Source organism: Pseudomonas sp. StFLB209, from assembly GCF_000829415.1.
In the GTDB taxonomy this organism is placed as follows: domain Bacteria; phylum Pseudomonadota; class Gammaproteobacteria; order Pseudomonadales; family Pseudomonadaceae; genus Aquipseudomonas.
Window position 1 is genome coordinate 972258 of sequence record NZ_AP014637.1, and the last position, 57387, is coordinate 1029644.

50 protein-coding genes, 1 tRNA gene and 2 pseudogenes (2 of these 53 running past the window's edge) are annotated in these 57387 nt (G+C 61.6%); 19 read left to right on the forward strand and 34 right to left on the reverse strand.

From position 1 onward, the window contains the following. From PSCI_RS04520 to PSCI_RS04575, 12 genes are all read right to left on the reverse strand, one after another. A protein-coding gene (locus tag PSCI_RS04520; RefSeq protein ID WP_045493821.1) for an ABC transporter substrate-binding protein crosses the window boundary here: on the reverse strand, positions 1–1352 show its 5' portion. The gene continues 238 nt to the left of window position 1, outside the view; the window shows 1352 of its 1590 coding nt (coding positions 1–1352); the start codon lies at positions 1350–1352; its stop codon lies beyond the left edge, outside the window. A 14-nt stretch (positions 1353–1366) separates the two neighbouring features. Beyond that, a complete protein-coding gene (locus PSCI_RS04525; protein WP_045483362.1) occupies positions 1367–2374 on the reverse strand; it encodes an ABC transporter ATP-binding protein in 1008 nt (335 codons plus the stop codon). Next, entirely contained in the window at positions 2364–3368 is a 1005-nt protein-coding gene (locus PSCI_RS04530; protein ID WP_045483365.1) for an ABC transporter ATP-binding protein, read from the reverse strand. The genes PSCI_RS04525 and PSCI_RS04530 overlap by 11 nt, the downstream gene beginning before the upstream one ends. Continuing rightward, complete coding sequence (locus tag PSCI_RS04535; RefSeq protein ID WP_045483367.1) at positions 3365–4267, reverse strand: ABC transporter permease; 903 nt, start codon at positions 4265–4267, stop codon at positions 3365–3367. Before PSCI_RS04535 ends, PSCI_RS04530 begins: the two co-directional genes overlap by 4 nt. Continuing rightward, on the reverse strand, positions 4264–5238 hold the full coding sequence (locus PSCI_RS04540; protein WP_045483370.1) for an ABC transporter permease: 975 nt from the start codon (positions 5236–5238) through the stop codon (positions 4264–4266). The genes PSCI_RS04535 and PSCI_RS04540 overlap by 4 nt, the downstream gene beginning before the upstream one ends. Next, a complete protein-coding gene (locus PSCI_RS04545) occupies positions 5235–6695 on the reverse strand; it encodes a flavin-containing monooxygenase (protein WP_045483373.1) in 1461 nt (486 codons plus the stop codon). The genes PSCI_RS04540 and PSCI_RS04545 overlap by 4 nt, the downstream gene beginning before the upstream one ends. A gap of 119 nt (positions 6696–6814) precedes the next feature. Next, complete coding sequence (locus PSCI_RS04550) at positions 6815–9286, reverse strand: TonB-dependent receptor plug domain-containing protein (RefSeq protein WP_045483376.1); 2472 nt, start codon at positions 9284–9286, stop codon at positions 6815–6817. A 318-nt stretch (positions 9287–9604) separates the two neighbouring features. Continuing rightward, positions 9605–10555, reverse strand: a complete 951-nt coding sequence (locus PSCI_RS04555) for a LysR family transcriptional regulator (protein WP_045483379.1) — start codon at positions 10553–10555, stop codon at positions 9605–9607. 144 nt (positions 10556–10699) lie between these two features. Then, the gene (locus PSCI_RS04560) at positions 10700–12358 is read right to left on the reverse strand and encodes an acetolactate synthase large subunit (RefSeq protein ID WP_045483382.1); all 1659 of its coding nucleotides are present in this window, start codon (positions 12356–12358) and stop codon (positions 10700–10702) included. Positions 12359–12582: 224 nt separating this feature from the next. Next, positions 12583–14034, reverse strand: coding sequence for an aldehyde dehydrogenase family protein (locus PSCI_RS04565; protein ID WP_045483385.1), 1452 nt, complete (start codon positions 14032–14034; stop codon positions 12583–12585). Continuing rightward, the gene (locus PSCI_RS04570; RefSeq protein WP_045483388.1) at positions 14031–15005 is read right to left on the reverse strand and encodes an NAD(P)-dependent oxidoreductase; all 975 of its coding nucleotides are present in this window, start codon (positions 15003–15005) and stop codon (positions 14031–14033) included. Before PSCI_RS04570 ends, PSCI_RS04565 begins: the two co-directional genes overlap by 4 nt. 11 nt (positions 15006–15016) lie before the next feature. Then, entirely contained in the window at positions 15017–16408 is a 1392-nt protein-coding gene (locus PSCI_RS04575) for an NAD(P)/FAD-dependent oxidoreductase (RefSeq protein WP_045483391.1), read from the reverse strand. Between the two features lie 207 nt (positions 16409–16615). Here PSCI_RS04575 and PSCI_RS04580 point away from each other — a divergent pair, with 207 nt between their 5' ends. Together PSCI_RS04580 and PSCI_RS04585 are read left to right on the forward strand one after the other, a co-directional pair. Next, positions 16616–17689, forward strand: a complete 1074-nt coding sequence (locus tag PSCI_RS04580) for a GlxA family transcriptional regulator (protein ID WP_045483394.1) — start codon at positions 16616–16618, stop codon at positions 17687–17689. A 457-nt stretch (positions 17690–18146) separates the two neighbouring features. Further along, positions 18147–18410, forward strand: coding sequence for a DUF6124 family protein (locus tag PSCI_RS04585; RefSeq protein WP_045483397.1), 264 nt, complete (start codon positions 18147–18149; stop codon positions 18408–18410). A gap of 22 nt (positions 18411–18432) precedes the next feature. Here PSCI_RS04585 and PSCI_RS04590 read toward each other — a convergent pair whose 3' ends face one another. From PSCI_RS04590 to PSCI_RS04620, 7 genes are all read right to left on the reverse strand, one after another. Beyond that, positions 18433–19227 carry a trypsin-like serine peptidase gene (locus PSCI_RS04590; RefSeq protein WP_052483349.1) on the reverse strand — a complete coding sequence of 265 codons (795 nt, stop codon included), beginning with the start codon at positions 19225–19227 and terminating at the stop codon, positions 18433–18435. 151 nt (positions 19228–19378) lie between these two features. After that, complete coding sequence (locus PSCI_RS04595) at positions 19379–21784, reverse strand: multicopper oxidase family protein (RefSeq protein WP_144403195.1); 2406 nt, start codon at positions 21782–21784, stop codon at positions 19379–19381. A 164-nt stretch (positions 21785–21948) separates the two neighbouring features. Further along, entirely contained in the window at positions 21949–22719 is a 771-nt protein-coding gene (locus PSCI_RS04600) for an N-acetylmuramoyl-L-alanine amidase (RefSeq protein WP_045483403.1), read from the reverse strand. A 348-nt stretch (positions 22720–23067) separates the two neighbouring features. Beyond that, positions 23068–23421: a RidA family protein gene (locus PSCI_RS04605; protein ID WP_045483406.1), complete on the reverse strand. Its 354-nt coding sequence runs from the start codon at positions 23419–23421 to the stop codon at positions 23068–23070. Between the two features lie 9 nt (positions 23422–23430). Next, entirely contained in the window at positions 23431–23781 is a 351-nt protein-coding gene (locus PSCI_RS04610) for a cupin domain-containing protein (protein WP_045483408.1), read from the reverse strand. A gap of 94 nt (positions 23782–23875) precedes the next feature. Further along, the gene (locus PSCI_RS04615; RefSeq protein WP_045483411.1) at positions 23876–24652 is read right to left on the reverse strand and encodes a pyrroline-5-carboxylate reductase family protein; all 777 of its coding nucleotides are present in this window, start codon (positions 24650–24652) and stop codon (positions 23876–23878) included. Between the two features lie 20 nt (positions 24653–24672). Continuing rightward, positions 24673–25995 (reverse strand): NAD(P)/FAD-dependent oxidoreductase, encoded by a 1323-nt coding sequence (locus tag PSCI_RS04620; RefSeq protein WP_045483414.1) that lies wholly within the window; start codon positions 25993–25995, stop codon positions 24673–24675. 175 nt (positions 25996–26170) lie between these two features. Between PSCI_RS04620 and PSCI_RS28415 the strand changes: the two genes are divergently transcribed. After that, positions 26171–27094 carry an RHS repeat-associated core domain-containing protein gene (locus tag PSCI_RS28415; RefSeq protein WP_158497581.1) on the forward strand — a complete coding sequence of 308 codons (924 nt, stop codon included), beginning with the start codon at positions 26171–26173 and terminating at the stop codon, positions 27092–27094. A 12-nt stretch (positions 27095–27106) separates the two neighbouring features. Here the strand turns inward: PSCI_RS28415 and PSCI_RS04630 are convergent, their stop codons facing one another. The 4 genes from PSCI_RS04630 to PSCI_RS04645 form a co-directional block, all read right to left on the reverse strand. Then, positions 27107–28063: a 2-hydroxyacid dehydrogenase gene (locus tag PSCI_RS04630; protein WP_045483417.1), complete on the reverse strand. Its 957-nt coding sequence runs from the start codon at positions 28061–28063 to the stop codon at positions 27107–27109. Positions 28064–28154: 91 nt separating this feature from the next. Continuing rightward, entirely contained in the window at positions 28155–28919 is a 765-nt protein-coding gene (locus PSCI_RS04635; RefSeq protein WP_045483420.1) for an SDR family oxidoreductase, read from the reverse strand. Between the two features lie 29 nt (positions 28920–28948). After that, the gene (locus PSCI_RS04640) at positions 28949–29635 is read right to left on the reverse strand and encodes a fumarylacetoacetate hydrolase family protein (protein WP_045483423.1); all 687 of its coding nucleotides are present in this window, start codon (positions 29633–29635) and stop codon (positions 28949–28951) included. Between the two features lie 98 nt (positions 29636–29733). After that, positions 29734–31083, reverse strand: coding sequence for an MFS transporter (locus PSCI_RS04645; protein ID WP_045483426.1), 1350 nt, complete (start codon positions 31081–31083; stop codon positions 29734–29736). Between the two features lie 560 nt (positions 31084–31643). Between PSCI_RS04645 and PSCI_RS04650 the strand changes: the two genes are divergently transcribed. Beyond that, a complete protein-coding gene (locus PSCI_RS04650) occupies positions 31644–32561 on the forward strand; it encodes a helix-turn-helix transcriptional regulator (RefSeq protein WP_045493830.1) in 918 nt (305 codons plus the stop codon). A gap of 73 nt (positions 32562–32634) precedes the next feature. Here the strand turns inward: PSCI_RS04650 and PSCI_RS04655 are convergent, their stop codons facing one another. Beyond that, positions 32635–33540, reverse strand: a complete 906-nt coding sequence (locus PSCI_RS04655) for a LysR family transcriptional regulator (protein WP_197540943.1) — start codon at positions 33538–33540, stop codon at positions 32635–32637. A 108-nt stretch (positions 33541–33648) separates the two neighbouring features. On the opposite strand from PSCI_RS04655, the gene PSCI_RS04660 reads away from it, so the two are divergent. Both PSCI_RS04660 and PSCI_RS04665 read left to right on the forward strand, forming a co-directional pair. Further along, positions 33649–34587 (forward strand): 2-hydroxyacid dehydrogenase, encoded by a 939-nt coding sequence (locus PSCI_RS04660; RefSeq protein WP_045483431.1) that lies wholly within the window; start codon positions 33649–33651, stop codon positions 34585–34587. A 55-nt stretch (positions 34588–34642) separates the two neighbouring features. Next, positions 34643–35992 (forward strand): MFS transporter, encoded by a 1350-nt coding sequence (locus tag PSCI_RS04665; protein ID WP_045483433.1) that lies wholly within the window; start codon positions 34643–34645, stop codon positions 35990–35992. A 15-nt stretch (positions 35993–36007) separates the two neighbouring features. Here PSCI_RS04665 and PSCI_RS04670 read toward each other — a convergent pair whose 3' ends face one another. Then, entirely contained in the window at positions 36008–36346 is a 339-nt protein-coding gene (locus tag PSCI_RS04670) for a cupin domain-containing protein (protein ID WP_045483435.1), read from the reverse strand. A 144-nt stretch (positions 36347–36490) separates the two neighbouring features. Further along, positions 36491–38548 carry a methyl-accepting chemotaxis protein gene (locus PSCI_RS04675; RefSeq protein ID WP_045483437.1) on the reverse strand — a complete coding sequence of 686 codons (2058 nt, stop codon included), beginning with the start codon at positions 38546–38548 and terminating at the stop codon, positions 36491–36493. 402 nt (positions 38549–38950) lie between these two features. Here PSCI_RS04675 and PSCI_RS04680 point away from each other — a divergent pair. The 3 genes from PSCI_RS04680 to PSCI_RS04690 all read left to right on the forward strand — a co-directional run bounded on the left by PSCI_RS04680 (position 38951) and on the right by PSCI_RS04690 (position 40315). Further along, positions 38951–39027, forward strand: a tRNA-Met gene (locus tag PSCI_RS04680). A gap of 134 nt (positions 39028–39161) precedes the next feature. After that, positions 39162–39890 carry a hypothetical protein gene (locus PSCI_RS04685; RefSeq protein WP_052483351.1) on the forward strand — a complete coding sequence of 243 codons (729 nt, stop codon included), beginning with the start codon at positions 39162–39164 and terminating at the stop codon, positions 39888–39890. 161 nt (positions 39891–40051) lie between these two features. Further along, positions 40052–40315, forward strand: coding sequence for a DUF1652 domain-containing protein (locus tag PSCI_RS04690; RefSeq protein ID WP_052483352.1), 264 nt, complete (start codon positions 40052–40054; stop codon positions 40313–40315). A gap of 34 nt (positions 40316–40349) precedes the next feature. On the opposite strand, the pseudogene PSCI_RS04695 reads toward PSCI_RS04690, so the two are convergent. Both PSCI_RS04695 and PSCI_RS04700 read right to left on the reverse strand, forming a co-directional pair. Beyond that, positions 40350–40649, reverse strand: a pseudogene (locus tag PSCI_RS04695) (NIPSNAP family protein); the annotation flags it as partial. A gap of 69 nt (positions 40650–40718) precedes the next feature. Then, a complete protein-coding gene (locus PSCI_RS04700) occupies positions 40719–40934 on the reverse strand; it encodes a hypothetical protein (protein WP_045483441.1) in 216 nt (71 codons plus the stop codon). A gap of 165 nt (positions 40935–41099) precedes the next feature. Here PSCI_RS04700 and PSCI_RS04705 point away from each other — a divergent pair, with 165 nt between their 5' ends. The 3 genes from PSCI_RS04705 (at position 41100) to ycaC (ending at position 43412) form a co-directional block, all read left to right on the forward strand. Continuing rightward, positions 41100–41921, forward strand: coding sequence for a TlpA disulfide reductase family protein (locus PSCI_RS04705; RefSeq protein ID WP_045483443.1), 822 nt, complete (start codon positions 41100–41102; stop codon positions 41919–41921). 206 nt (positions 41922–42127) lie between these two features. After that, complete coding sequence (locus PSCI_RS04710) at positions 42128–42649, forward strand: cysteine hydrolase family protein (RefSeq protein ID WP_045483446.1); 522 nt, start codon at positions 42128–42130, stop codon at positions 42647–42649. A 136-nt stretch (positions 42650–42785) separates the two neighbouring features. After that, a complete protein-coding gene (gene ycaC, locus PSCI_RS04715; RefSeq protein ID WP_045483449.1) occupies positions 42786–43412 on the forward strand; it encodes an isochorismate family cysteine hydrolase YcaC in 627 nt (208 codons plus the stop codon). A gap of 125 nt (positions 43413–43537) precedes the next feature. On the opposite strand, the gene PSCI_RS04720 is transcribed toward ycaC, so the two are convergent. Together PSCI_RS04720 and PSCI_RS04725 are read right to left on the reverse strand one after the other, a co-directional pair. Then, positions 43538–43897 carry a response regulator gene (locus PSCI_RS04720; protein ID WP_045483452.1) on the reverse strand — a complete coding sequence of 120 codons (360 nt, stop codon included), beginning with the start codon at positions 43895–43897 and terminating at the stop codon, positions 43538–43540. A gap of 24 nt (positions 43898–43921) precedes the next feature. Beyond that, on the reverse strand, positions 43922–45367 hold the full coding sequence (locus tag PSCI_RS04725; RefSeq protein WP_045483455.1) for an ATPase domain-containing protein: 1446 nt from the start codon (positions 45365–45367) through the stop codon (positions 43922–43924). A 426-nt stretch (positions 45368–45793) separates the two neighbouring features. Here PSCI_RS04725 and PSCI_RS04730 point away from each other — a divergent pair, with 426 nt between their 5' ends. Continuing rightward, positions 45794–47206, forward strand: a complete 1413-nt coding sequence (locus tag PSCI_RS04730) for a sensor domain-containing diguanylate cyclase (RefSeq protein WP_052483353.1) — start codon at positions 45794–45796, stop codon at positions 47204–47206. A gap of 18 nt (positions 47207–47224) precedes the next feature. Here PSCI_RS04730 and PSCI_RS04735 read toward each other — a convergent pair whose 3' ends face one another. After that, the gene (locus PSCI_RS04735) at positions 47225–48865 is read right to left on the reverse strand and encodes a methyl-accepting chemotaxis protein (protein ID WP_045493841.1); all 1641 of its coding nucleotides are present in this window, start codon (positions 48863–48865) and stop codon (positions 47225–47227) included. A 212-nt stretch (positions 48866–49077) separates the two neighbouring features. On the opposite strand from PSCI_RS04735, the gene PSCI_RS04740 reads away from it, so the two are divergent. Continuing rightward, positions 49078–51069, forward strand: coding sequence for an isoleucyl-tRNA synthetase (locus PSCI_RS04740; RefSeq protein ID WP_045483458.1), 1992 nt, complete (start codon positions 49078–49080; stop codon positions 51067–51069). A gap of 74 nt (positions 51070–51143) precedes the next feature. Continuing rightward, on the forward strand, positions 51144–51863 hold the full coding sequence (pcsA, locus tag PSCI_RS04745; protein WP_045483461.1) for a phosphatidylcholine synthase: 720 nt from the start codon (positions 51144–51146) through the stop codon (positions 51861–51863). Here pcsA and PSCI_RS04750 read toward each other — a convergent pair. Then, positions 51853–53046 (reverse strand): sugar transporter, encoded by a 1194-nt coding sequence (locus PSCI_RS04750; protein ID WP_045483463.1) that lies wholly within the window; start codon positions 53044–53046, stop codon positions 51853–51855. The two genes, pcsA and PSCI_RS04750, sit on opposite strands and share 11 nt — an antisense overlap. 318 nt (positions 53047–53364) lie before the next feature. On the opposite strand from PSCI_RS04750, the gene PSCI_RS04755 reads away from it, so the two are divergent. Then, the gene (locus PSCI_RS04755; RefSeq protein ID WP_045483465.1) at positions 53365–53790 is read left to right on the forward strand and encodes a universal stress protein; all 426 of its coding nucleotides are present in this window, start codon (positions 53365–53367) and stop codon (positions 53788–53790) included. Positions 53791–53812: 22 nt separating this feature from the next. Here PSCI_RS04755 and PSCI_RS04760 read toward each other — a convergent pair whose 3' ends face one another. Then, the gene (locus tag PSCI_RS04760) at positions 53813–54184 is read right to left on the reverse strand and encodes a zinc ribbon domain-containing protein YjdM (RefSeq protein ID WP_144403196.1); all 372 of its coding nucleotides are present in this window, start codon (positions 54182–54184) and stop codon (positions 53813–53815) included. 119 nt (positions 54185–54303) lie between these two features. Here PSCI_RS04760 and PSCI_RS04765 point away from each other — a divergent pair, with 119 nt between their 5' ends. The 3 genes and pseudogenes from PSCI_RS04765 (at position 54304) to PSCI_RS30115 (ending at position 56753) form a co-directional block, all read left to right on the forward strand. Continuing rightward, positions 54304–54981, forward strand: coding sequence for an HD domain-containing protein (locus PSCI_RS04765; RefSeq protein ID WP_045483470.1), 678 nt, complete (start codon positions 54304–54306; stop codon positions 54979–54981). A 98-nt stretch (positions 54982–55079) separates the two neighbouring features. Then, positions 55080–55895 (forward strand): annotated as a pseudogene (locus tag PSCI_RS30110) (Tar ligand binding domain-containing protein); the annotation flags it as partial. A gap of 69 nt (positions 55896–55964) precedes the next feature. Then, a complete protein-coding gene (locus tag PSCI_RS30115; RefSeq protein ID WP_442965466.1) occupies positions 55965–56753 on the forward strand; it encodes a methyl-accepting chemotaxis protein in 789 nt (262 codons plus the stop codon). Positions 56754–56910: 157 nt separating this feature from the next. On the opposite strand, the gene can is transcribed toward PSCI_RS30115, so the two are convergent. Beyond that, positions 56911–57387, reverse strand: partial view of a carbonate dehydratase gene (gene can / locus PSCI_RS04775; protein ID WP_045483475.1) — the 3' portion only. 162 nt of this gene lie beyond the right edge of the window; 477 of the gene's 639 nt are visible here — the last part of the coding sequence; the start codon falls outside the window, past its right edge; its stop codon occupies positions 56911–56913.

The window sequence follows — 57387 nt, forward strand, 5'->3', positions numbered from 1 at the left end:
TAGCGGCCCCAGTTGGACATGCCCAGGCCTTTGCTTGCATCGGCAGTGGCGAGAATGTTGGTCAGGCCGTAGCTGGCTTCGCCGGTGCCGTTGCCCCAGGCAATCACGCTGACGGCGAACTCGTTCTTGTTGGCGCGGCTGGAGTACACCGACCATGGCACCACCTGCAGATCAACCTTGACGCCGATCCGCGCCCAGAACTGCGCCACCGCCTGCATCGATTCCGGCGCCAGCGGGTAACGGTCGCCCGGCACGTGCACGGTCAGTTGAAAGCCTTCCGGGTAACCGGCCTCACTCAAAAGCTCCTTGGCTTTTTTGGCATCGAAGGGGATGTCCTTGACCTCGGGGTTATAGCCGAAGGTATTGGCCGGCATCCACTGGTTGGCCTCGGTGACGGTGTTTTGCAGGATGCGCTCGACGATGGCCTTGCGGTTGATCGCCAGCGACAGCGCCTGACGCACTTTCACGTCACGCAGCGGGTTGTGTGCCAGCGGCTTGCCGCTGTTGTCACGGATGAACTCGTTAGGGCCTTCACGAAAGCTCGGCTGGACGATCAGCGCACGCAGGCCAGGGTAGGCAAATACCTTTACGCCGCTGGTCTTGTTGAGCTTTTGCACGTCGCTGGGCGAAACCTTGTCGATCACGTCCACATCGCCGGCCAGCAGTGCGGCGGTACGCCCGGCCGGGTTGGGAATGTAGCGGTAATCGACCTTGGCCCAGGCCGGTTTCGGCCCCCAATAATTGTCGTTACGCTCGAACAGTGCGCGGTCGCCCTGGCTGTAGGACACCAGCTTGTACTGGCCGGTGCCGATGGCGGCCTTGCCGCTGCCGTAGTCTTCACTGTTGGCGGTGGCGCCGACGTGGCGGCTGACCAGGTAGGTGGCGTCGACGTTAGCCACCAGAATCGGGTTCGGGACGTTGGTCTTGATCTCGACGGTATGGGCATCCAGAGCCTTGACCGAGGCCACCGTGCGCAGGCCCGCCGCGTAGGACGCCACGCTGCCCGGCACATTGCGCGCCCGCTCGATGGAGAACACCACGTCGTCAGCGGTGAACGGCTTGCCGTCCTGCCACTTGACGTCGTCACGCAGGTGGAACACCCAGGTCAGGTTGTCTTTGGCTTCCCAGCTTTTCGCCAGGCCCGGATGATTGCCGTCGTCGCGGCGTTCGAGCAGCGACTCGTAGGTGTGCAGGGCGATGGAGCGGTCGCCGGCATGGTTGTTCAGTTGCGGGTCCAGCGACGACACCGGGTCGGCGTAGGCGATGCGCAGGGTCTTGTCGGCGTCGGCGGCCAGCGCGTGGTTGGCGCTTAGCAGGGCCAGGGTCAGCGCGCTTGTCAGTAAGGGTTTCAAATGGCGTTCCTCGTTCATACGGGGTGATTGAGATGGCAAGCGCTGAAGTGCCCCGGCGCCACCTGTTGCAACGGTGGCGCCTGCTCGCGGCAGCGGGCGCTGGCATACGGACAACGGGGGTGAAAATGACAGCCCGAAGGGGGGGCCAGCGGGCTGGGCATCTCACCTTCAATGGGCGCGTACTGGCTGCGGCGCAGTTCAAAGCGCGGAATCTGCGCCAGCAAGGCCTGGGTGTAGGGGTGGTTGGGCCGGGCGAACAGGTCGTCCACCGACGCCTGTTCCACTACACGACCGAGGTACATGACCACCACCCGGTCGCACAGGTGCTCGACCACGCCAAGATCGTGACTGATGAACAGGTAGGTCAGGCCCAGTTGCTCGCGCAGGTCCATGAACAGATTGAGAATCTGCGCCTGGATCGAGACGTCCAGCGCCGCCACCGACTCATCACAGACCAGCACATCAGGCTGCACTGCCAGGGCGCGGGCAATGCCGATGCGCTGGCGCTGACCGCCGCTGAACTGGTGCGGGTAGCGCAGCCGCAGAGCCGGGTCGAGGCCGGCGCGCTGCAACTGGGTGCTGACGTAATCATCAAAGCCGGCGCGGTCAGTCAGGCCTTGCAGGCGCGCGCCTTCACCGACAATGCGGTCGATGCGCAGGCGCGGGTTAAGGCTTGAGTACGGGTCCTGAAAAATCATCTGCACCTTGAGCCGCGCCGCCTGACGTTGCGCACTCGGCAGCTCGTCCAGCACCTGGCCATCCAGGCGCACCTGGCCACGGGTCGCAGAGTTGAGACCGGCGGCGATCCGGCCGAGGGTGGACTTGCCACAGCCGGACTCACCGACCAGGCCGACCACCTCGCCACGGCGGATGCTCAGGTCAACGCTGTCCACCGCACGGGTCAGCGCCGCTGGCCGGACCAGCCCCAGGCGCTGTAAGGCACGCCCGGCGATACCGGGCTGGCCGGAGGAAAACTCCTTGCTGACCTGACGCAGTTCGATCAATGGAATATCACTGGGCATGCGCTTCTCCTGCTCCGGCGCCGGGATGAAAACAACGCACACTGCGTCCCTCAAGCAACTGCAATGGCGGCTCGACAACGCAGGCGTCGCTGGCCCGCGGGCAGCGTGGGGCGAAGGCACAGCCGTTGGGCAGGTTGCCCAGCGACGGCGCCATGCCGGGGATCTGCCGCAGCCGTTCGCCGCGCTTGTTACGGCTCGGCAGGCTGTCGATCAAACCTTGCGTATAGGGGTGCTGCGGGTTATCCAGCAGCGCGTCCACCGGACCTTGTTCGACGATGCGCCCGGCATACATCACCGCCAGTTCATCGGCGAGCCCGGCGACCACCGACAGGTCGTGGGTAATCCATAGCAGCGAGGTGCCTTGCTCACGCACCAGTTTCTGCACCTCGGCGAGGATCTGCGCCTGAATGGTCACGTCCAGTGCGGTGGTCGGCTCGTCGGCGATAATCAGGTCCGGGCGGTGCAGCAAGGCAATGGCGATCGCCACCCGCTGGCGCATGCCGCCAGACAACTGATGCGGGTAGGCGCGCAGACGTTCATCCGGGCTGGCAATGCCCATGCTCGCCAGGGTGTTGCTGGCCAGGGTCCGGGCCTCAGCCTGGCTAACCCGCCGATGCGCGCGCACCGCCTCGATCATCTGGGTGTCGACCCGCAACACCGGATTGAGGGTCATCATCGGGTCCTGGAAAATCATCGCCAGCCGGTCGCCCTGCAACTCGCGCAGCTCACGGGGCTTGAGCCGGCGCAGGTCGCGGCCCTGGAACAGGATCTCGCCGGCGGTGATCCGTCCGGGTTTATCCAGCAGACCCAAAATGGAAAAGCCGGTCACCGATTTGCCCGAACCAGACTCACCGACCAGCCCCAGAATGCGCCCCGGTGCCAGTGTCAGCGACAGGTCGCGCACCGCCGGCAGCAGGCCGTCGCGGGTCTGAAAGGCGGCGCTCAGGCCACGCACTTCCAGGGTAGCCGGCCGTACTTCAAGAACGGCCGTCATGCTTGCAGCCTCGGGTTGAGCACATCGCGCAGGCGGTCGCCCACCAGATTGATGGCGACAATGGTCAGCAGCAGGGCCAGCCCCGGAAACACACTGATCCAGTATTCATCGCCGAGCATGTACTGAAAGCCGTTGGCGATCAGCAGGCCCAGCGAGGGTTCGGTGATCGGCACGCCCAGGCCGAGGAACGACAGGGTCGCTTCCAGGGTGATAGCGCGGGCGATCTGCAATGCGCCGATGACGATCAGCGGCGGCAGGCAGTTGGGCAGGATATGACCGAGCAGAATGCGCCAGCGGGTAATACCCTGGCCGCGTGCGGCCTCAACGTATTCACGACGGCTCTCGACCAGCGCCTGGCCGCGGGCGGTGCGCGCGTAGTAGGCCCATTCCAGCACCACCAGGGTCAGCATCACGTTGCCAACGCCCTTGCCCAGCCAGGCGAGGATCATCAGCGCCATGAGGATGCCGGGGAACGACAGCAGCATGTCGACCAGACGCATCAGCAGCGCATCGACCCAGCCACCGGCGTATGCCGCAGCCAGGCCGATCACGGTGCCGACCACCGCTGCAATCAACGCCGAGCCCAGCCCCACGACCAGGCTGATGCGCAGGCCATAGGCGATCGCCGAGTACAGGTCGCGGCCCTGGCCGTCGGTGCCCAGCCAGTAAGTGAAACCGCCACTCATGCTCTCGCTGCCCGGTGCCAGCCGTGCGTCTAGCACATCCAGTTGCAGCAGGTCATAGGGATTTTGCGGGGTGACCCACGGCGCCCGCACCGCCAACAGGACGATGCCCAGCAACAGCACTAGCCCCAGCAAGGCCGAAGGCGAGCGCAAGAAATCGCCCAGAGCGCGCTGCCAGGGCGAAACGACAGACACGGCAGACACAGCACCACTCATCGCGCAGCCTCCAGACGAACCCGCGGGTCAAGCACGCGGTACAAGATATCGACGATCAGGTTGAGGGTGACGAAGATCACCACCACGACCATCAGGTAGGCGACCACCACCGGGCGGTCCAGGCTGTTGATGCTGTCGAGGATCAGCTTGCCGGAACCGGGCCAGGCAAAGATGTTCTCGGTGACCACCGCGTAGGCGATGGTCGAGCCCAGCTCCAGGCCCAGCACGGTGACCAGCGGAATCAGGGTGTTGCGCAGCACGTGCATCAGCACCACGCGCAGCGGCGACAGGCCCTTGGCACGGGCAAACCGGACGAAGTCCTGAGGCAGAATCTCGCGCACCCCGGCGCGGGTCAGGCGCAGGATCAGCGAGACCTTGAACAGCGCCAGGTTCAGCGCTGGCAGCAGCAGGTGCTGCCAGCCGTCGAGGGTGAACCACGACCACTGGATACCGAACAGCTCACGGGTTTCGCCCCGGCCACTGGCCGGCAGCCAGCCCAGATGCACCGAGAAAAACAGCACCAGCATCAGCGCCACCCAGAACGACGGCAGCGAGAAACCGATGATGCTGGTGGCCATCATCAGCTTTGACAACGGGTGGTCAGGATACAGCCCGGCAAACAGCCCCAGCGGCACGCCGACCAGAATCGCCAGCAGCAGCGCCGTGACCGCCAGTTCAACGGTGGCCGGCAGGCGGTTGAGGACCAGTTGCAAGGCATCTTCGTGATGCACATAGCTCTTGCCCAGATGCCCGTCCAGCGCCCCGCCGATGAAGTGCAGGTACTGTTGCCACAGCGGCTGATCCAGACCCAGTCGGGCAATTGCCGCCGCCCGTTCAGCCTGATTGAGGTCTTCGCCGATCAGGATATCCAGCGGGTTACCGATGGCATTGAGGCCGACGAACACGATCAGCGACATCAGCACCAGCACGATGAACGCCTGGCCGATACGGCGCAGCAGCCAGCCGGTCACGTGCGCAGCTCCCCGGCCCGCAACCGGCCGGCCTGCCACTCATCACCGAGCAGCTCTGGGTCGGCATAGTCCTGCATCGCCCGGAAGTGATACTCGATGTCTTCATTGAACAACTGGCCGGCCAGGCCTTGGGCGATGCGCTTGGCGCCGTCGCTGATCGCCGGGATATCTCCCGACACGCCGCCGTAGGTCAGCGCAGCGGGATAGTTGAAGCAGTGGATGCGCTCCAGCCCCGGACAGGCACCTGGCTCACGCGGCAGAAATTCAAACAGCGGGCCCAGGTCGGGCAGTTGCGCGGCTTCGCTGTCGAGTTGGTCGGCCGGCAACGGAAAACGCTCGGACCAGCGCCGGATGTACGGCGCGAACGGGGCGAATTCCGGGCGTTTGTCCAGGTCGGTGCGAAAGCCGGTGGCGAAGACAATGAAGTCATAAACCAGATTGGCTTGTGAGGTGCGCACCTGCAACTGGCCCTGGCTGTCGAGTTCGACCGCTTCCAAGGCGTTGTCCAGCAGCAAGCGGGCATTGGCGTGGCGCGCCACCCGCAAGGTACTGCCGCGTGGCGGCGGGGTCTGCTGGGCATTGAGGTATTCGCGGATCTGCCATTTCCAGGCATCGGGCAGGCGCCAGTAACCGTGGGTCATGCCGGGGCTGCCGGCCCCCTTGCCCTTGTTGATGCGCGGCAGTTCACGGCGGCGCACCAGCATGTCGACCGAGACCGCACCAGCTTCCAGCGCCGTACCGGCAGCGTCCATCGCCGAAGCGCCGCCGCCGATGACGGCCACGCGCTTGCCGGTAAACCAGGCGTCCTGCAGGCCATCGGCCGAATGCGCCCAGTACTGGCGCGGCAAGGCCAGCGCCAGATCCGGCACCCAAGGGCCGCCCATGCCGTCGCGGCCGGTGGCGAGTACCACGTGCCGGGCGAGCACTTCCTGAAGGCCGTCAGGCGCATCGATCAGCAAGCGCACGAAGCCTTCGGCGGTCGGTTGCACACTGGCGATGCGGTGCTGGTTGCGTACATCCAGGTTCAGTACCTGGCGATACCAGCGCAGGTACTCGGCCCATTGCAGGCGCGGAATCTTGTCCAGCGCCTGCCATTGCGCAAGACCGAAACGGGCTTGATACCAGGCCCGGAACGTCAGGGCCGGCAAGCCCAGCGCGGGACCTGCCAGTTGTTTGGGCGAGCGCAGGGTCTGCATCCGTGCCGTGGTCGCCCACGGCCCTTCAAAACCCGGCTCGGACTGATCGAACAGCACGCTGCGCACGCCCAGGTGATGCAACTCGGCAGCGGCGGCCATCCCGGCCATGCCGGCGCCGACGATGGCGACATCGAGCAGTTCGGTGTCGCCATGCTGCTGAGTCTTGACCCAGGGTTGTGCGGGCAGGCCGAGCCATTCCAGGTCTTCGCGCAAGCGTGCTTCGAGGGCAGGCAGGCCGATGGGGGTATGGGTGTCAGGCATGGGTGTGCGGTCTCGGTAAAGGAAGTCGTGTGGTCTTACTCGGCCTGTAGGAGCGGCTTCAGCCGCGAAGGCAAATACCGTGATTCGCGGCTGAAGCCGCTCCTACGACGAAACAGTTATCAAAAATCGATATTCAACCGCCCATAGTAAAAAGCCCCGTATGAGCCAAACGGCGAGATCGATGAGTAATAGGAAGCGCCCGATACGTCGGTGACGGTGTGTTTGTCCGGGTAGACGTTGAACACGTTGTCCGCGCCCAGCGAGACTTTGACGTTGTCGGTGATCTGGTAGCCGACGTCGATGTCGGTGATCCATTTGGCGCCAAAGCGTTCGTCCACCCCGCCGTTGGTGTCACCCAGGCGTTTGACTTCGCCGTAACGGGTGGTGCGCAGCCCCACGTCCCAGTCGCCACGCTGCCAGTTCACTCCCAACAGAAACTTGGTTTTCGGCGTCAGGTCGGTGATGCCGCCCAGACCGCTGCGCTCAAAGCGCGACAGGCCAAGGCTCTGCAACTGGGCGGGGTTGTCTTTCTGATCGGTGATGGTTGCCTTGTTCCAGTTGGCGCCAAGGTTGTAACGCAGGCGGCCGAACTCGCCCAGGTGCTGGGTGTAGTCCACCACCAGGTCCACACCGCGGGTGCGGGTGTCGAAGGCGTTGGCGTAATACTGCACTTGTTGCACATGGGAAAAGCCGTAGGTCGCCAGGATGCCGTCCACCGCCGCGCCTTGCAGCGGGCTGACCAGGGCGATGCGGTCTTGCAGGTCGATCAGGTAGGCATCCAGCGAGACGTTAAGGTTTTTCAGCGGGTTCCAGGTCAGGCCGGCCGACAGGCTCTGCGAGCGCACCGGTTCCAGGTCTTCGGCGCCCAGTGCCCGGCCGATGGCCGAGTCCGGCTGGACGCGCTTGATCATGATGTCGCGGGTTTCATTGCCAATGGTGCGACGGCCCAGGCCAGTCTTGGCGTAGCCCTGCTGGATCATCGACGGCGCCACGAAGCCGCTGCTCAATGCACCGCGAGCCGCCAGTTCCGGGGTGAAGGCATAACGGGTGGAAAGCTTGCCGGTCCAGGTATTGCCCGAGCTGTCGGTGTAATGCTCGAAACGCCCGGCCGCACCGACAAACCATTTGTCAGTAACGTCCAGACCGAAGTCCACATAGGCTGCGGTGTTGCTGCGGCGCAGATTGACTTCGTCTTCAGGCAGCAACAGGTAGTTGCCCAGCGCGCCGATAGCCGCCTGCTGGCCGGCACGCGGGTGGCCGGCCGGGTAACGGTAGCCGCCGCTGGCGTAGGAGTCCGGGTCGCCGGATTCGGTACGGTAATGCTCGAAGCGATGCTCCAGACCAGTGGCGAAGGTCAACGGGTTGCTCAGGCCGATGTCCAGGGTCCGGTTCAGGTCCAGGTTGGTGGTCCACTGATCGAAGGTGTTGGTCTGCAACCAGAAGTCGGTGGGGCTGCTGGTGCCCAGCGACGGGTTGAGGTTGTTATCGGTCAGTTGCTTCTGGCGGTTGCGGCCATACGAGGTGCTCAGATCCCAGTCCCAACCGGCCACGTCCTTGCCACGGGCGCCAAACACGGCCTGGTAATCAAGGCTTTCAAAGGTGAAATTCGGCGCAATGCCATCGGGATACAGCTCATTGATGATGGTGTTGGAGTTGGGCCGGCGAAAGCCGATGGACACCAGCGCGTCCTGCTTACCCAGGGTGCTGAACGAATACAGGGTGGTGTCGTCGGTGATCGGCAGCTCGGCGTTGTAGGCCAGGTTGTATTGCTCGATCTCCGGCAGGCCGCCGCCGTAGTTGCGCCGCTCGACGGTGGTTTCGCGTGGGTCAGGCTGGCCGTTGACCGGATAATAGAAACTGCCAGTGGCCTCGGCGGAGCGCTTGGTACTGTCCTGGTTCTTGGCGTCCAGGGTGAAGTTGAAGAAGCCGCCATTGGGCAGCTCAAAGCCTTTGTTGATGCTTTGCTGATAAGTCTCGCCGTTGGAGCCGACCCCGTGATAGCCGGAACGACGGCCGACCAGCGTCGTGGCGCTGCCGCCGCTGCTGTCCTTTTTCAGGATGATATTGATCACCCCGGCGATCGCGTCAGAGCCGTATTGGGCAGCAGCGCCGTCGCGCAATACTTCGACGCGGTCCACCGCCGCCACCGGAATCAGCTCAAGGTCAGCGGGGTTCCAGCCTTCGACCAGCACCGAGTTTTCCGAGGCCACCGAGCCGCCATGGCGGCGCTTGCCGTTGACCAGCACCAGCACATAACCGCCCCCCAGCCCCCGCAGGCCCGCCGCACGGGCGACGTTGCTGTAGGCGCCGCCGGTGACCTTGGCCACGTTGAACGACGGCAACAGATTGGCCAGCGCATCGCGCAGGCTGACGCTGGCGCCCTGTTTCTCCAGGTCCTGGCCGCCAATCACATCGATTGGCACGGCGCTTTCGGCCACGGTGCGCTCGACACCACGGTTACCCACGGACACCACGGTCTGCAACTGGACCGCCTGCTCTTGCTGGTCTGCCGCCTGGGCACCGCTTGCGCAGCACAGACCGGCCAGGGTCAGGAGCGCGGGCGTTGAAACCGTTGAAAACTTCGCTTGCATGAAACATCCCTCCGACAAGTCGCCGTGAAAAGTGATGCGGCGATTTGCCGAGGTCGGCTGGATTTCCGCTAAGCAGGATTGTGGTCTGAGCCATATAATCCATTTTTCGTATATTCAAAGCCGTTTCATTTGGTAATCGAATACTAAGAGACGCGACTTATCACCACAACAACTTAAAAATGCTATGGATATTCAGTATTGGAATATGAGCGATGCAGGAGCGAGCGCTGCTCGCGAAAGGGCCAACCCAGGCGCAACATCTGTAGCGTGTGAAAAATGGCCTTCGCGAGCAGAGCTCGCTCCCACAAGAACCTGCGATCAGCTGGCGTAAATCGCCTGCATCAACACATCGTGACGGTTGGCCGGGTGCAGGGTCATGCCGGGCAGCAGTGACTGCGAGGTGGTTTTCAGGGCCTCGACCAGCGCCTTGGCGACATCCGACAGCGGGCTGGCGTGGGCTGAGACCAGGCCGAAATAGAACGGAATCGCCGACTCGATGGGCCTGACCACCACGCCTTGCAACGGCACACCGAAGGCGGTGAACGGATCGACCAGCGCGACGCCCAACCCGACCCGCGCCATCTGCATGGCGATCAGCGAGGTGTTGGTATCCAGAATGTGTGCCGGTTCAAGACCTGCGCGCTCGAAGGCCTTGTTGATCCGGCGGCGAAAGCGGAACGGGTTGGAAATGCTCACCAGCGTCTGCCCCGCCAGTTGCGCCATGCTCAACACCGGCTCGCCCGCCAGCTCGCTGTCTGCGGCCAGCACCGCCACGCAAGGTGCCTCACCAATCCAGTGCAGTTCCAGGCCGCGATGCTCCAGTGGCAGGCTGATCATGCCCAGGTCGAAGGTTTTCGACAGCACTGCCTGCACCGCCGCCTCCGGCGACAGGCTCTGGATTTGCAGCTGTTGGGCGCGCAGGTCTTCAGTCAGCAGCGCCAGCGCCGGCGGTAACAGGCCGGCGGCCAGCGCCGGGGTGGCGACCAGACGCAGGCTGCGGTTTTCGTCGCGGGTCAGGTTCAGCGCGCGTTGATGCACATGCCGCACCCCTTGCAGGGCGCTCTCGACCTCGGCGGTCATCATGAAAGCTTTTTGGGTCGGGGTGACCTTGGGGCCGCTGCGTTCGAACAGAGCAAAGCCCAGTTCCTGCTCAAGTTCCTGGATCTGCCGGGTAATGGTCGGTTGCGAACGCCCGAGCATCTGCCCGGCACCGGTCACGCTACCGGCCGACATCACGGCGGCAAAGGCTTCGAGTTGACGCAGATCCACAAAAGCTCCTGATCGATGGGGAATCGAGAGACGAGGAGCCTACAGGTTTGTCGCGGATCTGGCACGTATCGATGTTTCGCGGCTGAAGCCGCTCCTACGGTTGTCGCAAACCCCGTAGGAGCGGCTTTAGCCGCGAAGACCGAATTACACCGCCAGACTGCGCTCGCGCAGTTCGGTGTTGAGGATGCGGTCGTTCTCGCTGTAATCGACCGGGCAGTCGATCACGTGCACGCCTGGGGTGCTGATGCATTTCTCCAGCAGCGGCAGGAACTCGGCAGCGCTTTCGACGCGGTGGCCAAAGGCACCGTAGGCTTCGGCGTATTTGACGAAGTCAGGGTTGCCGTAGTCCAGGCCGAAATCGGTGAAGCCCATGTTGGCCTGCTTCCAGCGGATCATGCCGTAGCCGTCGTCACGCAGAATGACCACGGTCAGGTTCATGTTCAGGCGCACGGCTGTTTCCAGCTCCTGGCTGTTCATCATGAAACCGCCGTCACCGCACACCGAGATCACCGGACGCTGCGGATACACCAGGTGCGAGGCCATTGCCGATGGCAGGCCGGCACCCATGGTCGCCAGGGCGTTGTCGAGCAGCACGGTGTTGGGCTTGTGCGCCTTGTAGTTGCGGGCGAACCAGATTTTGTAGATGCCGTTGTCCAGCGCCACGATGCCTTCGGAAGGCAGCGCGCGACGGATGTCGGCCACCAGACGCTGTGGATACACCGGGAAGCGGTCGTCATCGGCGCCTTCGGCAATTTGCGCTTCGTTGGCTTCACGGATCGCCATCAGGCGGGTGAAGTCCCACTGCGCGCTGCCGTCGAATGCCGCAGCATCCAGCGCTTCGCCGATCTGCCAGATGGCGTTGGCGATGTCGCCGATCACTTCGATCTGCGGGAAGTACACCGCATCGACTTCGGCACTGCGGAAGCTGATGTGGATCACTTCAGTGCCGCCACGGACCATGAAGAACGGCGGCTTTTCGATCACATCGTGGCCGATGTTGATGATCAGGTCGGCTGCCTCTACCGCGCGGTGTACGAAGTCACCGGACGACAGTGCGGCGTTGCCGAGGAAGCGCGGGTGGCGCTCGTCGACCACACCTTTACCCATTTGCGTGGTGACAAACGGGATGCCGGTCTTGTCGATCAGTTGCTTGAGGACCTTGGCGGTCATCTTGCGGTTGGCACCGGCACCGATCACCAGGATCGGGCTGCGCGCGGCCTTGAGTTTGGCCACGGCGGCTTCGATGGACTTGTGCTCGGCCAGCGGACGACGGTGCACGCTGCGCGGAATCGGCATCACGTCGGTCTGTTCGGCGGCGATGTCTTCAGGCAGTTCCAGGTGCACGGCGCCGGGCTTTTCTTCTTCGGCCAGGCGGAAAGCTTCACGCACCCGCGACGGGATGTTGTCCGCGCTCGCCAGCTGGTGGGTGTACTTGGTCAGCGGCTGCATCATGCCGACCACATCCAGAATCTGGAAACGACCTTGCTTGGATTTCTTGATCGGCTTTTGGCCGGTAATCATCAGCATTGGCATACCGCCCAGGTATGCATAGGCGCCCGCGGTGACCAGGTTGGTGGCACCGGGGCCCAGGGTCGACAGGCTCACGCCGGTCTTGCCGGTCAGGCGACCATAGGTAGCGGCCATGAAGCCGGCGGACTGCTCGTGGCGAGTCAGCACCAGCTTGATCTGCGACTTGCGCAGGGACTCGAGCAGGTCGAGGTTCTCTTCACCCGGAATACCGAATACGTACTCGACGCCTTCGTTTTCCAGACATTGCACTACCACATCGGCGGCCTTGGCCATGATGCTCCTCGTCATTTAATAGGTTAAGAACAGCAGACGGTTTGAAAACGTCGCGAGCGAAGGTCAGGCAAGGCGAAAGCAGGCGAGGAACGGTCGGAGTCGCGGGCGACTTGACTGGTTGTCAATGAGCATTCCGAGCCTGCTTTCAACGCAGCATCACCGAGCGCAGCAGTTTTCATGCGGTCTGAGCGTAGACGCGCTTGCATGTCAAAAGGTAACAGTGCTCAGGCCAACTGATAAGTGGTTTTGACCCGGGTAAAGAAATGCCGGGCATGGGTGCCCTGCTCCCGCGAGCCAAGGCTGGAGGCGCCGTTGCCGCCAAACGGCACGTGGTAATCGACGCCGGCGGTGGGCAGGTTGACCATCACCATGCCGGCCGAACTGTGGCGTTTGAAGTGCTCGGCGTACTTGAGCGAGGTGGTGACGATGCCGGCCGACAGCCCGAACGGCGTGTCTTCGGCGGCAGCGAAGGCCTGTTCATAGTTGTGCACCTTGAGCACGCTGAGCACCGGGCCGAAGATTTCTTCGCGGTAGATGCGCATCTCGGGACGCACCTCGGTGAACAGCGCCGGGGTGAAGTAGAACGCACCGGCCTGGTTGTCGATGCGCTCGCCGCCACACACAAGCCTGGCGCCTTCTTGCTGACCAATGGTCACGTACGACAGGTTCTGCTCCAGTTGCTTGCCATCCACCACCGGGCCGATGTCGGTGTCGGCGGCCAGCGCTTCGCCGACTTTCAGGGCACGGGTGCGCTCGGCCAGACGCGCGACAAACGCATCATGAATACCGGCGGTGACAATCACCCTGGAGCTGGCTGTGCAGCGCTGGCCGGTACTGAAGAACGAGCCGTTGAGCGCCACATCGACCGCCTGCTCCAGATCGGCGTCGTCGAGGACGATCAGCGGGTTCTTGCCGCCCATTTCCAGTTGCACGCGGGTCATGTTCTCGGCGGCCAGCCTGGCAATCTGCTTGCCAGTGCCTTCGGAGCCGGTAAAGCTGATGGCGTCGATATCGGGTGAGCGAATAATGGTGTCACCCACGCTGCGACCGGGGCCGACCAGCATGTTGAACACACCCGCTGGCAGGCCGGCACGCGAAATGATCTCGGCCAGCGCCCAGGCCGAGGACGGCACCAGTTCGGCCGGCTTGAACACCACGCAGTTGCCGAAGCACAGCGCCGGGGCGATCTTCCACGCCGGGATGGCAATCGGGAAGTTCCATGGCGCGATGATGCCCACTACGCCCACCGGCTGGGTGAACACATCAATACCCACCTCAGCACGCACCGACTGGTACTTCTCGCCTTCAGCACGCAGCACTTCCTGGGCGTAGAACTTGAACGAGCGACCGGCGCGGTCCACCTCGCCCAAGGCCTCACGAACGATCTTGCCTTCTTCGCGAGACAGCAAACGCGCCAACTCTTCGCGGCGGGCGAGAATCTCGGTGCCGATAAAGTCCAGCGCATCGGCGCGCACTTGCGGGTTGCTGCGTGCCCAGCCGGGTGCTGCACGGCGGGCGGCGGCGATGGCCTGTTCGGTGAGGTCCCTGTCGGCGCGCACAAAGCGCTCGATCACTTCACCAGGGTTGGACGGGTTGCGGTTTTCCAGCAGTTCGTTGCTGCTTTGAAGGGCAACGAAAGCGCCGTCTACATAGCTGCTCTTGGTCACGATGGTCATGCGCTCTGGGTCCTTTTGACTGGCAGTTCAGCCTGGCCGTTGATGAAGTGGGTGATGTTGTCCACGGCGCTGTCCATCAACTGCTGCATGGCATCTTCACTGCTCCAGGCAATGTGCGGGTTGAGGATGAAGTCATCGCGGTCGAGCAACTGGAACAGCGGGTTGCTCGGGTGCAGCGGCTCGTGCTCGACCACGTCCAGGGCCACGCCACCAAGGCGGTTGCCCTGCAGCGCGTCGATCAGTGCGGCTTCGTTGACCACACCGCCACGCCCGGTGTTGATCAGCAACGCATCAGGCTTCATCAGCGCCAACTGGTCGGCGTCGATCAGGTTGTAGGTTTGCGGGGTCAGCGGGCAGTTGATCGACAGCACGTCGCAGCTTTTCAGCAGCTCATTGAGCGGCCGCACATCAGCGCCCTGGCGCTTGCCGCCACGGTCTTCGAACAGCACCTGCATGCCCAGATGCCGGGCCAGTTCAGCCAGACGGATGGCAATCGGGCCGCTGCCGATGATCGCCAGTTGCCGCCCGCGCACGTCACGAATGCGGTGGTCGAAATAGATGTTCTTGAACGGCGCCTGGCCGTCGCGCACCTGGCGCATCAGCCGGGTGAAGGCGGCCGGGCGGCGGAACAGTTCGAGGATCATCGCCAGGCTGTGCTCGGCCACGGTGTTGGCGGCATAACCGGGGACGCTCGACACCTGAATGCCATGCGCCTCGCAATAATCGACATCGACGATATCGCGGCCAGTCAGCGCCAGCGAGATCATCTTCAGCTTCGGCAACTGGCGCAGGTGCTCTTCACGCAATGGCACGCTGCAGGTCAGCGCCACCGTGGCGTCCTTGAGGTGCTCCAGCACCTGGTCAGGCTGGGTATAGGCGTACTGTTGCCACTGATGCTCAAAACCTGGGCGTTTGAGCTGCGTCGAGGCGGCCAGGCCGTCGTCGTCGAGGAATACGACTTTCTCGGTCATCGTCATCGTCCTTATTTTTTCTGCGCCGGCACGTAACCGGCCGGGGCCATGGCCACCAGCTGTTTGGTGATGAACCCGGCGTCCTGATCGACGTCTTCCAGGCTCTCTTTGCGCACCAGCGCGTCACGCACCATGTGCGCGCCGAAGAAGCGGAACGGCTCTGGCGGCAGCAGTTTCATTTTCTGGTTGACCAGGCCGCAGTTGGACCACTCGTCATTGGCATGGGTGGCCAGCGACTTGATGATGCGGCTGGCAAATACGGTGGTCGCCACGCCGTTACCGGAGAAGCCGATGCCATAGCTGATGGTGCCGTGGTGGTCGAGGTAACCGAAGTTCGGCAGGCCTTTCATGGCCCGGTCAATCGGCCCGGTCCAGCTGCTGACCACCGGCACGTCGGCCAGTTGCGGGTACAGCCGGCGCAGTTCGGCGGCGACGCGATCGGCGGCCGGCGAGGGTTTTTCGTACAGGTTGCCGATGCGCCCGGCATAGGCGAACTGGCCCAGCGGCTTGCCGAACACCACACGGCCATCCGGGGTGTTGCGCCAGTAGTTGAGCACGGTGCGCGAGTCGGTCATGCACTCGCCGCCGCGAAAACCGATGGCATCGAGTTTGGCTTTGACCGGCGCGGTGGCGACCATGTCGCTGGACATGATCGCGATCATGCGGCGCAGCTCAGGAAATTGTGCGCCCCAGGCGTTGAGTGCCAGCACCACGTGATCGGCCTTCACATGGCCTTTGGCGGTATGCACCACCGGGTTCTTGCCGCGCTCAAGGTGAGTGAACGGCGATTTTTCGAAAATCTGCACACCGAGCTTGAGCGCGACACGGCGCAGGCCACGGGCGAGCATGGCCGGTTGTACGGTGGCGGCGTTGGGGTCAAAGATACCGCCGAGCACCAGTGGCGAGCCCATGCGGCCGGCGATGGTCTGGCGATCCAGTTCCCGGAACGGGTTGACACCCAGATTCTGCAGGCCGTCGGTGAGGACCTTCCAGGAGTTCATCTGCCGCTGGTTGGTTGCGCTCCACAGCCAGCCATCCTTGCGGTACTGGGCGTCGATGCCATGTTCCTGGCAGAAGCTGCCGATCTCGTCGATGGCCGACTCGGCGGCCTCGCAGATACGCCGCGCTTCCACGTCGCCGCAGATGGTGCGTACCGACAGGTACTTGCCCCACCAGTTAGTCGCCACGCCGCCGTTACGGCCGCTGGCACCAGAGCCGCAACGGTCGCGCTCGACGATGACGATGTTCTTTTCCGGGTGTGCCTGCTTGAGACGGATGGCCGACCAGAGGCCGAGAAAGCCGCCGCCGACAATGCAGACGTCAGCCTGGATGGATTGTTCGAGGGCGGGAGCGAGATCGCTGTCCAGATCGAGGGCCTGCGCATACCAGAATCCACGGTACATAGGAGTGCTGCCTTGGTGAGTGGTTTTTTCAGCATGATGCGCAGCCACCCGGCAGAGCGGCTATTACAGCAATGACAATTGATCGTAGGTTGCGACCGATCGTCCTTCACGTCCTGTTTATGGGGCTAAATATGATATTCAGGACAACCCGGCAGGCCTAGAATCGACACCACGGCATCGATGCCGGACGCTTGGAGATTGCCGATCATGGCCCTTGTCGATGCCCCGGATGCCGTTGCGGATGCGCCCTTGCCGACTCCGGTCAAACCGGACCTGCGGGTCGGTTTCATCCTGCTCAATCACTTCACTCTGGTGCCGGTGGCAGGCCTGGTGGACTCCTTGCGCTTTGCGGCCGACAAGTCGTTTCGCAGCCAGCAGGTGCATTGCCAGTGGGACTGGATGACCTGCCATGACCTGCCGGTGACCGCCAGTTGCGGCATGCCGATTTCGCCGACCAAGCCGCTCAATGTCTGGGCGCAATACGATTACATCGTGGTCGCCGGCGGGCTGATGGGCGAGACCCGCAACCCGCCGCAGTGGCTGCTCGATGCACTGTGCGACCTGCATGCCGCCAAGGTGCCGATCATCGCCCTGTGCTCGGCGTCGTTTGTGCTCGGTAAAGCCGGGTTGCTCAACGGCAAGCGCTGCGCGGTGCACTTCACCATTCTTGATGAGTTCAAGCAGTTGTACCCCGAAGCCGTTGCGGTGCTGGACAAAAGCTACGTGGACGACGGCGGGATCATCACCTGCCCCGGCGGCACCGCCATCGACCTGGCGGCCAGCCTGATCAGCCGCCACTGCGGGGCGATCCGGGCGCAGAAGGGCCTGGAATATCTGCTGGTGGAAAAACAGGCCGACACTCATACCCAGGCCGAGTCGGCTGCCCAGTCAGCCATTTACGAGAACGACCGGGTCAGCCGCGCGATCAGGTTCATGCGCGAGAACCTCGACACGCCGCTGTCGCTCAAGGAGGTGGCGCTGGCCGTCGGCACTCAGCCGCGCCAGTTACACCGTGAATTTGTCGCCAACACCCAAGAGCCACCGGCCAACTACTGGCGCAAACTGCGCCTGGACCACGCCCGGCGGCTGTTGGTCAACACCAGCCAGAACATCACCACCATCGCCCTGGCCTGCGGCTTCTCGGACGCTTCGCACTTCATTCTGTGGTTTCGCAAACAGTATGGTGAAACGCCGTATTCGTACCGCAAGCGCCGCCATGAGGTGGAGCGGTTCAAGACCGACTGGCAGGATGGACCGGTGGGGCTGGATCCGGAGTTGTAGGCAATCAGGCTCGGCGTCGCGCTGCAAACACGGAACATTGCAGGAGCCGCTTCAGCGGCGAAGCTTTAGCTGCGAAAGCTTCGCCGCTGAAGCGGCTCCTACGAGATCGGGTAGCATTTCGGCCCGTCTGCGGCCTGCAATTGCAAGATGCCTCTCTTTCTCTTGAAGGAAATTTCCGAGAAAATCCCGACCGCTTGCGCCCGTGAGTTTCGCTATCTACCCTCTGGCCGTCGCTGTAAATCCAGCGATCAGGTTTGGTAGGCCTGGGGTTCAGCGGCGCAAGGCGCCACCTTTTGCGAGGCGCTTTTATTCGGCCTGCAGTTATGGTGGCCGTGCGCAGGGTGCCTTCGGGCACGCCGGGTTCCGTTGACCGGTCCTACCAACTTGTGCACGGTCGCCACCCGGCGTTTGGTAGGCAATGGGTGACGGCTCCATCAGCATTAACGGAGTTGTACTCATGAAAAAGATCGTTCCCGATCCACCCTCGCTCGAATCGTCCCTTACCCTTGTTGAAGGCCGCCTGGCCCATGCCGTGGAGTTGCTGCGATGCGCCACCGCCACGGTTTATGAAAGCGCCGATGCGCTGCAAGGCCCGCCGCGTCACTTGGCCATGGCCGGCATGCACCTGATCACCCAGGCGCATCTGGTGCTGGACCAGGTGCTCGATCAGTGGCCGGTCATACACCGTGAAAGCCAGGAGCAAGCGCAACTGCCGGCCTGACAGCTTCCGGGGCGAAGCATGATTACAGCAGCCCGCGCTGTACCAGCAGATTGCGAATGGTACTGGCCGCGATGGCCTGGTTAGAGCCGTCGAGCGGCCCACCGAGGAAATGCAGGCCGACAACCTCGCCGCTGTTGAGGTCGAGCAGCGGCGAGCCGGAGTTGCCGCGCAGGGTGCTGCAATCATGCAATACCGTGCCGGTGAAGCCGCTTACCATGCCAGGTGACAAGCACTTGTAGGTGTAGAGCTCCTGAAAAATCTGCTCCATCAGTTGCTGATCTTCAACTTCGGCGTCACGCACCGGGTAGCCAGCCGCTACGACGTGGGTGTTGGTCTGGGGGGGCTCTTTGGCAAGCAGCAGCGGTTCAATCCCGCTGTCCTGCGCCAGACGCAGAAACGCGATATCCGGTTTCCAGTCGCGGGCGATCCAGAGCACTTCGCTGATCGCTACCTTGCGGGTGAGCGCATTGCCGGCCTCTGCGAGAAAGTTGATGGCCGCGCTCTGCCGCCCGCTGCCCGATGTCGCTGAGCGAAAGCGGAAGCCATTGCCGTAGGGCATGGCGAACTTGTCGGCGACATGGGCGTTGGTCACCACGATGTCCTTGCTCACCAGCCAGCCCGTGCCGGCCAGCTCGTCGTCAGCATTACCCTGCAGCTCGATCCGGCCAATGGCAGGCAGGCATTGCTCAAGACGTGTACGCGCCTGCTCAAGCCGTTGCACGAGTGCACTGGCCGAACCGTCGTTGAGTGCATGGATATCGAAACTGCCTTGGCGTACCGCGAGGGCCGGCCGACCTTGGCGCAGGATGATAGACATAAATGTGAAATCCGTACTTGCGCGGTTTAATACCGGATCACGGCGCGCAGCCGGATCGACACGTGCCCCCCCTGGGCATGCGTGCGCCACGTTCAATTATGAAACCGTGGCGCAGCATGTCAGCCTCCTTTAGCCTCTATCGACGCAAGCCTCAGTGGGAATGGGCTGAGCCTGCGGCCTCCCGGTTGCGCTTTTCGATGCCGTCCAGCCCGCCCGGAATGCCGGGATCGAAGATCTCGACCAGACGCATCATCCCCTTGTCTTCATGGGGCAGGATGTGGCAATGCAAGACGAAGCGTCCGACGTAGCGCTCGTAGTGCGAGCGCACGACGACTTCGACGTCCGACTCCACCATGATGGTGTCCTTGTAGACGTCCTTCATGCCGAAATACTGCGAGGCGGGGTCCTGGGTCAGATCCTTGCCATCCTTGCCCGTTACGCGCACCACCTGGAACGGGTTGATATGAATATGGAAGGGGTGAGCAAAATCGGCGGTCCGCAGGCGCCACTCATCAGTGTCGCCAAGCTGCAGGGCGATCAGTTCGTCCGGTCTGGTGCTGAAGCGCACATCCTCGACCTTGGCCCAAGGGGCTTGCGGATCGGGATCAGACGCCACTTCGAAATCGCTACGGGAAAAACGTGTATGTCCGATTCCCGGTCCAGGGGAAGGCGGGGACATACCTTCCTGCACCGAATTATTGAAATCGAATCGCAGCAAGCGGACATTGTCCACGTGCAACCAGGCATCCTCCTGCTCGCGCGTGGTCTGGCCTGTCAGCCTCTCGTGCGGCGAGAAATTCTCAAGCTTCAGGCCTGCGTCGAGATCGGCCAGGATCGCTGGCAGTTTCGAGACGTCGAGCCCCTGCCTTTGACGGTCTGCGGCCAGTCGCTTGGCGGCGCTGGAGAGGGTTTCATGAATCACGACTTTGGCCTCGGGAATCTGCGGCCGGGCATCGTTGCGCTCGACCCTGACAGAGAAGAGCAGGCGCCGGCTGTCCACCGAGCCTTCCACGCTGGCCTCGCCCTTGAGGGGTGAATCAATGACGCAGTAATCCTGATGGCGCAGGTTGCCGGCAGGCTGAGGGAAAGACACCAGCACGTCACTGCGGTAGCCCGGCTGCAGGACCCGCGCATCAGTTTCCAAGGCCTGGTATCGGGTCAGCCCATCGGCAGCGATCTCGAACACCTTCAGTGGCGGGCCATCGACGTCGCAGACGCGTGCGATTGTACGGTCATTGTCAGTGGCGGAGGTTTTGCTGAACAGCGCCTTGAGCGAGCTTGCCTCGCCTTTTTCCGGGTTTGGTTTGGCAGGATAGATCTGCACCTTGATGCTGTCATTGAAGCCGGCATGGATAAACCGCCAGCGCTCAGGCTGGCCGGCGATGACTTTCTCCTGACCAGGCTCACTGCCAATGCCCAGCATGTCAGCGACTCGGCCGTTGACCGTGGTGAAGCGCCCCGAATTTGTCCAGTTTTTCGGTCCGCCCAAATTTTCATAGTTCACGATGGCGCCGATATCGCCCTCGGCGCAATTCCATTTGTCATCTTTGGGCGTACCGTCGGGCTTGAAGCATTCGTACTGGATCTGCTGGAGCATGAAGACCCGATCGGGAATCGGTTTGCCGTCGGGTTTGCTCAACAACACATCAATGTCGCCGCTGCGAAAACCTTGACCGTTCGCTCCCGGAACCGGCCACCGATCGCCGTTGACGATCAATGCGCCAGACAGGCCACTGGCGACCTGCAGGGCGGTGGAGCCGTGAATGTGCGGGTGATACCAGAAGGTGCCGGCAGGATGATCGGCCGGAATGTTGTATTCGTATTCGTGTGCAACACCTGCGCCGGGATACAGGCTGCGCAGCACGTTGTCACTGTTGCCGGCCGGATTCACCCAACTGCCGTGAAAGTGGTTGTTGGTGACATTGAAGCAACCGGGGCGGCTGTTAGGCGTGTTCATTGAGCCGGCGTCATGCGCCGGGTCGCACTCCTGCGGCGGGATCAGCTTTTCGTACACGTCCTTGCCTAGCCCGGCCCGGGTGTAGTCCTGGCGCAGGTTGTCTGGCAGATGGTCCCAAGGCAGCAAATGATTGTAGATATCGAAGCGTACCGTCTGGCCGGGAAGTGCCTTGATCAGCGGGGCCGCGACCAGATTGCCAGGGGCATTGCTGTTATTGGGATCCGCATAACCGCGTAGCCAGACCGTGTCCTTGATACCCTTCTTCGGGTCCTGGATCCGGGCCTGCTTCAGACGCAGTTCCAGTTGTGCACCAGGGTCGTTCTGGCGAACGGCTGTGCGTGAGGTAACACCGGGAGCTTCACGCACACCGGTTACCGCTGCCGGCGCGTTGCGGTCAATCCCCATCCTCAGTGTCGGCGGGTTGCTGATGCCCTCCTCCTGAGCAGACAGGGCGGTAGCGACCCAGAAAAGCGATGCCAGCGACACGCCGCATCGAACCAATCCTTTGGACTGCATAGTAAGGTTCCTTCCTGAGAGATCGCCGCAAGCTGGCAATATGATATTCAGACGGGAAAGTAGCCTTTCCTTAGGAAAACGCAAGCGAATTTGAAATGTCCATCACAAGACGCCCCCGCCCAGCACCCGATCGGGTCAGGCGCTGGGCGGCTGCAGGCAATGTGAGAAAGCTGAGAAGTGCACCTGTAATGCGTAAATCCATTGAATAGATGCCTGCTGCACAACGTCTCACGGACAACAGCTAAAACTTACTTACCGGGAAAGTATTTGGCGACCAGTGCATAAACAATGGCTGCAGTTTCAAGATCAACTACGCCGTTATAGTTCTCAGGTCTGAAGTGCAACTGAAAGGCTCTGACCAACCCACGATAACCACTGTCACCGGCGGCAGTAGAGGTGTCGTAGCCGTAGGTTTTTAGTTTGGCTGTTATATCGGCCCGCGATGGTAAACCAGCGCTGAACTGTTGCTTGAAGGTTTGTACCGTGGCCGCGTCGTACCAGGCGCCCACGCCTGCTTCGTAAAGCGCTTTCCATGGAAAAGCCGCGCCGGGGTCGCTCTTGCGGCCGGGTGAAATATCCGCATGCCCGACCACATTGACCGGGCTGATGTCCGGGTAGCGCTGCAGGATATCGCGGCCCAGTTGTTTGATAGCTTCGATTTGCTCAGGATGGTACGGCGGGAACTTGAATACGCCGCCTTCGTCGGTGGCCAGATTGACGATCTCGATGCCAATCGAGGTGTCGTTGAGGCTATTGCGGTTGCCCCAGGTGCTGACCCCCGCATGCCAGGCCCGCTCGCTTTCATCGACCAGGTTGAAGATGCGCAAGGTATTGAAACCTGCATCCTGATAGTCCTTTTCCGACGGGTCGGGAATCAGGTAGTGGGCACTGACGGCAGGTCCGGTCAGGGCATTGACCGAGCCTCGAAAACCGATGGCCGTATAGTGCATGATCAGAAAACGAACACGACGGTTGAAACCTTTTACAGAGCGATAAGTAGTGCGATCAACTTCGTACACAAGCGCCTCCAATGGCGGGCTAATACATTTAAAAAGCCCGATCAAACTAGCACCGTACAAAGCCCGTCAGCGTATCGACTCCGTTACGTGGCACGACTAACGCACGCAGCATGTTTCATGATTAAGCGTTGCACCGCCTGGGTCTGGTTTGATGCGGTGACTTAAACCGGCCTCTTCGTCGCAATGCCGCCCAGACCAAGCGCCCACAGGGGTGTGTGATGCTTAATCGAACAGTATCGGCTTTAACCCGCACTGGGCATTCTTTGTGGACCGACTACCAATGACTTGCATACCCCGGTCTTGAACTAGCCACAGCGCGGTTTGGTTGTAGCGGTTTTATCGGCTCTGTTACAGGTACCCGCTGGCCTGAATCTCGATCAGGTACTGCGGCGTCACCAGTTGCGCCCCCACACATGCGCGAGTCGGCGGTGCTTCGGCGGCCCAGGCGTCGTAGATCAGGTTCATGGCGTCGAAATCGGCCATGTCACTGAGCCAGATCTGCACCCGAGTCACACGTTCCTTGCCGACGCCGATCCGCGCCAGCATCGCCTCCAGCTGCCTCAGTACACACTGGGTCTGGGCGGTGATATCGGTATCGGACTCAGGCTTGAGCGCCACCATGCCGGAGGTTTCGAAGCGGTCACCGGCAATGATGATCTGGCTGGCACGGGGGCCGGCGTTGATGCGTTCGATAGGTGTCATCGCCCGCTCCTAGAACAGCACGTAGGTTTTGCGGAAGTTCTCGCGGATGTCCCACACGCCTTCGCAGTTCTCCGGGAACAGCACCGCATCACCGGCGCTGAGTTTGACCGGCTCGCCACCGTCGGGAGTGAAGATGCACCAGCCGCTGATGATGTGGCTGAATTCGCGGTTCTTCAGGTGCCGACGAAACACACCGGGACTGCTTTCCCAGATGCCGATGCTCGCGCCGACGGCTTCGTTGGTCTGGTCCTGGGCGGTACGTGCCTGGGCGATAATGTCGCCGATCGGCAGCTTGGCCGGGGCCGGCTCGCCCAGCTCGGCGTGGTCAGCGTTGCGTACAACGGTCAGTACATTACTCATGGGTATCGGGGCCTCGTTGGCAGGGTTGAGTCAGGCCCGCTCCTGCTGGCCTGCCAGCAAGGAGTCGAAGCCCGGTGCAGGAAAAACGGAGGGCTCAGTGGCCGGCAGAACGGCTCAGCAGGGCATCGAGCACCACTTCACAAGCTGCTTTCCATTGCGCGCCGGCCTGGGAGTGGTTGAGCAGCGCCAGCCCGTCGGCAGTGTAGGTGCCTGGTGTGGCGATGCGCTCGCCGAGGGCCTTGAGGCTCTCGTGCTGTTGTTCTTCAGAACAGGCCAGGCAGTCCTTGAGGCTACTGAGCACCAGTTGCCGCGCCTGCTGCTGCGGCAAGCCTTTATCGGCCAGCCACTCTTGCAAGTCGTGCAGCAGGAAATAGAACCAGCCGTTCATGCAGGCGGCCACGGTGCCCAGTTCGAACTGCGTGTCATCGGCCAGCACCACCAGACGCCCCAGCAACCCCAACAGCGGTTCCAGCTCAGGGGTCGGGGGGGTCAGGGCAACCGTCGACTGGCCGAACTCGGCAGCGTACGACAGCATGACGCGCACGCAACGAGCGCCCGGAAACAACTCGGCAAGCCGGCTCAGACTTTCGCCGGCCACCACCGACACCAGCCATTGACCGGGCCTGACCTGAACCTCAGCGGCCAGACTGACCAGGTCGGCCGGGCGCACGCCAACGACTAACAGCTGTGCCTGTTCGGCCACTGCCGCGTTGCTTTGCAGCGTGCTACAGCCGTAGTCGGCGAGCAGTGCCGCAGCCCGTTCGCGATTGCGCGGCGAGAGCAGGATCGGCCCGTCAAAACCGCCGTTACGCAGCCCGCGAACGAGTTTTTCGGTCAGTTCGCCAACGCCCAGAATGCCGATGCTGTGCATATGTTGCTCTCCTTGGCGGCTCAGCTTTCCTGACCCGCACGGTGTTGGCCCAGGCGCAGGTTGAAGTTCACTCCCAGGCTCAGGAACGGCTCTGGCGGGTTGGCATTCGGCCCTTTGGAAGAGAGCAGAAAATCAATCAGTTCATCGCGCTCACCGGCCAGCCAGTCGGCCAGCAGCGTGCCGGTGATGGTGCCTCGGGTGATGCCCAGACCGTTGCAGCACAACGCGCCGTGAATGCGCGGCGCCAGCGTGCCGAAAAACGATTCATGGTTGCGCGACAGGCACATTGAGCCACCCCAGGTGTAATCGAATGGCGTGCCGGACAACATCGGGAAACGTCGTTCGAAGGATTCGCGCTGCTGACGTTCGGCACGCTCCAGATACTTCTTGTGGCTACGCCCGTCGGGGTTGAAGCTGAAGCTGTTGCGCACCAGCAGGCGCTGATCCGGAGTACGGCGCAAGGTGCTGCCGAACGGGTCCGCCGGGATAATGCCCCAAGTGCTCTTGCCACCCAGACGCGCCTGTTCCTGTTCGGTCAGGGGCCGGGTCATACTGGCGTAGGTGAACACCGGCAGCAGGCGGCCCTTGAGGAAGCCGAAGTGCGAGGCGAAAGCGTTGTTGGTCAGCAGCAACTGGTCGGCGATCAACCGGCCGTTGTCGTGGATCAGGGTGACCTTGTCGGCGCCCTGCTCGATGCTGTGAATGCGGGTGTTCTCGAACAGCGTGACGTTGGCCGGCAGGCTCTCGGCCAGCCCTTTGACCAGTGCCGCAGGCTGCAGCAGGTAAGTGCCGGGGGTGTACAACCCGCGCTTGTAGAAGTGCGTGCCGACATGCTCGGGCATGTCTTTGCCATCGATCACCTGGTAGGCCTGGCCGAGCTTGTCCAGGCCGCTGCGATAGGCTTCCAGCACCGCAATGCCCTTGGGCTCGATGGCCGCCTGGTACTTGCCGGCGGCCTGCAACTGGCAATCGATGCCGTGCTCGGCAATCAGTTTTTTCAGCAACGCTTGCGCGCGCAGGTTGAGCTTGAGGCTCATGCGCGCGGTGGCCAGGTCGCCGATGTAGTCCGGGGCGCCGATGTCGTGGGGCAAATCGATGGCGAAGCCGGAGTTGCGCCCCGATGCACCGAAACCGACCTGTTGGGCTTCGACCAGCACAATCTGGTCGTTGGGGTAATGCAGGGCCAGTTGCCGGGCTGCGGCCACACCGGTAAAGCCTGCGCCCAGCACCACCCAGCGCGCCGAGGTGGTACCCGAATGCGCCGGACGCACTTTGCGCCCCAGGCTGAGGTGGAACCAGCCACAACCGTTGTCGTCTGCCGGGGTTACAGTGCGCTCGAACATGCTCGAATCCTTTTATTTTGGCCACTATCGCATCGGCTGCGGGGTGAGCCATATAACAAACGGGACGAGTCATAGGAGATGTGGGTGGCGGCCAGCCTCACAGTTCTGCCAGTCGCCAGATTGCCTGTTCGCAGTGAAACTTCAGCCTGAGCATGATTGGCCGAGGCTTTCACATATGCCTGCACACAACTGGCTTTGCCGTTATCAATACGACGCCCTTGATCGCCTGGCAGGTTGGCTGCCCGGTGAAACAAGCAACGAGCAGTGTTTCTATCAAGAGAAGCGACTGACGACCATCGTCCAACAACAGCGCAGCACCTCCTGGCTGAATACGGCGCACTCGATCCTGTCGCAACAGCAGCGAGAACAGCGCAAGACGCTATGTGCACTGGTCGGTAGCGATCCGTCAGGTTCGGTGATCCATAGCGTTGCGACGTCAGGACTAAGCGTCTGTACCTATGCACCCTACGGCCACCGGCACCCTGTCGCTGCCTTTGAGCAGTTACCGGGTTTCAATCGCGAGCGAGCGGATCCAGTCACAGGTCATTATTTATTAGGCAGCGGTTACCGATCGTTCAATCCGGTGCTGATGAGGTTCAACAGCCCGGATGATATGAGTCCGTTTACCGAAGGCGCACTGAACGCCTACGCCTACTGCGTGGGCGACCCGATTAACCGTTTTGACCCGACCGGGCACCTGCCGACGTTTCTGAAAAAGATTCTTCGCCCTGCCGGTTTGATCAGAACCCGTAGTCAGGTTCGGATGCAGAGCTACTTGAGAGACATAAGCCCGAGAGCTTCGGTTGCATCGACCGATACGCTAACGACTGTGGTTTCAGACTCGCAGGACTTCGACCTCATCCAACTGACCAGGCAATCATCCCAACCCGCCATTGAAAGCAGATCTGTCGTTGAGTTGAAGCCTGCCATCGAGCCAACCGCCAAGGCCGGTGTGCAGCCCACCACCAGTTCGAGTCTGGGTATGGATTATTGGGAAAAAAGAGCGGCGTCCCGACAAGCGCAGATATCTTTCGGAGAACCCGTTCAGAGCAGGCAGGCATCGGTCAGGGGGAGCAGGAGCGTTCAGAAACGCCCCTGAAACACTGCCTACTTAACCGGTCACACAGGCTTGCGGCTTCTTGCCGGCAAAGGTATCCACCAGGCTGGTAATTACCATCTCGCCCATCCGCGTGCGGGTCTGCACCGTGGCGCTGGCGCGGTGGGGTTGCAGCACCACGTGCTCGTTGTCGAACAGCGCATCGGGCACGCGCGGTTCATCGACGAACACATCCAGTGCCGCGCCGGCGATGCTGCCGGCCTTGAGTGCGGCGACCAGCGCGTCTTCGTCGACCAGCTTGCCCCGTGCCACGTTGACCAGGTAGCCGTCCGGGCCCAGCGCTTCGAGCACTTTGGCATCGATGATCGCTTTGCCGCCGTCGGCGGCGGCGGCGAGGATCAGGGCGTCGCTGTTGCGGGCCAGTTCGCTCAGGTCGGCGACGTAGCTGTAGTTGACGTCGCTGATCGGTTGCAGGTCGGTGTAGCTGATCGGGCAGCCGAAGGCGGCGGCGCGGGTGGCCACGGCGCGCCCTACCCGGCCCAGGCCGACGATACCAACGCGCATGCCGCTGAACTGACGGGCCAGCGGTAGCGGCGCCAGCGGGGTCGGGCTGTGCTGCCACTGACCGCTGCGCACATAGCGGTCGCTGGTGCACAGGCCACGGCAGGCCGCGATCAACAGACCGATGGCCAGATCGGCAACATCGTCGGTCAGCGCGCCGATGGTGGCGGTGACGTGGATGCCCAGGTCGCGGCAGTAAGCCAGGTCTACCGCATCGGTGCCGACCCCGTTGACCGCCACCACTTCGACGCGGGGCAACTTCGACAGCAATTCACGGGTGATGCCGGTGTGGCCGCCGGTGATCACGCCACGGATGTTCGGGCCGTGTTCGGCCAGGTAAGCGGCTTTGTCGGTCTGCTGGAAGTACGGGCGAATGGTGAAGAGCTCGGCGAGGCGTTCGCGGATTTCAGGGATGAGGATCGGGCTCAGTTGCAGGACTTCTGGTTTCATGGGGTACCTCGTTTGATTCGGATAATGGGGGCGAGCGCTGCGCGCTCGGTCGCGAGCAGAGCTCCCTCCCACAAATGTGGTGTGTCAAGCGTCAGCCACGGCCTACGAACGGCATCTTGGTGGCCATGACGGTCATGTTCAGGACGTTGGCCGACAGCGGCAGCGCGGCGATGTAGCGCACTGCGTCGGCGACGTGCTGGACGTCGACCATGGGTTCTACGGCGATTTCGCCGTTGGCCTGGCGCACGCCACGGGTCATGCGTTCGGAGAGTTCGGTCAGGGCGTTGCCGATGTCGATCTGGCTGCAGGCGATGTCGAATTCACGGCCGTCCAGGGCCAAGGCTTTGGTCAGGCCGAGTACCGCGTGTTTGCTGGCGGTGTAGGGCGCGGTAAAGGGGCGCGGGGTATGCGCGGAGATCGAACCGTTGTTGATGATCCGCCCGCCTTGCGGTTGCTGGCGGCGCATCAGGCCGAAGGCTTCGCGACAGCACAGGAACACGCCATTGACGTTGGTGGCGATGACGTTGTCCCAGGTGTCGAGCGGCAGTTCGTCCATGGGCACGGCCGGGGCGTTGACGCCGGCGTTGTTGAAGATCACATCCAGACGGCCGTAGCGTTCTTCGACGGTGGCGAACAAGGCTTTGACACTGGCCGGGTCACGTACGTCGGTCACCACCGGCGTGGCTTCCCAACCTTGCGCTGCGGCCTGTTCGGCCACGTTCAGCAGCGGCTCCAGACGCCGCCCGGCGAGGACCACGCGGTAGCCGTCTTGCAGCAGGCCCAGCGCCACGGCTTTGCCGATACCGCTGCCAGCCCCGGTGACCAGGGCGATTTTCGAGGAGGATTTATTGGACATTGTGACGCTCCTGTTGATGTTCGCTGAATTCAGGCGGCGCGCTGGCCGACCCGGACGTCGATCTGCCCGACCCCTTCTACGCCGGCGCTGATCCGGTCGCCGGGTTCTAGCGCTGCGACGCCTTCCGGGGTGCCGGTCATGATCAGGTCGCCGGGCAGCAAGGTGATGCTGCGCGACAGGTGGCTGATGATCTCCGCCACCGACCAGAGCTGGCTCTCCAGGCGCGAGCGCTGGCGTTCGGTGTCGTTGACCATCAACCAGACTGCACCCTGTTGGGCATGGCCCTGACGGCTCACCGGCTGGATCGCGGTGATCGGTGCCGAACCATCAAAGGCCTTGGCGCCCTCCCATGGCATGCCGGCCTGTTTGGCGCTGCGCTGCTGGTCACGGCGGGTCAGGTCCAGACCGGCGGCGTAGCCCCAGACATGCTCCAACGCCTGGCTTTCCGGGATGTCCGCCCCGCCGCTGCCGATGGCCACGACCAGTTCGATTTCATGGCAGAACTCTTCGGTCTGCGGCGGGTAGGCGATCTCGCTGCGGGCTTCGATCACCGCCGAGGCGGGCTTCATGAAAAACAGCGGCACACTACGACCCTGGCCGTCGCTCCAGGGGTAGTTGCGGCCGACGCAGAACACCCGGCTGACCGGAAAGCGCTGATCGCTGCCGACCACTGGCAGGCTGGGTTGCGGAACGGGGCTGAAGACAAAATCGCTCATGGTGGTTTGACTCGGTAGGTACGGTCGATAGGTCCAGCCTAAAGCGGCTTTGCCCGGCAAAGTTGGACGAAAGCCGCTTCGTTTTGGAGTTAACAGCCTTATTGAGTCTTCAACTCGATGCGGTACAGGCGACCCAGCAGCAGCGAGTACGACAACGTGCCCATCAGCGCTACGCCGCCAATGAACCAGAACGCCAGGGCGAACGAGCCGGTGGCCTGGACGATGGCGCCGATCACAATCGGGCAGACAATCCCGCCGATATTGGCCGCCAGGCTGGTGACCCCGCCGGTCAGGCCGATCAGCTCTTTGGGCGCAACTTCCGAGACCGCCGCCCACGACGACGAGGCGATGCCCTGAGCGAAGAAGGCGATGGTCAGAATGGCGATGCAGACCAGGTTCGAATCAGTGAAATTGACCAGCACAATGGACATACCGAGCATTGAACCGACCACCAGCGGCAGTTTGCGGGCAAATGACATGCTATAGCCGCGGCGGATCAACAGGTCCGAGATGATCCCGGCGAGCAAAATGCCGATGGTGGCGCCGATGAACGGCAGCACGGCGAAGATGCCCACCTTGATGGTGGTCAACTGGCGTTCTTCGATCAGGTAGGTCGGGAACCAGGTGAGGAAGAAGTACAGCGCCGAGGTGCTGGCGAACTTGCCGATGCAGATCGCCCAGATCTGCCGGTAGCGGAACAGCTCGGCAATCTGCCGCCAATTGAATTTGGTACGTTCCTGGCTGCTTTTGACCAGGCCGCCGCCGTCTTCGATGTACTTGAGTTCTTCCTTGCTGACCTTCTTGCAGCTCAGCGGGTCGCGATACAGGAACAGCCAGACCACGCCGAACAGGATGCCGACCAGGCCGGTGCTGTAGAACACGTGGCGCCAGTCATAGGTGGTGGCCAGCCAGAGCAACGCGCCGGTGAACAGCGCGGTGCCCAGGTACTGGCCGCACACATACACGCTACTGGCCATGCCGCGCTCGCGGGCCGGGAACCAGACGGTCACCGCCCGGCTATTGGCCGGAAATGCCGGCGCTTCCATGGCCCCGACCGCCAGGCGCAGACCGAACAGTGCCGCGAAGCCGCTGGCCAGGCCCTGGCAGACGGTCACCGCCGACCAACTGATCAGCGACACACCGTAGGTCACCCGTGAGCCGAAGCGGTCAGCGATGAACCCGGCTGGCACCAGGGCCAGGGCGTAGGTCCAGGCGAAGGCGGAAAAGATCAGGCCCATCTGGATCTTGTCCAGCCCCAGGTCCTTGGCCATGAAGGGCGCAGCGATGGAGATATTCACCCGGTCGACGTAGTTGATGATGGTCGCGATCAACAGCAGGCTGAGCATGAACCAGCGTCGGCGGGTGGGCAGCCGGGTGGTGCCGGCGGCATCAAGGGGGGCGGCGCTGGTGGCGACAGACGCAGCCTGGGAATTGGGAAGGCTCGACATGGGTTGACCTCATTGTTGTTGGGATATCGAGGTTTTCAGGCAAGACAGCGCCGTCCCTGCGTGGCGCGCAAGGCATGGACTGTGTGTGTTGGCGATGTGGGTCAGGCGCGACGGGGCGGCCTGGCATGCAGATGCGGCGGCGGTGGCCACCAGCGAAGCGTGGTTTTCATTGGGCGAGCACCTTGTGATTATTGTTGATAGATGTCTGCGGCAACGCTTATCAAGGTGGTCGTACGACCGAAAAAAATCAACGCAAGGGTTAGATCGTTTTTTCACCAGAGACCGGTGTATTTTCCGGATGTCCAAAAACTCCTGCCACTGCCGGGATTCTGAACAACAACTTAAAACCTGCTGAAAACACCGTAATAGAGCCTTTAAACAGTGACCAGTAGCGACTATGGTGGTTTACCGGTGCCTCGCGATTGTCCAAACGGAACCCGCGAGATGAGCACCACGGTCATCGTACAATCGCTTGTCAGCTTGACCCGCGCCTGTACAAAATCAGCTCTGCAACCCTGGCTGCGACATCGGGCAGCCGTCGAACAAGAAGGGAGATGAACATGCAGTCAGTCAGCCGGGTACCGACCTACGGCATGCAGCAACGCAGTGAGCGGGCGGACTTTTATATCCGCGATGAGCAGGCGCGGATCGCCGAAACCGCCCTGCACCGCCACGAATATTTCCAGATCCAGGTCAATCTCGGTGGCGATACGGTGCAGCATATCGGCTCTGTGCAGCGGCCATTCCCGCGTAACGCCCTGGCGTTTATCCTGCCGCATCGCATGCACATGATCCCGCACCCGGCCGACAGCCATTTCGTGGTGATCAACTTTTCCCAGACCTTTCTGCTGCCGCACCTGGAGTGCGACCCGATGGATCTTGAAGAGGTGTCGATCCTGCTGGCACCGGAGCTGTCGCCGTTTCGCTTTCAGGAGCATCTGGACTTTATCCTCGACCAGGATGACTTCCAGGTGATCTGCACGCTGGTACAGCAGATGCGCGACCTCGACCCGCAGCGCCAGTTCGGCAGCCGGGAAATCATCAAGGGCCTGTTACTGCAACTGATCGGCAAGGTGTGCCTGAGGTTTGCCGAGCCGCTCAAGCAACTGGCCCAGGACAACGCCGCACAGACCAGCCGCCGCGATGCGCTGACGCGCATGTCGGAGTATGTGCGCAAGAACCTCGCCGACCCGGACCTGAGCCTGACCAAGGCCGCCGCCGCGACCTACCTGTCGCCCACCTACCTGACCCACTGGTTGCGCAAGGAGATCGGCAAGACCTTCAGTGAACTGGTCCTGGAGCGGCGCATGCATGCTGCGCGCAGTTATCTGCTGGGTGGCTCCAGGCCGGTGGGCGAAGTGGCGCGGCTATGTGGCTTTGCCGATGAAGCCTATTTCTCGCGGCGCTTCCGGCAGATTCATGGGTTACCGCCGGGCCAGTTCCGCCGCCAGCAGCTGGATATGGCGGTGATGCCGTAGCAGCGTAGGACCTGCTTTAGCAGGGAACTCCCCCCATTCGCGACTCAAGCCGCTCCTACCGGGTTAATGCCGATCAAAGGGGAGCGGCGGTTTGCTGTTCGCTGAAATGCCCACGGGCCATGTTGATGAAGCGTGGCAGCGCCGGGTTGTCGTTGTCGTCACGGTATACCATGTACATGTCAGCCGACAGTTGAGCATCGGCCAGGGGGCGAAACTGCAGGTGGCCGATGTACAGCTCTCGCGCCGAGGCCGGCACAATACCGATGCCCAGCCCGGCGCGCACCAGGCCCAGAATCGAGTGGGTCTGTTTGAGGTAGTACAGGTAGCGCGGCAGCACCCCGGCGCTGGCGAACAGGCCGACGATGCAGTCGTAGAAATAGCGGCCCTCTTTGGGCGAATACATCACGAACGGCTGGTGCGCCAGGTCGGTAACGGCGAGCGTTTGCCGCTCGGCCAGCGGATGACCGTCAGGCATCACCACCACCAGCGGCTCGCGGCTGGCCAGTTGGTAGCTCCAGCCCGGACGCGGCTCGGCGTGGCGCACAAAACCGATGTCGATCATGTTGGCGGCCAGCGCTTCGGTCTGGTCGCTGGAGACCATTTCATGCAGTTCGAAGCCGATATCCGGCAGTGACTGGCCCGCCGCCCGAAGCAGTTCGGGAACCATGTTGTAACCACTGACTGCCGTGAAGCCGATCACCAATTGCCCCGCCTCGCCACTGGCCAGCCGCCGGGCACTGTCGCTGGCCTGTTCGGTGTAGGCCAGCAGATGCTGGGCATCACGCAAGAACTGCCGACCGGCCACCGTCAGGCGTACCTGACGGTTACTGCGGTCAAGCAATTGCACACCCAGCGAGCGCTCCAGCAACTGGATCTGGCGGCTCAGCGGTGGCTGGGTCATGAACAAACGCTGGGCCGCGCGACCGAAGTGCAGCTCTTCGGCGACCATCACAAAACAACGAAGTTGGTGGAGTTCCACGATTCAATTCTTGTATCGAAACATTCAGGATGAATGTTAGACGTGAATCGATGCTTTTCCTAGGCTGTCGTCCAGTCCTCTACAACGACAACTCACAGGAAGACGATGATGACCCACGACATCCTGCTTACCCAGCCGGTCCCGGCACCGATCGATGCGCAGTTGCTACAGAGCTACAACGTGCATCGCCTGTATCAGGCCGATGATCAGGACGCGCTGCTCAATGCCGTCGGCGCGCGCATTCGCGGCGTGGTGACCGGCGGCGCCAAGGGCCTGTCCAACGCGCTGATGGACCGCTTGCCTAACCTGCAGATCATCGCCATCAGCGGTATCGGCACTGATGCGGTGGATCTCGATCACGCCGCCCAACGCGGGGTAAGGGTCACCACGACCCCCGGCGTACTCACCGATGATGTGGCCGATATGGCCATGGGGCTACTGATCATGAGCCTGCGTGAGCTGGGCGTGGGCGAACGTATCGTGCGCAGCGGCCAGTGGGGCACGGTCAACCAGCCGCTGGCGCGCAAGGTCAGCGGCACCCGGCTGGGCATTGTCGGCCTGGGTCAGGTCGGCCATGCCATCGCCCGCCGTGCCCAGGCGTTCGGCATGAGCATTCAGTACAACGACCTGCGCGAACAGCCGCAGACCGGCTATCGGTTCTTTGCCGACCTGCTGGACCTGGCCCGTAACAGCGATGTGCTGGTGCTGGCGGCTTCCGCTGATCTGGGCCGGGCGATCATCACCGCGCCGGTGCTCGAGGCGCTCGGGCCGCAGGGTTATTTCATCAACGTGGCGCGCGGCAAGCTGGTCGACGAACAGGCGCTGATCACCGCCCTGCAGACCCGCACTATCGCCGGGGCCGGGCTGGATGTGTTTGTCGATGAGCCCAACGTACCGCAAGCCCTGCGCGAGCTGGACAACGTCGTGCTGCAACCGCACCGCGCCAGTGCCACCGAACAGACCCGCCTGGCCATGGGTGAAATCGTGCTGTCGCACTTGCAGGCCTGCTTCGCCGAACCGCAACTGCGGGCAGCCATTCCGGCCTGATGCCCGCTTCTCCAGCCAATAACAACACAGCCCCTTGAGGGCATCGGAGAACACCATGAATAGCAAGACTGCGCCCATTGAGGCTGCGGTGGCAGAGACTCGCGTCGGCCGCCAGCGCTTCGTCATCCTCGCGCTGATTTTTGTCGTCACCGTACTCAACTACGCCGACCGCGCGACCATGTCGATTGCCGGCACTGAAGTGGTCAAGGAACTGGGGCTGGATCCGATCATGCTCGGCATGATCTTTTCGGCCTTCGCCTGGGCCTACGCGCTGGGGCAGATCCCCGGCGGCTGGCTGCTGGACCGCTTCGGCGCACGCCGGGTGTACGGCTGGAGCCTGTTTCTGTGGTCGCTGTTCACCATGCTGCAAGGCACGGTGGGCTGGATCGGCCTGGTCGGTTCGACCGCAGCCATTACCTTGTTTGGCATGCGTTTCATGCTGGGCCTGGTCGAGTCACCGGCCTTCCCGGCCAATAACCGTATCGTCGCCAGCTGGTTCCCGACCCGCGAACGCGGCACGGCTTCGGCGCTGTTCAACTCGGCGCAGTACATGGCCGTGGTGGTGTTTGCGCCGTTGATGGCCTGGCTGACCCACAGCATGGGCTGGGAGCATGTGTTCCTGTGGATGGGCGGCCTGGGTATTGTCGCGACCTTCTTCTGGTTCGCCCTGTACCACGACCCGGCCAGCCACCCGCGCCTGCAAAAGGCCGAACTGGACTACATGCGTGAAGGCGGCGCACTGGTCAGCCTGGAAGCCACGCGCAAAACCGAAAAACCCAAGCTGAAATGGGCCGAGGTCAAACAGCTGTTCACCAGCCGCACCCTGTGGGGCATCTATCTGGGCCAGTACTGCATTACTGCCCTGACCTACTTCTTCATCACCTGGTTTCCGATCTACCTGATCAAGGGTCGCGGCATGACCATCATGGAGGCCGGCTGGGTTGCGGCACTGCCTGCGATCTGCGGTTTTTCCGGCGGGGTGTTGGGCGGCGTGGTCTCTGACTGGCTGATCCGCCGCGGCGTCCACCCTTCGCGCGCGCGCAAGACACCGTTCGTGATCGGCATGGCGTTGTCGGCCACGCTGGTGTCGGCCAATTATGTAGACGCCAACTGGATGGTCATTGCCCTGATGGCACTGGCGTTCTTCGGCAAGGGGCTGGCCGCCGTCGGCTGGGCAGTGCTCTCCGATACCGCACCGAAAAACATGGTGGGCCTCAGTGGCGGCGTGTTCAACGGCATCGGCAACACGGCGGGGATCATCACCCCGGTGGTGATCGGCTACTTCGTTGCAACCACAGGTTCGTTCAACGCCGCACTGTGGTTTGTCGCCGCCCACGGGCTGGTCGCAATCCTGGCCTATACCGTGATTGCCGGGCGCTTCGAGCGGGTGGAGATAGCCAAATAACCCGCACTGCCGGGGTCAGGCATCCGACGCAGCCTCGCCAATATGGATGGCCAGCCATACGGTGGGCTGCGCCGGGTCGGTAAAGGTGACGCGGTGTTGCCTGCCTGCCGGAATGAACAGATGATCGCCAGGCGCCAGGGCGGTTTCGACATCGTCCATCAGCACCCTGGCCGAACCGCTCAACACCACGACCCATTCATCATGGGCCTGCTGATACGGACGCTCAGGCGGCGTGACCTGCCCTTGGGAGACGATCCGCTCGACCCGACAGCCTGGCCTGACCAGCAGATCGGTGAAAACCTCTGCCTGACGGGCATCGGGAAGCGGGGTGAACAGGTTGGCGGGGGTCGGCATGGGGGCTGGCTCGTGCGTGAAAGGCTGGCGCCCAACCTTACCGCAGGAGCAGCCGGGCGGCGATTCGCTTTAGCTGCGATGATGCCTTCGCGGCTAAAGCGGATCGCCGCCCGGCCGCTCCTACGGGTACCGGTCCAAGCACCATCAGCTCAGATGAAAGCGCGCCGTGTTGTCGTTCAGTGCCCGGCTGCCTTTGCTCAGGGTATCGGCGGCCTGGTTGACTGCCCGGGCGCCGTCGAGCAACCGCCCGGCAGCCTGATCGACCTGCTGGATACTGCCACTGACCTGGTCAGCCGTGGAGGCTTGCTCTTCCACCGCCGTGAGGATCTGCGCCAGGGTGTCGGTCACGCTCTGTACTGCGCTGGCGATTTCGCCCAGCCGCACGCCCAGGCCGGTCACTGACTGCGCGTCGTCCACGGCCTGGCCACACGCGGCTTCCATCAACTGGACAGCCTGGGTCACGGTGCTGCGCAGGCTGTCGACGGTGTTGGCAATCTGTGCAGTAGAGGCCTGGGTTCGCTGCGACAGGCTGCGTACTTCATCGGCCACCACGGCAAAGCCGCGCCCCTGTTCGCCCGCCCGCGCCGCCTCGATGGCCGCATTGAGCGCCAGCAGGTTGGTCTGTTCGGCGATGCCGCGAATGGCATCGACCACCGACTGGATCTGCTGACCTTGCTCGCTGACCCGCCCCAATGCCGCCGCAGTGTCGGTCAAACGACGATTGAGCTGCTGGATACTGTCGGTGGTGCGCTGGCTGTCGCGGCTGCTCTCTTCGGCAATCTTGCGAGTCTGCCGGGCACTGTCGGAAGCCTGCTCGCAGCTCTTGGCCACGCCCTGGGAAGTGGCGGCCAGCTGTGTGGCGGCTGCCGCAATCTGGCTGATCTGTTGCTGCTGGTCCTCAACCTCGCCCAGAGTGTCGTTGGACTGCGCATTGAGGGTCTGCACGGCCGAGCCCAGTTGCAGGGTCTCGTGATTGACGCCCAGCAGGCTGGTCCGCAATTGCACCACCGCGACGTTCAGCGCCTGGCTGATGACGGCCAGTTCGTCGCGGCCCTGCACCGAAACCTCGACGCACAGATCGCCGTCACGCAGCGACTCGGCCAGGGTGGTGATACCGCTGGCACTGCGGCGGATCGACGCTTGCAGGCAGGCAAACAGATAGAGCGCAGCGATCAGCAACACGCCGAAGGTCACCCCGACCGGGATAAATTCCCGATTGGACTTGTTATGGTAGTAGCCCAGGCGCTCGTTGAGCGACACCAGAGACTGATTTCGCAGCCCGGCCATCTCGTCCAGCAGGCGGTCGACACTGCGCTCGAACTCCACCGGCTTGAGCTTGATCGTGCCGCCAAACACACCGTCATCGAGCACCTTCAGTTCTTCCGCGAGCACCTGCATGCTCGCCGCGTAACGGTTGGCCCAGGGTTGCAGCTCTGGCGGCAGCCGGGTTTGCAGAATGTTTGCAGTCTTGACCATCTGGTCGCGGGCATCGTCAATGCGGCTGCGCAGGTCACGCATCTGCAGCCGGCTTTGCAGGCTGAACTGGCCGCTGACCACGGACGTCTGGCCAACACTGGCCATGCGCCCGATGCGCTCGATCAGGTCGGGGGTCTGCTGGGTGGAGAGCTGCATCAGCAGGTAGGTTTCCAGCCACGGATCCAGGATCAGGCCGGTGTCGATCGCGACCTGTTCGCGCACACCTTGCAAATGACTGATCGCGGCGGTGAAGCGCTCATAGCCATCCGGCCACCAGCCCACACTGCGCAGCGATTGCGTATCCATACCGGTAACAGAAGCCTCCAGGACTTTGTAACGGGCAAAGGTGTCGGCACTGGCCTGTTCCGCCTTCAGCGCAGCGCCGAGGCGTTCCAGCGCCTGCTTGATGCGCGGCACCGCAGCGTCGATCTGCTCCATGATCTGCCGCGCTTCGGGAGTCGGCTCACGCAGGATGTCCACGGCCTTCCAGCGCGCCGCACGGTCGCGCTGGGCGACCAGTTCTCGATCCAGATCTTCGAGCACCAGCAATTGGCGCACGCCCGATTGCTCACCGGCGATCACTGCCAGCTTGGCGCGATATTCACTGCCGATCATCCACAGGCTGCCCACCAGAGGCAGCATGAACAAGAGAAATAACAGCTGAAACTTGCGAGCAAACCCAAAGCGCCCCAGCAGGCGCATACCCGGCGACAACAAGCTGTCCATGGACTTCCCCCAACACGTGGATACCTTTGCGGCACAGCCTGCTCAGGTATCTTTCTTATAAATTAGAAGCAAAATGCCATGCTTATGTTTCCGATCCAGGTCGGCATCTGTCCGATGCTACGGGCACGACACTGACCCGCCTGAAAACGTCATGGCAATTCGATAGCAAGATCCGGACCGAAGCGCATCGGGTAATGATCAGCGGCACCCGCCTGACGTCCACGACCAAAAACGCACCATTTGTGTGCGCGGTTACACAGCAGACGTCACTGGAAGAAACAACCGGTGGGAAGGCAACGACAGGGACCACAGCGCAAATCGCTAAGCGATTGATCGCATGGAAATATTTTTAAGATATTCGCTTGACACCTATCTGATATCGGCGAATAATGCGCGCCACTTGGCTACATAGCTCAGTTGGTTAGAGCATAGCATTCATAATGCTGGGGTCCGGGGTTCAAGTCCCTGTGTAGCCACCAAGTTCACAATAAAGCCCGCCTAGTGCGGGCTTTGTTGTTTCTGGGGATCTGCAATCGCTCTTCCCCGCGCCCGCCCTGCCGTTTACGCTCATTCAAATAACGCCCTGCTCCATCGCTCAGGTAAAGGAATCCCTATGCGCTGTGCTCTAGCTCTGACCTTGTTCTGCCTGCCCGCTGTCGCTTCTGCCGATTGCACCGCACAGCTGGCCGGTTGGGCGAAAAAGCTGCATCCCGATCTGACCTTCTCTGCCCAACATTCGGTGTGCAAGGCCTCTCCTGTCGATGCCAAGCGAACCCTGGCAGCCTTGGCGTTTGTTGAAAGCGGCGATGAGGAGGACGGCGCGACCTACGGGCTGGAGGTTCTCAGCGCTGTAGGTGGCCAGATCGAGCAGCACGTCTATGAAAGTGCGGCGATCAGTTCCGATGCAGTGCGCTTCGAAAGTCTGAGCCTGGACACTGCACGCTATCACCTGACACCTGAGCTGCGCGCATTTGGGGTGCGTGCCAGTTATGTCGGCTCATCACGTGTGAACCCGTTCTCCTCCACCGACCTGAGCCTGTATGTGCTCGACGGCGCCAAGCCGCGCAAGGTTCTGGACAAGCTGGAAGTACAACGTTCAGGCGGTGAGTGGGATGGCAACTGCCAGGGCGAGTTCTATGACATTACCAGCAGCCTGGCGATCGACAAGACGCTTAGCCATGGTTATGCGGGCCTGGCGGTGACGGAAAAGACGGTAGAGTCGCGCTCGTTCGCGAAGCACGATGATTGCAGTAACAGCGAGAGCAAGCCGGTGACCAAGAGGTACCTGGTGACCTACGATGGCACCCACTATGTAGTGCCAGGCCAGGGCAAGCATCAGTGATGCAGAATGGGCCTGAGTGAAATCGGCAGCGCATCACATTTCTGACGTGTTGCCCGCAAACAGCCAGGGATGCGGGACGACATATCGACAGACTTGGACTAGATTGGTGAACGCTCTCCTATTTCCAAGCGCCCGGCACCCGCAGTGCCAAGGATGCCCAGATGCTGCTTTCCCATGCCGATCTGCGCCACATCATGGAAACCGCGTTCGTCCCGTCACTGTGCAAGTGCACCATCACTGCCGACGGGCTGATGAGTCTCGAACTGAGCCATCCCAGAACCCAGGCTGAGGAATTCAGCCTGAGCGGCATTCCGGTCGCTCAGCTGGACACCGGACGCGCCATTGCATCGCTGGTGCTGGGCATCCGCGAAGAGGTCAGGTTGCGTCAGGTGGCCCGGCCGCTGCGAGCCATGCATCAGGCCTGAGTTCGCTCGGCCAGCGCGGCTGGTCGTACCAGTCGAGCAGCGGGCGCATAAAACTGCGCTCGTAACTGATGATGAATTTTTTCTCGGTTGCCAGTTGCACGGCCTCGATGCATTCAGGGTCAGTGGCGGCCTGTTCGCGATAACGTTCGTAGTCGGCCAGGCTGGGGAAGCTGAACAGGCAGTAGGCGACGTTATTGGCACCTTCTGACGGCAGGAAGTAGCCGTGGTGCAGCCCTCCCATGCGCCCGACCAGATGAATCCAGCGACGGCAATAGGCTTCGAAATCGACCAGTTGATAAGGGTCAATGATGTAGCGGACGTGGCAGGTGATCACTGGATCATTCCTTTGAAAAAACCGGGGCGCCATTCTAACCCGGCGTTCAGCCCACTCTTCTTGAGTTACTCAGAAGACAAACTGATTGAGCGCTGCAAGCCCACCGACTATCCAGACCGCCGCGCCCAACGCGGTGACCCATTCCGAGCTCGGCTTGCCTGATAACCATGACTCACGAGGTGACCATTGACCCAGCGTTATCAGTTTGAGCAACAGCCAGCCAGCGGGATAGAAAAGACAACGCAGGACAAACTCAACAATGAGTTCCAGCAATGCGTCCAGCATCAAAACTACTCCCTGATAGAGGCCATCGAAAATGGCCGCATGATCTTATCAGGTCACAGACCGTCATAAATCACCTGCAATTACCCTAATGGCCAGTATCGCCTTGCAAGGTGCGCGGCTGGCAAAGTGAAGGCCTTTTTTCAGGCCCCCAAGGAACACCACCCAATGCTGACCCTGAACATCGGCCCTCTGGCACTGGCCATGCAGCATGTGCTGATCATTGGCAGCCTGCTGCTGGCGAGCCTGACCGGCTGGCGTGTGGGCCGCCGTCAGGGGCTTAACCCGGAGAAGCAACTGTTTGGCCTGCTGATTACGGCATTGCTGGCGGCTCGTCTGGCCTTCGTGGCGGTGTATTTCCAGCATTACCGAGACCAGCTCTGGGGAATTGTCGATATCCGTGACGGCGGCTTTATCGCTGAGGCGGGGCTGTTGGCTGCGCTGCTTATGGGCGCCTGGAAGCTGTATAAAAACCCGCCGCTGCGCAAGCCGTTGGGCATAGCGATGATGGTCGGTTTATTCGCCTGGGGTGCGGGTAATCTTGTCTTGCACTGGCAGGAACGAGAATCACGCCTGCCTGATCTGGCGTTGGTCGAGCTGGACGGCAAGCCGGTCAACCTGCAGGCGTATCGTGGCACGCCGCTGGTCATCAATTTGTGGGCAACCTGGTGCCCGCCGTGCAGGCGCGAGATGCCGGTGCTGATGAAAGCCCAGGCCGAACATCCGCAGATGACCTTCCTGTTCGTCAATCAGGGTGAAACAACGGATGAGATCCAGCGCTTCATGCAGTCCCAAGGGCTGGAGTTGAGCAATGTACTGCTCGACCGACACAACCAACTCGGCAAGCTGGCCGGCTCCATGGCCTTGCCAACCACCTTGTACTTCGACAGTGAGGGTCGGCAGGTCGGCAATCACTTGGGTGAGCTGTCGCAGGCCAGCCTGGCGCGGGCCTTGAAAAGCCTGCAAAACAGTGAGGAGTCAGGCCAGTGAAGCGGTTGCCATCCTCTTACGGATTGACTAGTCTCGCCCCCATGATCATTTTCGCGCTGACCTCGACCACCACTACCACGACCGCCCATGGCGGGTCGCGTGCGGTGTCGTGAGTAACTGAAGCACGATCCCCCAAGGCCCCGCCAGCGATGGACGGGGCCTTTTTATTGCCCGTGTCGCTGGCTTTTCAAGCAAGGAGAAGCGACATGCACGCACTATTGGTTCTGGATATGCAGGTCGGGCTGTTCCATGGCCCGGACACGCCTTGGCAAGCCGAGCGGCTGCTCAATACGGTCAATGAATTGCTGGGCAAGGCCCAGGCAGCGGGAGCACCGGTGTTCCTGGCCCGTCACGTCGGCCCGTCTGGCTCGCCCATCGAACCGGGCAGCAACCTGACCCGCCTGATCGATGAACTGCATCTGAGCGGCAACGAGCATATTTTCGAGAAAACCCGCCCCAGCGCGTTTGCCGGCACTGATCTGGTTGAACGCCTGCACGCGGCAGGCACAAAAAGCCTGGTGATCGTCGGCCTGAAGACTCAGTACTGCGTGGACAGCACCTGCCGCGCCGCACGCGAGCTGGGCTTCGATGCGGTGCTTATCGAAGACGGCCATAGCTGCTCTGACACGCCAGCTCTCAAGGCCGAACATATTGTTGCCCACCATAATGCGACCCTCGCCGGGCCGTTTTGCCGAGTGGTGCATTCACAGGACTGGCAGTTCGATTGAGCTACGATTGTCTCCTTCAGAGTGACAGTAAAACGCTTTTCAGCCGATTTATCCCATCCCGGTAAATCCTTAATCTGTGTCCAAGTTGAACGCAACGCCACTTACCCCACAACTTCTCAGATAAAGGATCTACCCCATGGCCAACTTCACCTACAACCGCCTGAACAAAGACGACGCCGCTGTACTGCTGATCGACCACCAGACCGGCCTCATTTCGCTGGTGCAGGACTTCTCGCCCAACGAGTTCAAGAACAACGTGCTGGCGCTGGGTGACCTGGCCAAATTCTTCGAGCTGCCAACCATCCTCACCACCAGCTTCGAGCAAGGCCCCAACGGCCCGCTGGTGCCGGAGCTCAAAGAGCAGTTCCCGGATGCGCCGTACATCGCCCGCCCTGGCCAGATCAACGCTTGGGACAACGAAGACTTCGTCAAGGCGATCAAGGCCACCGGCCGCAAGCAACTGATCATCGCCGGTGTCGTCACCGACGTGTGCGTGACCTTCCCGGTGCTGTCGGCCCTGGAAGAAGGTTTTGAAGTGTTCGTGGTGACCGATGCTTCCGGCACCTTCAATGAAACCGTGCAACAGGCCGCGTGGAACCGTATGAGCCAGGCTGGCGCCCAACTGATGAACTGGTTCTCGGTGGCGTGTGAGCTGCACCGCGACTGGCGCAACGATATCGAAGGCTTGGGCAACCTGCTGAGCCAGCGCATTCCCAACTACCGCAACCTGATGAACAGCTATGCAGCGCTGGCTTCGCACTGATTGACGCAATACCCGGTAGGAGCGGCTTCAGCCGCGAACGCTTCAGCAGCGAAGCTTTAACCACGAAAGATTCGCGGCTGAAGCCGCTCCTACGAGGTTCCGTGCTTAGCGCAGGATACGACCGGTTACTCGTTGAGCAGCTTTTTCACGCTCTCGACCATGGCTTCGATTTCGAACGGTTTTTCAAAGACCTTGGTGAACAGCTCAGGCCTGGCCGAGCCCAGGTGTGCCTGGGCGCCACTCATCAAGACAATGGGAATGGTGGAAAACTGAGGGTTTTCCCGCACGGCAGCGGCGAACTCCATGCCGTTCATGCCCGGCATCATGTAGTCGGTGATAATCAGGCCCGGTCTTTCCCGGTCCAGGATCGTCAGCGCCTTTTGCGCAGTGCCCGCGGTGACAGTCAGAAAGCCCTCATCCTCCAGCGCGAAGCTCAGGATCTCAGCGATCAGGTACTCATCATCGACAATCAGAATCGTGGTCATAGCGCGCCCACCCTGCTCAATGAGTCATGGGCGAGATGACGGTTGTGAATCTGCACCGTTGTCGTCGTTGAATACATGAGAAAAAGCCTTGCGAACGTCTATGCCCTGATTACCTATCACCAGCTCGAGAAGCGCAGGATCATAAGCACTGTCCCTAACTTTAAGGATGGACAGGTGCCGTTTAAGTTCAGAGTCTGATTCTGCGAATCTGACCAGCAGCAGGTTATCGACAATTCCGGACAAATCCGAAGCCGGGGCATCGACCACTTCACCCAGGATACTGCGCACCTCCCAGGAAGCGATCACGGTGACGTTGCGGCTGCGCAGCTCTCCCATCAACGCCGTGTACAGATCGAGAATCCGCGATCGGTCTGCTGCCGTTCTGGCCATGCCACCAAGGCTGTCGATGAACACCCGGCGGATGGATTTCTGCTCGACCAAGCGCAGCAGTTCGAGGGCCAGTTTGTCGATCTTTTCCGTGGTGACCGAACGCCAGAGCAGTGTCAGTGCACCCTCAGCCTCCAGCGACGCGAAATCACGTCCCAGCGCTTTGGCTTTCAGCCGCAGGCGCTGGGGAGACTCGTAGAAACCGAAGTGCAGCCCCGGCTCTGCTACCGTGGACTCGGCCAGGAAGTTGATGCCTATAGACGTCTTGCCCGAGCCGGAAGGCCCCATGATCAGCGAGACCGAGGAGGACACCAGACCACCGCCGATGAGCGGGTCAAGCGAAGCCAGGCCACTGGGCACCAGCCCCAGCGTGTCGCTGTCACGCATGGCTGAATGAGTCACGGTGCTCTCAAGGCGCGGATAGACCACCAGGCCGTCATCGGTGATCTCGCACTCATGATCGCCGGCCAATGCCGCACTGCCGCGGGTTTTGCGCATCTTGATGCGGCGTACCAGCCGTGAGCCGAGCTGTTCTTCACCCAGTTCCAGCACGCCATCGACCATGGTGTGCTCCGGGCTGCCGTCGTCGAGTTGCGAGCTGGTCAGGAAGAATACCGTGCAGCCGGCAAAGGCGGCATGGCCCTGCAATTCGGAAATGAAACGCTTGGTATTGAGCGGCGAGTCGGCCTTGGAGCGGGCGTTGAGCAGGCCGTCGAGAATCATCACTGTCGATTTTTGCCGCGAGATTTCCCGCCGCAGCAGCTTCACGACTTCATCCAGACCTTCGTTTTCCATGGTGTCGAAGGCGCTGATGAACTGGATCTCTTCGCCGATCCGGTCTTTGTCGAAAAAGCTTAGGGTCGAAAGGAACTGGAACAAACGTTCATGAGGTTCGGCCAGCAGGGTCGCGAACAACACGCGCCCGCCGTCGCGCACGTGGTTGAAGCCAATCTGATTGGCCAGGATCGTCTTGCCCGATCCGGGGCGCCCCTGAATGATGTAGGAGGATCCTGAAACGAAGCCTCCCTTCAGCAGCTCATCAAGCCCTTCAATTCCGCTCTGAAGGCGTTTTAGCTGGTTCAAGATCTCTTTCTCCCGGTATTCGGCAACGCCGGCATGCTCGTTCAGAACACGCTCAAGTGACGCATTCTGGCTCTGTTATAAAAGCTTCTCAACCCTGAGCTCTTGTGATCTTTCAAGTCCGTGGTCGCGAACGACCTTTGATCTGGACAACAAACCAATTGAAAAGATCTTGAACGGTTACAGAAAATCCTTGTCGGGCCACGACTCAGAGTGACAGGGCACTTTAACGAGCACTGCTCGATGGCTGGCGGTCTGAACCGTCTTCACCCGGCGAAATAGCTCAATGCCATCAAGCAATTATTGGAGGCTGTCATGCACGGGCGGTAGGATAAGCCCTGGCAGCCATTAGTCAGCCGGTCATTTTTGACCGCAGGTCTTCAGGGAAAGGGGGCACTGTCATTTTTCAACCGGTTTTCAGGTGTCCCCATGCTAAATCCCACATTGACCCGCTGGGTGGCTACACAGCACAGCCGTCAGTTGATCCTGCGCCTGCTCCCGGCGATTGCGGCGCTGGCGCTGTTAATCGGCCTGGGTTGTTACTTGCTGATCAAAAACGCCCTGAGTCAGGATGCCGATGTCCAGCAGCGCTCGCGGGTGTTCATCGCACGCACCCTCGATCAGGTGCGCAATGAAGTGGGCCGCAACATCATCAACTACAGCAAGTGGGGCGAGGCCTATAAGAACCTGCACCTGAAAGTGGACAAGGTCTGGGCCGATGACCAGCGTAATGTCGGCGACATTCCGTTCGACCTGTATGGCTACAACGCGGTGCTGGTGGTCAACCCGCAGGACCAGACCGTCTACTCAGTGATTGATGGCAAGGCGTCCAACGTACAGGCCAGCCAGTGGCTGCAAGGCGACCTGGCCGCGCTGCTGGCCGATGCGCGGGCCACTGACAAGGAAGAAGGCAGTATTGTGCGGGCCATGCAGGTGGGCGATACCCCGGCGCTGGTGGCGGCGGCCGCTATCACGCCGGGCTGGGACCCGGCGATCCAGGCCACTACCGGGCCGCCATCCGTGATGATTTTCGCGACCCTGCTTGATCGCGACGAGCTGGCACATCTGAGCGAAACCTATGGTTTGCCCGCCATGACCCTGGCAGCCAGTGCGCTGCCCGGTCAGGAGTCGATGCGCCTGCCGGACTCAACGCTGCTGTTGCACTGGACGCCGCCCCATCCGGGTATGGACCTGCTGCGCCAGACCCTGCCGCTGTTCATCGCGGCGGTGCTGGCCCTGATCGGCGTGCTGACCGTGCTGCTACGCCACGCCCTGGCGTCGGCACGGCAGATTGATGCGCAGTTCGAGGCACTGCTGCGCAGTCAGGCCGAAGCCCGGCACCTTTCCCAACATGATTTTCTGACCGGCCTGCCCAATCGCTATCAGCTGACCCGCCACCTTGGTGATCTGCTGGAGCAGACGCCGGCTCGCCCGCTGGCCTTGCTGTATCTGGATCTGGACCGGTTCAAGCCGGTCAACGACGCGCTGGGCCATGCTGCTGGCGATCAGGTGCTGCAGGAAGTCGCGCATCGTTTGCAAGCGCAACTGGGCGAGCAAGCCATGGCTGCGCGACTGGGCGGGGACGAATTCGTGGTTGTGCTGCAGGGCAATCCGGCACCTGCCAGCCTCGATCAACTGTGCGCACGCCTGATAGGCACACTCAGCCAGCCGATCAGGGTGCAGGAGCGCGACGTGCTGATCGGCGCCAGCATCGGCATCGCTTTGGCCCCGCAACAGGCGCATACCGTCAGCGAACTGCTGCGCCTGGGCGACCAGGCGCTGTACCAGGCCAAAACCGCCGGGCGCAATACCTGGCGGATCTACACCGCAGAGCCTGGCTGACGCCTTTGGCTGTCTTGCTTAAAGCCGGAACTTGCCCACCAGGCCATTGAACGACACGGCCAGGCGCGACAATTCCTGACTTGAAGCGCTGGTCTGATTGGCACCTGCGGCGGTCTGGGTCGACAGGTCCTGGATATTGACAAGGTTACGGTCCACCTCACGAGCCACATGGGCCTGCTGTTCGGATGCCGTCGCAATCAACAGATTGCGATCGTTGATTTGCGCGATGCTCTGCGCGATGCGCTCCAGTGACTGACCGGTGGCCTGGGCCAGGGTCTGGGTCTCGCTGGCCAGGCTGCGACTGTTGCCCATGGCCCGCACGGCCTGGTCAGCGCTGCTCTGCACCGAGCCGATCATGGCTTCGATTTCACCGGTGGACGCCTGGGTACGCGCGGCCAGGGCGCGGACCTCGTCGGCGACCACGGCAAAACCGCGCCCCTGCTCGCCGGCACGGGCCGCTTCAATGGCCGCGTTGAGGGCCAGCAGGTTGGTCTGTTCGGCGATGCCGCGAATCACGTCCAGCACCTTGCCGATCTCGCGCACTTGCCCTGCCAGCTCTTCGACCTGGGTGGTGGAGCTGGAAATCTCGGCACTGACCGTATCGATGGCCTTGACCGCGTTGCGGGCCTGGTCGCGGCCACTGGCTGCTTCGTCACTGGTGAGCTTGGAGGCATCGGAGGTCGACATGGCATTGCGAGCCACCTCTTCAACGGCGGCAGTCATTTCGGTCACCGCGGTTGCCGCCAGCTGAATTTCATCGTTCTGACGGGTCAGGCCGCGGCTGCTTTCTTCTGTGACGGCATTGAGTTCTTCAGCGGCGGAAGCCAGTTGGTCGGCTGCGCTGGCAATCTGCTGGATGGTGCCTTTCAGACCGTTTTGCATATCGCCCAGGGCCGCGAGCAACTGACCGGCTTCGTCGCGACGGGTGCTGACAATGGGCTGGGTCAGGTCGCCACTGGCGACCCGTTGGGCACTGATCACAGCGCTGGAAATCGGTGCGCTGATGATCCGGCTGATGAATAGACCAAGAGCGAACGCGGCGATAAAAGCGATGGCGATACCGATATACAGGGTCAGCTTGGCCGAAGCCTCTTGCTGGGTGGCATCAGCCGCACCTTCACCGATCTGGCGGTTGTTCGATTCGACCATGATGGTCAATTCGTCGATGACTTTGACATAAGCACGGTGTACATCAGCATCGATGAACGCGCGGGCGGCTGCCAGGTCACCCGAACCGAGCAGGGTCACAGCGCGATCAACCAACGCCTGATAGGCCGGCCAGTCCTGCTCCATCTTGTCACCGGCTGCACGCTCGTCGTCGGCCAGCGGCGTGGCGCGATACTGGGCAAAGGCTTTTTCAGCTGCACTGCGGCTTTCACGCATCTTGCCGATGATTTCATCGCGAGCGCTTTGCGGCGCATTGGATGCATAGGCGGATACCAGGCGATACAAGTCGCGGCTCTGGGTGACCGCGCTGGTCTTGGTTTCGGCGGTCTTGGCCACCGAAATGAGGTTATTGGTGAACACCAGGCGCAGACTGTCGGACAGTTCGCCGATACCCCGGCTGCCTATCAGGCCCACCACAAGAGTAATCACGGCGCACAGCGCAAAGGACAGCAGCAGCTTGGTCGAGAGTTTCGCATCGTAGAACCAATTCATACGCAGAGCCTTCCAGAGATCATCAGGGTTGAACCAGGCACGGTTTGCCAAACGTGTGTTCATGACGCTATCGGCCACGTTCGATCAGCGTTGAGGGATGGACGAAGGTTTTTCTGCCGTACGGTCATCGGCGCAGAGGTTGGCGGTCGAGGAAATTTTCACACTGGCCGGGTTACCATGGCCGCCCATTCTGTAGAGAGCCATAAACCCGGATGTGCGCTGCAATCAATGCAACCTCTGCGTTACCCAGTGTTCTTGCAGGCCCGATCCTGCGTCGTCAGGAGAGCAATCGGCTAGTGTTGTGGCTGGTCGGTTCACGGCCGCTTGCACCAACCCTGCGGCTGATATTCAACGATGCTCAGGGCCAGCGGCAGCAGCACGACTATGCGCTGAACGACGAGCAGTGCCAGGTGATCGCCATTGGTCGCCATGCTTTCGTGCACCTGATTGACCTGCAGCTCGACAACCCGCTGCCGTGCGACGTGCAGATCGACTATGACCTGCTGCTCGACGAAGCACAGGCGTCGATAGCGAACTGGGCGCCACATTTGCTGTATGCCAGTGCAGCGCTGCCGAACTTCGTGATTCGCAGCCGGATCGATCACATGCTGCATGGCTCGTGCCGCAAACCGCACCATCCAGCCGCCGAAGGGCTGCTGTGTGCCGACCGCTTGCTGGCCGCCGGGCCCAGGCCGCAGGAGCGCCCGGCCCTGCTGATGATGAGTGGCGATCAGGTCTACGCCGACGACGTCGCAGGTCCCATGCTGCGTGCCATTCATGCCTTGATCCAGCGCCTGGAGCTGTTCGACGAACAGCTTGAGGGCGCGGTGGTGGACGACAGTATTCAGCTCTACGACCACCCGGCCAGCTATTACCGCCGCGCCGAGCTGCTGCCGGCACTCAAGAGCAACGAAACCCTGCGCGAACGCTTCTTTGGCGGGGTCAACAAGCCGGTGTTCACCAGCAGCAACGCCGATAACCATCTGGTGACCCTGGCCGAGATCATGGCCATGTACCTGCTGGTCTGGTCGCCGGTGCCCTGGACACTGATCGACATCAGCGCACCGCAACTCGATGAGCAGCGCCGCGAGCGTTATCGATATGAACAGGAACTGGTCGAAGGTTTCAGGCAAGGCCTGCAAGGCAGCGCACGGGTCATGGCTCATTTGCAGTGCCTGATGATCTTCGATGACCACGATGTCACTGACGACTGGAACCTGTCGGCCAGTTGGGAAGAAACTGCCTATGGCCACCCGTTTTCACGGCGCATCATCGGCAATGCGCTGGTCGGCTATCTGTTGTGTCAGGGTTGGGGCAATAACCCGGACGTCTTTACCGAGGCCACCGAACAGTTCCATGCCCTGAGCTGCCGCGCCATGAATAACGACGGCATGCTCGATAACCAGACGCTGGACGCGCTGATCGACAGTTTGCTGCGCTTTGAGCAATGGCATTACGTGTTGCCCACCGAGCCGGCGCTGGTGGTGCTCGACACCCGCACCCGGCGCTGGCGCAGCGAGTCGAATCTGGCTCAGCCTTCCGGGCTGCTCGATTGGGAGGCGCTGTGCGAGCTGCAGCAGGAGTTGATCGATCACAAGAGCGCGATCATCGTGTCACCGGCACCGGTGTTCGGGGTCAAGCTGATCGAGGCCATCCAGCGAATTTTCAGCTGGTGCGGCTACCCGTTGCTGGTCGATGCGGAAAACTGGATGGCCCACCGCGGCGCGGCCCAGGTGATCCTGAATATCTTTCGGCATTCACGCACGCCGGGCAATTACGTGATTCTGTCCGGCGATGTGCACTACTCGTTTGTCTACGAAATCCTGATCCGTCATCGCAAGGGCGCACCGCATATCTGGCAGATCACCAGCAGCGGGATCAAAAATGAATTCCCGCAGCGTCTGCTGGCTATATTCGACCGGCTCAACCGCTGGCTATACTCACCGCGTTCCCCACTGAACTGGTTCACCAAGCGGCGCTTGATGAAGGTCATTCCGCGCACGCCGGAACACAGCAAGGCCGGCGAACGGTTGTGGAACTCGGCAGGCCTCGGCCAAGTGTTCTTCAATGAGCAAGGGCAACCTACCCTGATCAACCAGCTCAATGCCGACGGCACCCCGCCGACCCGCTTCATGGAGCCGGATCAGGACCAGAAAGGTCTGGACCGTAGTTGGTTCAATGAACCCGGGCAAAGTCAGCGCTGAACCTTATGGCGCTTGGCCCGGTCGATAGCTCACTGGCCAGGGACTCCCTGGCATGGCTTCCTGGAGAACAGCAAGTGATATCCAACCCACGTATCGCCAGGCTCAATGCCTGGGGCGCCCACGGTTTCACTGCCACCGGCGTGGTTCTGGCGTTTCTGGCCACCATTGCACTGTTCGAGAATCAGCCCAAGGCCTGCCTGTTATGGCTGGGCGTGGCGCTGATCGTGGACGGCGTGGACGGCTCGCTGGCGCGCAAGCTCAATACCAGTTCGGTGCTGCCGCATTTCGACGGCTCTACCCTGGATCTGGTGATCGACTACCTGACCTACGTGTTTATCCCGGCGCTGTTCATCTACTGGTATATCCCGCTGCCCGATTACACCAAACTGCTGAGCACCTCGATCATCCTGGTGTCATCGCTGTTCTGCTTTTGCAACGTCGACATGAAAAGCAAGGACAACTACTTCCAGGGCTTTCCAGCCGCCTGGAACGTGGTCGCGCTGTGCCTGTTCATCCTGCCGATATCACCTTGGGCAACCTTCCTGACCATCGTCGCGCTGGCACTGCTGACTGTGACCCGGGTGAAGTTCCTGCACCCGTTCCGGGTGCGTCGCTTCATGCCGGTCAATATTGCCGTGACCACGGTATGGCTGGTGTGCAGCGGCTGGCTGATCATGACCCACCCCCATGAAAGCGCAGTGGTGATGGGGATATGGCTGCTGATGTCGGCTTATTTCCTGGGCGTGTGTATCTGGCGCACCTCGCTGGAATGGCTGGGGCGGCTCAAGGGCTAGCCTGCGGGTCCGGTTGCCTGGCGAAGCGGTAAGTGGCCGTACAACACAGCAACAACCCGACGCCAGCCAGTAGCCCGCCGACGATGCCAACATTGGCCACGCCCAACTGGCTGCTGACCACACTGCCCAGCAGCGCCCCACCACCGATGCCGATATTGAAGATGCCGGAAAACAGCGACATCGCCACATCGGTGGCATCCGGCGCCAGGTTCAGCACCCGAGCCTGCTGGAGCAGGCCGAAACACATCATCGCCACGCCCCACACCACGCCCAGTGCCGTAATCGCCGCGGTACTGCCCGATACCGGCAGCAAGAGCAGCAGGCACAGCGCAAGAACACTGATGGTGCCGATCAGCAGGCCATTGGGAAAGCGGCTGCTGAACAGGCTGAAGATGACCGAACCGATGACTCCGGCCCCACCGAACACCAAGAGCAACAACGTCGTCATTGCACCTGACAGGTGGGCGACGGTCTGGGTAAAAGGTTCGATGTAGGTGTAGGCAGTAAAATGCGCCGTGACCACCGTTGCGGTCAGCACATACAGCACGACCAGACGTGGACGCTTGAACAGCATCGGCAAGCTGCGCAACGAGCCGGAGTTCTGGCTGGGCAACAACGGCAAGGCGCGCCAGATCAGCAATAGCGTCAGGCCCGACACGCCTGCAATGACCAGAAATGTGGTGCGCCAGCCCAGCGCCTCGCCGAGCATGCGCCCCAACGGAATCCCCAGCACCATGGCCAGCGAAGTACCGGTGGCCAGCAAGCCCAGCGCCTGCACTTGCTTGCCTGGCGGCGCAACGCGCACTGCCAGCGATGCGGTGATCGACCAGAACACCGCATGGGCAAAGGCGATCCCGACCCGGCTGACCAGCAACATGCCAAAGCTGCTGGCAACGGCCGATACCAAGTGACTGAAGACAAATAACCCGAAGAGCGCAATCAATAGCTTGCGCCGCTCGATATTTCGGGTAAGCAGCATCATCGGCAGCGACATCAGCGACACCACCCAGGCGTAGATGGTCACCATCAGGCCGACTTGTGCAGGCGTCATAGCGAAGCTGTCGCCGATATTGCTCAACAGGCCGATGGGCACAAACTCAGTGGTGTTGAAGATAAAAGCTGCCAGCGCCAGCGCGATTACGCCAAGCCAGCTACCGCCATGAGCAGTCGTGGTTGTATTCATCAGGGATAGGCAACGCTCGATCAAAACGGCCAGGCACTGCGCCCGACACCATTACGTACAGTCCATACCCCTGCAACCAGGCAAGAAAAAACGCCACGCAGCACACCGCGCTCATGGCCTGCGCCAGAACGAAGCATGGAGGGGCGGATTCTTGTGGGTATGGAACAACAGCGGACAGCGCAAAGTCTACGTGCGCACAGGCATCATCACAACCGGCTCATCAATTGCGCTCGCCACAATGCATAGTTGCAGGTGACGGCATTTACCGACCGTGCGCCAGGCGGTCAGACTGCCCGCAGTCGAACGCTGGGAGTCTGCATGTTCACCACCATTCTGGTTGCCCTCGATGGCAGCACGCAAAGCATCAAGGTTCTTGAACTGGCCAGTTCGCTGACCGGTCCCGACACCACGCTGCATCTGGTGTGTGTAGTCGACCCGGCCTATGCGCTGGACAATCCCGACGATGCCTTTGAGCAGCAACAGTACCCCGCCGCTGCCGCTGAGCAGCATCACGCGCAAGACCTGATCGAGCAGGCCCGGCAACGGCTGGGCCTGGCCTGTGTGCGCACCACGCTGAGTGGCGAACCGGCCGAGGCCATTTGCGCCGAGGCACGACGCATCGGCAGCGACCTGATTGTCATCGGCCACCGCCACCTGTCATTTCTCGCACGGTTGCTTGACCCGTCGGTGGGCAGCAAGGTACTCGATGCTGCGCCCTGCCCGGTGCTGGTGGAGGTTCGTTAGCAGGCCGTTGGAAAACTACCTGTTAGGCCTTTTTGACGAACTCGGACTTGAGCTTCATTGCGCCGATACCGTCGATCTTGCAGTCGATGTCGTGATCACCCTCGACCAGGCGGATATTCTTGACCTTGGTGCCGACCTTGACCACCAGCGACGAGCCCTTGACCTTGAGGTCTTTGATCACAGTAACGGTGTCGCCGTCCTGCAGCACATTGCCGGTGGCGTCCTTGATGACTTTTACATCGTCAGCATCACCCCCATCCCCCTCGGCAGACCATTCATGGGCGCACTCCGGGCAGATCAGCAGGCTGCCATCTTCGTAGGTGTATTCGGAGTTGCATTTCGGGCAGGACGGTAAGCTCACAGCAGTTCTCGCATCAAAGGGTGGAAAAACCATGAAGTATAAAGGGTTTTTACCGCCTTCGGGAAAAGCACGGCCTTTTGCCGCACCGGCCTTGCACTGCACCACGGCCTGGCGGCAAGCTAGAGCGCGGATCCGATCGCAGGAGCGCCGTGATGCCTGACCATCTTTTCGAGCCTTTCCAGGACCTGGCCAGCCTGTTGCTGCCGCATACCCGTGCAGGCCGCAGCGACGCGGCCCATGATCTCTCACATCTGTTGCGGGTCTGGCGCAACGTCTGCGCGATTCGCAATCATGAAGGCGGCGACCCGCACATTCTGGTGGCAGCTACCTTGCTGCACGATTGTGTCGAGGTGGAGAAAAACTCGCCGTTTCGCAGCAGCGCCTCGCGTCTGGCGGCGGCCAGAGCCAGTGAACTGTTGACCGAAAAAGGCTGGGACGAGCAGCGTGTCGCGGCCGTCGCCCATGTGATCGAAGCCCACAGCTTTTCTGCCGGCATTGCGCCACAGACCCTGGAAGCGCAGATACTGCAAGACGCCGACCGCCTCGATGCGCTGGGCATGGTCGGCGTGGCGCGGATGTTTCATGTCTCAGGCCGGCTGGGCAGCCGCCTTTACGATCCCTTCGACCCGCAGGCCGGGCAGCGGCCCCTGGACGATCAGCAGTACGCCATTGATCACTTTCAAACCAAGCTGCTGCATTTGGCCAAAGGCTTCCAGACCGCCACCGGGGCCCGAATGGCCAATGTTCGTCATGCCCGGATGCAGCGCTTCCTGGAGGAACTGCTCGAAGAGATCGGCGCACAACCGCCCGTCGCAAAATCAGATTTTTGACGTCAAACAAAGACTTAGTGCTATCGATGTCACAAAGACATCATCAAACAGCCTTATAAACGGACAGCTCTACAAATCCGCTGATAGGGGTCTGCGCTGTGAAAAAATTCCTGGCTCGTGTATTTCGTCGCTCCTCGAAGACGACGTTGCTGCGCCGTTTCAGGATTACCCCCAGGCTGGTGCTGTGCCTGGGTTTTTCGTCGGTGTTGACCGTCGCCCTCGGCGCGTTTTGCCTGCTGCAGATGCAGGCCATCCGTAATCAGGGCGAAGCGGTGCAAAGCGGCTCCCTGCCCAGTATTGCCATGGCCGACGCGCTGGCCATTGCACTGGTCAAACTGCGCGCCGAATCAGCGCGGCTGGTGGCCAATGCCGACGATCCCGGCGCAGTGATCAACAGCAAGATCAACGTCGAGCAGCTCAGGAATGAGGTCGAAAAGGGCTTCGAAGAGTATCTGGCACATGCCAAGCCGGTGGCCGAACGGGACTCGATCAAGGCCCTGCAAGACGCTTACAAGGCGTTCATGCCCGCCCTGCACGACCAGATGGGGCTGATTGAGCAACGTAACCTGCCCCAGGCAAGAATGCTGGCCGACACGACCCTGGCGATTCAGGGCGACCTGATGGACATGCAGGTGCAACTGCTGCGTGAACTCAACCGCCAGAGCGCGGCGGTGGCGGTACAGATTGCCGATGAAAGCTACGCCCAGACGCGCATCATCGCCTTGGTGGCGATTGCCGGCGTGCTGCTTTTGACCTTGCTGCTGGCCTGGCGCCTGAGCGTGAGTATCATCCAGCCCATGCGCGATGCGTTGCATATCGCCAATACCATTGCCGAGGGCGACCTGACCGAACACGATATCGCCCCCGGCACCGACGAGCCGGCACAACTGCTCCATACGCTGGAACGCATGCGCAGTAACCTGCACAGCACCATTGACCAGATATACGCCGCAGCCGGTCAGTTGTCCGAGGCGGTACAGGAAATGGGCAGCATCGCCGAAGCCAGCGCCAGCAACCTCAAGCTGCAAAATACCGAGATCGAACAGGCTGCGGTGGCAATCAACCAAATGAGCCAGGCGGCGGTCGAGGTGGCCGATAACGCCAGCACTACCGTGAACGAGTCGCAAGCCTCCAGCCAGGCGGCGGCTCAGGGGCAGGAACGGTTGTCGGCGACCATCGTGTCGATCAAGGACCTGACCGACAACGTGCTGGACTCCTCACACCAGGCAGAAGGTCTGGCCGAACAGACCCAGAGCATCAGCAGTATCCTGGATGTGATCCGTGCGATCGCCAACCAGACCAACCTGCTGGCCCTCAACGCCGCCATTGAAGCGGCGCGGGCCGGCGAGGCCGGGCGCGGATTTGCCGTAGTGGCCGATGAAGTACGCTCACTGGCGCAACGTACCAGCGCATCGACCACCGAGATCGAGAACTTGATCAGCGGCGTACAAAAAAGCACTCAGGACACCGCTAACTCACTGCGCCATACCGCCACCCAGGCCAACCAGACCCTGGAACAGGCGGCCGCCACCGGTGAGGCACTGACAGTAATCATCAGTTCGACCACCACCATCAACGGTCGCAATCTGCAGATTGCCAGCGCAGCCGAACAGCAGGCCCAAGTGGCCAATGAAGTGGACCGCAACCTCAACAGCATCCGCGACCTGTCGACCCAGACCGCTTCAGGGGCCAGACAGACAACCGTGGCCAGCAATGAGTTGTCGATGCTGGCCAATGATCTGAATAGCATGGTGCAGCGGTTCGTGTTGTAACGGTACGGGTCAGGCGCCAGCAATGTGTTGTCTGGCCTGGCGCCCTCACAACCAAGACGGAGCGCCGCCCGGTCGTTCCCACCTCAATCCTGACTTGAAATACGGTGGGAACGAGCTCGCTCGTGAAGGCTTTGGGAGCCGCTTTAGCCGCAAACGGTCAAAGCGGGCGCAGGCGGTACTGTGGCGGCAACTGGTCCATGCCGCTGACGGTCGCATTCAGACTCTTCCAGCGGCCGTCCTTGATCCCGTAAATGCAGCCATGCACCGACAGGCTCTGGCCGCGGTGCCAGGCATTCTGCACGATAGTCGTGTGGCTGACGTTGGCCACCTGCTGGATCACATTGAGCTCACACAGACGGTCGACGCGCTCTTCTTCGGTGGTCAGCTTGCTCAGCGCTTCGCGGTTCTCGTAGTACAGGTCACGGATCGAGCGCAGCCAGCCGTCGATAAGCCCGTACTGCTGGTCCTGCATCGAGGCGCGTACGCCGCCGCAGCCGTAGTGACCGGTGACCAGAATGTGTTTGACCTTCAGGACATCCACTGCGTACTGGATGACCGACAGGCAGTTCAGGTCGGTGTGCAGGACCACGTTGGCCACGTTGCGGTGCACGAATAGATCGCCCGGCAGCATGCC

Bases quoted from the DNA above. Each gene is read 5' to 3' on its own strand.
- PSCI_RS04525 (WP_045483362.1), bottom strand. From the start codon at position 2,374: ATGCCCAGTGATATTCCATTGATCGAACTGCGTCAGGTCAGCAAGGAG.
- PSCI_RS04530 (WP_045483365.1), bottom strand. From the start codon at position 3,368: ATGACGGCCGTTCTTGAAGTACGGCCGGCTACCCTGGAAGTGCGTGGC.
- PSCI_RS04535 (WP_045483367.1), bottom strand. From the start codon at position 4,267: ATGAGTGGTGCTGTGTCTGCCGTGTCTGTCGTTTCGCCCTGGCAGCGC.
- PSCI_RS04545 (WP_045483373.1), bottom strand. From the start codon at position 6,695: ATGCCTGACACCCATACCCCCATCGGCCTGCCTGCCCTCGAAGCACGC.
- PSCI_RS04550 (WP_045483376.1), bottom strand. From the start codon at position 9,286: ATGCAAGCGAAGTTTTCAACGGTTTCAACGCCCGCGCTCCTGACCCTG.
- PSCI_RS04560 (WP_045483382.1), bottom strand. From the start codon at position 12,358: ATGGCCAAGGCCGCCGATGTGGTAGTGCAATGTCTGGAAAACGAAGGC.
- PSCI_RS04565 (WP_045483385.1), bottom strand. From the start codon at position 14,034: ATGACCATCGTGACCAAGAGCAGCTATGTAGACGGCGCTTTCGTTGCC.
- PSCI_RS04570 (WP_045483388.1), bottom strand. From the start codon at position 15,005: ATGACCGAGAAAGTCGTATTCCTCGACGACGACGGCCTGGCCGCCTCG.
- PSCI_RS04575 (WP_045483391.1), bottom strand. From the start codon at position 16,408: ATGTACCGTGGATTCTGGTATGCGCAGGCCCTCGATCTGGACAGCGAT.
- PSCI_RS04580 (WP_045483394.1), top strand. From the start codon at position 16,616: ATGGCCCTTGTCGATGCCCCGGATGCCGTTGCGGATGCGCCCTTGCCG.
- PSCI_RS04585 (WP_045483397.1), top strand. From the start codon at position 18,147: ATGAAAAAGATCGTTCCCGATCCACCCTCGCTCGAATCGTCCCTTACC.
- PSCI_RS04590 (WP_052483349.1), bottom strand. From the start codon at position 19,227: ATGTCTATCATCCTGCGCCAAGGTCGGCCGGCCCTCGCGGTACGCCAA.
- PSCI_RS04605 (WP_045483406.1), bottom strand. From the start codon at position 23,421: ATGACACCTATCGAACGCATCAACGCCGGCCCCCGTGCCAGCCAGATC.
- PSCI_RS04610 (WP_045483408.1), bottom strand. From the start codon at position 23,781: ATGAGTAATGTACTGACCGTTGTACGCAACGCTGACCACGCCGAGCTG.
- PSCI_RS04615 (WP_045483411.1), bottom strand. From the start codon at position 24,652: ATGCACAGCATCGGCATTCTGGGCGTTGGCGAACTGACCGAAAAACTC.
- PSCI_RS04620 (WP_045483414.1), bottom strand. From the start codon at position 25,995: ATGTTCGAGCGCACTGTAACCCCGGCAGACGACAACGGTTGTGGCTGG.
- PSCI_RS28415 (WP_158497581.1), top strand. From the start codon at position 26,171: ATGCCTGCACACAACTGGCTTTGCCGTTATCAATACGACGCCCTTGAT.
- PSCI_RS04630 (WP_045483417.1), bottom strand. From the start codon at position 28,063: ATGAAACCAGAAGTCCTGCAACTGAGCCCGATCCTCATCCCTGAAATC.
- PSCI_RS04635 (WP_045483420.1), bottom strand. From the start codon at position 28,919: ATGTCCAATAAATCCTCCTCGAAAATCGCCCTGGTCACCGGGGCTGGC.
- PSCI_RS04640 (WP_045483423.1), bottom strand. From the start codon at position 29,635: ATGAGCGATTTTGTCTTCAGCCCCGTTCCGCAACCCAGCCTGCCAGTG.
- PSCI_RS04645 (WP_045483426.1), bottom strand. From the start codon at position 31,083: ATGTCGAGCCTTCCCAATTCCCAGGCTGCGTCTGTCGCCACCAGCGCC.
- PSCI_RS04650 (WP_045493830.1), top strand. From the start codon at position 31,644: ATGCAGTCAGTCAGCCGGGTACCGACCTACGGCATGCAGCAACGCAGT.
- PSCI_RS04660 (WP_045483431.1), top strand. From the start codon at position 33,649: ATGACCCACGACATCCTGCTTACCCAGCCGGTCCCGGCACCGATCGAT.
- PSCI_RS04665 (WP_045483433.1), top strand. From the start codon at position 34,643: ATGAATAGCAAGACTGCGCCCATTGAGGCTGCGGTGGCAGAGACTCGC.
- PSCI_RS04670 (WP_045483435.1), bottom strand. From the start codon at position 36,346: ATGCCGACCCCCGCCAACCTGTTCACCCCGCTTCCCGATGCCCGTCAG.
- PSCI_RS04675 (WP_045483437.1), bottom strand. From the start codon at position 38,548: ATGGACAGCTTGTTGTCGCCGGGTATGCGCCTGCTGGGGCGCTTTGGG.
- PSCI_RS04685 (WP_052483351.1), top strand. From the start codon at position 39,162: ATGCGCTGTGCTCTAGCTCTGACCTTGTTCTGCCTGCCCGCTGTCGCT.
- PSCI_RS04690 (WP_052483352.1), top strand. From the start codon at position 40,052: ATGCTGCTTTCCCATGCCGATCTGCGCCACATCATGGAAACCGCGTTC.
- PSCI_RS04700 (WP_045483441.1), bottom strand. From the start codon at position 40,934: ATGCTGGACGCATTGCTGGAACTCATTGTTGAGTTTGTCCTGCGTTGT.
- PSCI_RS04705 (WP_045483443.1), top strand. From the start codon at position 41,100: ATGCTGACCCTGAACATCGGCCCTCTGGCACTGGCCATGCAGCATGTG.
- PSCI_RS04710 (WP_045483446.1), top strand. From the start codon at position 42,128: ATGCACGCACTATTGGTTCTGGATATGCAGGTCGGGCTGTTCCATGGC.
- ycaC (WP_045483449.1), top strand. From the start codon at position 42,786: ATGGCCAACTTCACCTACAACCGCCTGAACAAAGACGACGCCGCTGTA.
- PSCI_RS04720 (WP_045483452.1), bottom strand. From the start codon at position 43,897: ATGACCACGATTCTGATTGTCGATGATGAGTACCTGATCGCTGAGATC.
- PSCI_RS04730 (WP_052483353.1), top strand. From the start codon at position 45,794: ATGCTAAATCCCACATTGACCCGCTGGGTGGCTACACAGCACAGCCGT.
- PSCI_RS04735 (WP_045493841.1), bottom strand. From the start codon at position 48,865: ATGAATTGGTTCTACGATGCGAAACTCTCGACCAAGCTGCTGCTGTCC.
- PSCI_RS04740 (WP_045483458.1), top strand. From the start codon at position 49,078: ATGTGCGCTGCAATCAATGCAACCTCTGCGTTACCCAGTGTTCTTGCA.
- PSCI_RS04750 (WP_045483463.1), bottom strand. From the start codon at position 53,046: ATGAATACAACCACGACTGCTCATGGCGGTAGCTGGCTTGGCGTAATC.
- PSCI_RS04755 (WP_045483465.1), top strand. From the start codon at position 53,365: ATGTTCACCACCATTCTGGTTGCCCTCGATGGCAGCACGCAAAGCATC.
- PSCI_RS04760 (WP_144403196.1), bottom strand. From the start codon at position 54,184: ATGGTTTTTCCACCCTTTGATGCGAGAACTGCTGTGAGCTTACCGTCC.
- PSCI_RS04765 (WP_045483470.1), top strand. From the start codon at position 54,304: ATGCCTGACCATCTTTTCGAGCCTTTCCAGGACCTGGCCAGCCTGTTG.
- PSCI_RS30115 (WP_442965466.1), top strand. From the start codon at position 55,965: ATGGGCAGCATCGCCGAAGCCAGCGCCAGCAACCTCAAGCTGCAAAAT.